46 protein-coding genes, 1 tRNA gene and 2 pseudogenes (1 of these 49 running past the window's edge) are annotated in these 57,671 nt (G+C 71.8%); 19 read left to right on the top strand and 30 right to left on the bottom strand.

The window, feature by feature from the left end:
• A protein-coding gene (locus G6R24_RS00650) for an alkaline phosphatase family protein (protein ID WP_225437922.1) crosses the window boundary here: on the top strand, positions 1-789 show its 3' end. Its footprint begins 879 nt before the window's first position; only the last 789 of its 1,668 coding nucleotides appear in the window; its start codon lies beyond the left edge, outside the window; the stop codon is at positions 787-789.
• 34 nt (positions 790-823) lie between these two features.
• On the opposite strand, the gene G6R24_RS00645 is transcribed toward G6R24_RS00650, so the two are convergent.
• From G6R24_RS00645 to G6R24_RS00630, 4 genes are all read right to left on the bottom strand, one after another.
• Positions 824-2,779, bottom strand: a complete 1,956-nt coding sequence (locus tag G6R24_RS00645) for an ABC1 kinase family protein (RefSeq protein ID WP_163547182.1) — start codon at positions 2,777-2,779, stop codon at positions 824-826.
• A 60-nt stretch (positions 2,780-2,839) separates the two neighbouring features.
• Complete coding sequence (locus tag G6R24_RS21775; RefSeq protein WP_163547180.1) at positions 2,840-3,526, bottom strand: hypothetical protein; 687 nt, start codon at positions 3,524-3,526, stop codon at positions 2,840-2,842.
• Positions 3,510-4,241, bottom strand: coding sequence for a ThiF family adenylyltransferase (locus G6R24_RS21770; RefSeq protein WP_163547178.1), 732 nt, complete (start codon positions 4,239-4,241; stop codon positions 3,510-3,512). Before G6R24_RS21770 ends, G6R24_RS21775 begins: the two co-directional genes overlap by 17 nt.
• 178 nt (positions 4,242-4,419) lie before the next feature.
• Positions 4,420-5,940, bottom strand: coding sequence for a zinc-dependent metalloprotease (locus G6R24_RS00630; protein ID WP_163547176.1), 1,521 nt, complete (start codon positions 5,938-5,940; stop codon positions 4,420-4,422).
• A gap of 120 nt (positions 5,941-6,060) precedes the next feature.
• On the opposite strand from G6R24_RS00630, the gene G6R24_RS00625 reads away from it, so the two are divergent.
• From G6R24_RS00625 to G6R24_RS00615, 3 genes are all read left to right on the top strand, one after another.
• The gene (locus G6R24_RS00625; protein ID WP_476695800.1) at positions 6,061-6,657 is read left to right on the top strand and encodes a molybdenum cofactor biosynthesis protein MoaE; all 597 of its coding nucleotides are present in this window, start codon (positions 6,061-6,063) and stop codon (positions 6,655-6,657) included.
• A 150-nt stretch (positions 6,658-6,807) separates the two neighbouring features.
• A complete protein-coding gene (locus G6R24_RS00620; protein ID WP_163547115.1) occupies positions 6,808-7,341 on the top strand; it encodes a hypothetical protein in 534 nt (177 codons plus the stop codon).
• A 148-nt stretch (positions 7,342-7,489) separates the two neighbouring features.
• Positions 7,490-8,530: a YlbL family protein gene (locus tag G6R24_RS00615; RefSeq protein ID WP_163547175.1), complete on the top strand. Its 1,041-nt coding sequence runs from the start codon at positions 7,490-7,492 to the stop codon at positions 8,528-8,530.
• Between the two features lie 21 nt (positions 8,531-8,551).
• On the opposite strand, the gene G6R24_RS00610 is transcribed toward G6R24_RS00615, so the two are convergent.
• Complete coding sequence (locus tag G6R24_RS00610) at positions 8,552-9,058, bottom strand: PPA1309 family protein (RefSeq protein ID WP_163547173.1); 507 nt, start codon at positions 9,056-9,058, stop codon at positions 8,552-8,554.
• 159 nt (positions 9,059-9,217) lie between these two features.
• Between G6R24_RS00610 and G6R24_RS00605 the strand changes: the two genes are divergently transcribed.
• Positions 9,218-12,154, top strand: a complete 2,937-nt coding sequence (locus G6R24_RS00605) for a UPF0182 family membrane protein (RefSeq protein ID WP_163547170.1) — start codon at positions 9,218-9,220, stop codon at positions 12,152-12,154.
• A 175-nt stretch (positions 12,155-12,329) separates the two neighbouring features.
• Positions 12,330-12,406: transfer RNA gene (locus tag G6R24_RS00600), tRNA-Met, on the top strand.
• 271 nt (positions 12,407-12,677) lie between these two features.
• Here G6R24_RS00600 and G6R24_RS00595 read toward each other — a convergent pair.
• Positions 12,678-12,956, bottom strand: coding sequence for a hypothetical protein (locus G6R24_RS00595; RefSeq protein WP_163547168.1), 279 nt, complete (start codon positions 12,954-12,956; stop codon positions 12,678-12,680).
• Between the two features lie 273 nt (positions 12,957-13,229).
• Positions 13,230-13,715, bottom strand: a pseudogene (locus G6R24_RS00590) (Lrp/AsnC family transcriptional regulator); the annotation flags it as partial.
• 273 nt (positions 13,716-13,988) lie between these two features.
• On the opposite strand from G6R24_RS00590, the gene G6R24_RS00585 reads away from it, so the two are divergent.
• The gene (locus G6R24_RS00585; protein WP_225437920.1) at positions 13,989-15,362 is read left to right on the top strand and encodes an aspartate aminotransferase family protein; all 1,374 of its coding nucleotides are present in this window, start codon (positions 13,989-13,991) and stop codon (positions 15,360-15,362) included.
• A 79-nt stretch (positions 15,363-15,441) separates the two neighbouring features.
• Positions 15,442-16,872 carry a gamma-aminobutyraldehyde dehydrogenase gene (locus G6R24_RS00580; protein ID WP_163547163.1) on the top strand — a complete coding sequence of 477 codons (1,431 nt, stop codon included), beginning with the start codon at positions 15,442-15,444 and terminating at the stop codon, positions 16,870-16,872.
• A 654-nt stretch (positions 16,873-17,526) separates the two neighbouring features.
• On the opposite strand, the gene G6R24_RS00575 is transcribed toward G6R24_RS00580, so the two are convergent.
• From G6R24_RS00575 to G6R24_RS00550, 6 genes are all read right to left on the bottom strand, one after another.
• A complete protein-coding gene (locus G6R24_RS00575) occupies positions 17,527-17,667 on the bottom strand; it encodes a hypothetical protein (protein ID WP_163547161.1) in 141 nt (46 codons plus the stop codon).
• A 74-nt stretch (positions 17,668-17,741) separates the two neighbouring features.
• Entirely contained in the window at positions 17,742-18,512 is a 771-nt protein-coding gene (locus tag G6R24_RS00570; protein WP_163547159.1) for a glycerophosphodiester phosphodiesterase, read from the bottom strand.
• Between the two features lie 112 nt (positions 18,513-18,624).
• Positions 18,625-19,470 (bottom strand): histidinol-phosphatase, encoded by an 846-nt coding sequence (gene hisN / locus G6R24_RS00565; RefSeq protein ID WP_163547158.1) that lies wholly within the window; start codon positions 19,468-19,470, stop codon positions 18,625-18,627.
• Positions 19,471-19,567: 97 nt separating this feature from the next.
• Entirely contained in the window at positions 19,568-20,554 is a 987-nt protein-coding gene (rsgA, locus tag G6R24_RS00560; RefSeq protein WP_163547156.1) for a ribosome small subunit-dependent GTPase A, read from the bottom strand.
• Between the two features lie 50 nt (positions 20,555-20,604).
• Positions 20,605-21,945 (bottom strand): 3-phosphoshikimate 1-carboxyvinyltransferase, encoded by a 1,341-nt coding sequence (aroA, locus tag G6R24_RS00555; RefSeq protein WP_163547203.1) that lies wholly within the window; start codon positions 21,943-21,945, stop codon positions 20,605-20,607.
• A gap of 146 nt (positions 21,946-22,091) precedes the next feature.
• A complete protein-coding gene (locus G6R24_RS00550; protein ID WP_163547154.1) occupies positions 22,092-22,907 on the bottom strand; it encodes a class I SAM-dependent methyltransferase in 816 nt (271 codons plus the stop codon).
• 273 nt (positions 22,908-23,180) lie between these two features.
• On the opposite strand from G6R24_RS00550, the gene G6R24_RS00545 reads away from it, so the two are divergent.
• The 3 genes from G6R24_RS00545 to rsrA all read left to right on the top strand — a co-directional run bounded on the left by G6R24_RS00545 (position 23,181) and on the right by rsrA (position 24,989).
• A complete protein-coding gene (locus tag G6R24_RS00545; RefSeq protein ID WP_420840646.1) occupies positions 23,181-23,771 on the top strand; it encodes an alpha/beta hydrolase family protein in 591 nt (196 codons plus the stop codon).
• Between the two features lie 325 nt (positions 23,772-24,096).
• Positions 24,097-24,708 carry a sigma-70 family RNA polymerase sigma factor gene (locus tag G6R24_RS00540; RefSeq protein ID WP_163547150.1) on the top strand — a complete coding sequence of 204 codons (612 nt, stop codon included), beginning with the start codon at positions 24,097-24,099 and terminating at the stop codon, positions 24,706-24,708.
• Positions 24,705-24,989, top strand: coding sequence for a mycothiol system anti-sigma-R factor (gene rsrA, locus G6R24_RS00535; RefSeq protein WP_163547149.1), 285 nt, complete (start codon positions 24,705-24,707; stop codon positions 24,987-24,989). Before G6R24_RS00540 ends, rsrA begins: the two co-directional genes overlap by 4 nt.
• Before the next feature lie 100 nt (positions 24,990-25,089).
• On the opposite strand, the gene G6R24_RS23890 is transcribed toward rsrA, so the two are convergent.
• Positions 25,090-25,164 (bottom strand): 50S ribosomal protein bL37, encoded by a 75-nt coding sequence (locus G6R24_RS23890; RefSeq protein WP_369809780.1) that lies wholly within the window; start codon positions 25,162-25,164, stop codon positions 25,090-25,092.
• A 61-nt stretch (positions 25,165-25,225) separates the two neighbouring features.
• The gene (locus tag G6R24_RS00530; protein ID WP_225437919.1) at positions 25,226-26,554 is read right to left on the bottom strand and encodes a DUF5317 domain-containing protein; all 1,329 of its coding nucleotides are present in this window, start codon (positions 26,552-26,554) and stop codon (positions 25,226-25,228) included.
• A gap of 262 nt (positions 26,555-26,816) precedes the next feature.
• Between G6R24_RS00530 and G6R24_RS00525 the strand changes: the two genes are divergently transcribed.
• Together G6R24_RS00525 and bsaP are read left to right on the top strand one after the other, a co-directional pair.
• Positions 26,817-27,047, top strand: coding sequence for a biotin/lipoyl-binding carrier protein (locus G6R24_RS00525; protein ID WP_163547145.1), 231 nt, complete (start codon positions 26,817-26,819; stop codon positions 27,045-27,047).
• A 69-nt stretch (positions 27,048-27,116) separates the two neighbouring features.
• Entirely contained in the window at positions 27,117-27,551 is a 435-nt protein-coding gene (gene bsaP, locus G6R24_RS24345) for a biotin synthase auxiliary protein BsaP (protein ID WP_476727344.1), read from the top strand.
• Between the two features lie 808 nt (positions 27,552-28,359).
• Here bsaP and bioB read toward each other — a convergent pair.
• The 3 genes from bioB to G6R24_RS00510 all read right to left on the bottom strand — a co-directional run bounded on the left by bioB (position 28,360) and on the right by G6R24_RS00510 (position 31,731).
• Positions 28,360-29,397: a biotin synthase BioB gene (bioB, locus tag G6R24_RS00520; RefSeq protein ID WP_163547201.1), complete on the bottom strand. Its 1,038-nt coding sequence runs from the start codon at positions 29,395-29,397 to the stop codon at positions 28,360-28,362.
• 421 nt (positions 29,398-29,818) lie between these two features.
• Positions 29,819-30,535 (bottom strand): dethiobiotin synthase, encoded by a 717-nt coding sequence (gene bioD / locus G6R24_RS00515; protein WP_163547143.1) that lies wholly within the window; start codon positions 30,533-30,535, stop codon positions 29,819-29,821.
• On the bottom strand, positions 30,532-31,731 hold the full coding sequence (locus tag G6R24_RS00510) for an 8-amino-7-oxononanoate synthase (protein ID WP_175084374.1): 1,200 nt from the start codon (positions 31,729-31,731) through the stop codon (positions 30,532-30,534). The genes bioD and G6R24_RS00510 overlap by 4 nt, the downstream gene beginning before the upstream one ends.
• A 100-nt stretch (positions 31,732-31,831) precedes the next feature.
• Here G6R24_RS00510 and G6R24_RS00505 point away from each other — a divergent pair, with 100 nt between their 5' ends.
• The gene (locus G6R24_RS00505) at positions 31,832-33,295 is read left to right on the top strand and encodes a sensor histidine kinase (RefSeq protein WP_175084378.1); all 1,464 of its coding nucleotides are present in this window, start codon (positions 31,832-31,834) and stop codon (positions 33,293-33,295) included.
• Positions 33,296-33,852: 557 nt separating this feature from the next.
• On the opposite strand, the gene G6R24_RS00500 is transcribed toward G6R24_RS00505, so the two are convergent.
• Positions 33,853-34,101 carry a WhiB family transcriptional regulator gene (locus tag G6R24_RS00500; protein WP_163547139.1) on the bottom strand — a complete coding sequence of 83 codons (249 nt, stop codon included), beginning with the start codon at positions 34,099-34,101 and terminating at the stop codon, positions 33,853-33,855.
• Between the two features lie 483 nt (positions 34,102-34,584).
• Here G6R24_RS00500 and G6R24_RS00495 point away from each other — a divergent pair, with 483 nt between their 5' ends.
• Positions 34,585-35,340, top strand: a complete 756-nt coding sequence (locus G6R24_RS00495) for a glycerophosphodiester phosphodiesterase (RefSeq protein ID WP_163547137.1) — start codon at positions 34,585-34,587, stop codon at positions 35,338-35,340.
• A gap of 79 nt (positions 35,341-35,419) precedes the next feature.
• Here G6R24_RS00495 and G6R24_RS00490 read toward each other — a convergent pair whose 3' ends face one another.
• Entirely contained in the window at positions 35,420-36,433 is a 1,014-nt protein-coding gene (locus G6R24_RS00490; RefSeq protein WP_163547135.1) for a diacylglycerol/lipid kinase family protein, read from the bottom strand.
• Between the two features lie 223 nt (positions 36,434-36,656).
• Here G6R24_RS00490 and G6R24_RS00485 point away from each other — a divergent pair, with 223 nt between their 5' ends.
• The gene (locus tag G6R24_RS00485) at positions 36,657-37,082 is read left to right on the top strand and encodes a hypothetical protein (protein WP_225437917.1); all 426 of its coding nucleotides are present in this window, start codon (positions 36,657-36,659) and stop codon (positions 37,080-37,082) included.
• Between the two features lie 42 nt (positions 37,083-37,124).
• Here the strand turns inward: G6R24_RS00485 and G6R24_RS00480 are convergent, their stop codons facing one another.
• The 4 genes from G6R24_RS00480 to G6R24_RS00465 all read right to left on the bottom strand — a co-directional run bounded on the left by G6R24_RS00480 (position 37,125) and on the right by G6R24_RS00465 (position 40,390).
• Positions 37,125-38,354, bottom strand: coding sequence for an RNA polymerase sigma factor SigF (locus tag G6R24_RS00480; protein ID WP_163547132.1), 1,230 nt, complete (start codon positions 38,352-38,354; stop codon positions 37,125-37,127).
• On the bottom strand, positions 38,351-38,887 hold the full coding sequence (locus tag G6R24_RS00475) for an ATP-binding protein (RefSeq protein ID WP_163547130.1): 537 nt from the start codon (positions 38,885-38,887) through the stop codon (positions 38,351-38,353). The genes G6R24_RS00480 and G6R24_RS00475 overlap by 4 nt, the downstream gene beginning before the upstream one ends.
• A gap of 304 nt (positions 38,888-39,191) precedes the next feature.
• Entirely contained in the window at positions 39,192-39,698 is a 507-nt protein-coding gene (locus G6R24_RS00470; RefSeq protein ID WP_163547128.1) for a GNAT family N-acetyltransferase, read from the bottom strand.
• Positions 39,695-40,390: a dTDP-4-dehydrorhamnose 3,5-epimerase family protein gene (locus G6R24_RS00465; RefSeq protein ID WP_163547197.1), complete on the bottom strand. Its 696-nt coding sequence runs from the start codon at positions 40,388-40,390 to the stop codon at positions 39,695-39,697. The genes G6R24_RS00470 and G6R24_RS00465 overlap by 4 nt, the downstream gene beginning before the upstream one ends.
• A gap of 1,130 nt (positions 40,391-41,520) precedes the next feature.
• On the opposite strand from G6R24_RS00465, the gene G6R24_RS00460 reads away from it, so the two are divergent.
• Entirely contained in the window at positions 41,521-42,750 is a 1,230-nt protein-coding gene (locus G6R24_RS00460) for a malic enzyme-like NAD(P)-binding protein (protein WP_163547127.1), read from the top strand.
• Positions 42,751-42,976: 226 nt separating this feature from the next.
• Here the strand turns inward: G6R24_RS00460 and G6R24_RS00455 are convergent, their stop codons facing one another.
• A complete protein-coding gene (locus G6R24_RS00455; protein WP_225437915.1) occupies positions 42,977-43,318 on the bottom strand; it encodes a hypothetical protein in 342 nt (113 codons plus the stop codon).
• A gap of 266 nt (positions 43,319-43,584) precedes the next feature.
• Between G6R24_RS00455 and G6R24_RS00450 the strand changes: the two genes are divergently transcribed.
• Complete coding sequence (locus G6R24_RS00450; RefSeq protein WP_163547125.1) at positions 43,585-44,562, top strand: zinc-binding dehydrogenase; 978 nt, start codon at positions 43,585-43,587, stop codon at positions 44,560-44,562.
• A gap of 76 nt (positions 44,563-44,638) precedes the next feature.
• Here the strand turns inward: G6R24_RS00450 and G6R24_RS00445 are convergent, their stop codons facing one another.
• The 3 genes from G6R24_RS00445 to G6R24_RS00435 all read right to left on the bottom strand — a co-directional run bounded on the left by G6R24_RS00445 (position 44,639) and on the right by G6R24_RS00435 (position 51,514).
• Entirely contained in the window at positions 44,639-44,878 is a 240-nt protein-coding gene (locus G6R24_RS00445) for a DUF6104 family protein (RefSeq protein WP_476695801.1), read from the bottom strand.
• A gap of 188 nt (positions 44,879-45,066) precedes the next feature.
• A complete protein-coding gene (locus G6R24_RS00440; protein ID WP_163547121.1) occupies positions 45,067-48,912 on the bottom strand; it encodes a multifunctional oxoglutarate decarboxylase/oxoglutarate dehydrogenase thiamine pyrophosphate-binding subunit/dihydrolipoyllysine-residue succinyltransferase subunit in 3,846 nt (1,281 codons plus the stop codon).
• Positions 48,913-50,626: 1,714 nt separating this feature from the next.
• Entirely contained in the window at positions 50,627-51,514 is an 888-nt protein-coding gene (locus G6R24_RS00435; RefSeq protein WP_225437913.1) for a thiamine-phosphate kinase, read from the bottom strand.
• Positions 51,515-51,769: 255 nt separating this feature from the next.
• Between G6R24_RS00435 and G6R24_RS00430 the strand changes: the two genes are divergently transcribed.
• Complete coding sequence (locus G6R24_RS00430) at positions 51,770-53,149, top strand: acetamidase/formamidase family protein (protein ID WP_163547117.1); 1,380 nt, start codon at positions 51,770-51,772, stop codon at positions 53,147-53,149.
• Here G6R24_RS00430 and G6R24_RS00425 read toward each other — a convergent pair.
• On the bottom strand, positions 53,057-56,833 hold the full coding sequence (locus tag G6R24_RS00425) for an AAA domain-containing protein (RefSeq protein ID WP_225437911.1): 3,777 nt from the start codon (positions 56,831-56,833) through the stop codon (positions 53,057-53,059). The two genes, G6R24_RS00430 and G6R24_RS00425, sit on opposite strands and share 93 nt — an antisense overlap.
• Positions 56,790-57,671 (bottom strand): annotated as a pseudogene (locus tag G6R24_RS21765) (AAA domain-containing protein); the annotation flags it as partial. The pseudogene G6R24_RS21765 and the gene G6R24_RS00425, both read right to left, overlap by 44 nt.

The raw sequence follows: 57,671 nt of genomic DNA, 5'->3' as shown, positions 1-57,671 counted from the left end.
ACGGCGCTGACCGGCGGTGCCATCGCCGAGTTCCCCAGCGTGACGCTGACCAACCACACCTCCGCGCTCACCGGCGTAGGCCCCGGCCGTCACGGCATCCTGCACAACGTCTACTTCGACCGCGCCGTCGGTCGTCAGGTGATCGTCAACGACGTGAAGACCTGGCACGCGGCCTGTGAACAGCTCCGCGACGGCGTCGAGACGCTCTTCGAGGCCGTGCTCCGGGCACGTCCGGCGGCGGTGACCGCCTGTGTGAACGAGCCGGTCGACCGGGGCGCGCACTACTCGACGTTCGGCCTGGTCCGCGCGGCCGGTTCCGCCAGCGGCGCCGGTGACATGGGCGACTACCTGCCCCCCGTCGAGGGTGATCCGCACAGCGACGCCGAATGGGCGAACCGGGATCCCGACTACGCGTGGTCCAGCCGGGTCGACGCGCTCGGCCTCACCCAGATCCTACAGCTGTGGGCCGCGGATGCCGTCCCGCCCGACGTCATGTGGTGGAACACCACCGTCACCGACACCGGCCACCACGGTGGCGGCCCCTATTCGCCCGAGTCCCGGGCCGCCCTGCGGGACGCGGACGCACGGCTGGGTGTCTTCCTCGACCTGCTGGCCGAGCGGGGCCTGCTGGCCGACACCGCGTTCCTGCTGACCGCCGACCACGGTTCGGAAGCCGCCGATCCGGACTGCCGCGGCGACTGGGGCGATGCCCTGCGGGCCGCCGGCGTGCGCTTCCGCGACGAAGGCTACGGCTTCATCTACCTCGGCGATCTTCCCTCCGGCGAGTAGCTTCGCCACCCCGGTGTCGCCTCGCGGCCTCGAGCTACCGCCCGTCGTCGGGGTCGGCCCTGGGCGCTGGCACGACCTCGCTGGCGGCCGTCGGCTGATCGACCGCTTCGGCCCGGTCGCCCGCGCCGGTTCGGTCGGCTGGTCCGGGCTGATCGACCGGGCCGGGCTGATCGCCTGCCTTGTGCTGCTCGGTGATCTTCGTCTGGGCGGGTGGTCGTGACCTGGCGGCGGCTTTCGGCTTCGGCTGGACGGCGGACCTCGCCCCGGCCGCGGGCCGTGTGGCCGAGGACGGCTTGGGTCGGGAGCCAGACGTCGGCGCGCCGGCGGCGGTCGGCCTGCTGCTGGAGGTCGGACCATCGGTAGCGGGCGACTCGGGGAGCGTCGGATCGGTAGCGGCCGGCGCGGGGGCGGCTCGCGGTTTCGGGGTGGGCTTCGACCGGGTGGTCGCCCTGGTCCGGGCTGCCCGCCCGGTGCCGGTCGCGCCGGCTTCTCCCGTGGCGGGGGGCGTGGGCGCCTCGGCCAGGGTCGCTCGGCGCCGGCCACGGCGGGAACGGGGGGTCCCGAGGACGACCGGACCGGCGAGCGCGTGGATGACGCCCGCCTCCTCCCGGACCCGCAGGACGGGCAGGGGACGGTCGGGCCGGTTGGCATGCGCGGCGGCGCGGGCGGCCGGCGTGCCTGGCTCGGCGAAACCGGGCTGCCAGCGTGCCATCTCGGCACGGAAGTCGCCGGTGCTGCCCAACTGGCAGAGCACACCGATGGCGCCGAGCGTCACGCGGTGGATGAGCAGGTACGACGGGGGGAGGTTGAGCTGGCGGCCGAGTTGGGCCGCGGCCGAACGCCAGTCGCCGAGCCGGGTGGCCTCACCCCGCAGCCAGCTGCGGGTGAAGGTGAACTCGTCCGCGGCGATCGGGGCCAGCATCGGGGCCAGATAGTCGAGCAGATCCGCGGCTTCGATCTCGGCCGCCGCCGGGATGAAACCCTCCGCGCGCAGCCCGTCGGCCACCGCCGCCGAGTCCCCGGCCAGTGTCTGGCGGGCGAGGCGGCCCACCGGCTCGGGCAGCCCGCCGGGCAGGCGGTTGACCGCGCCGAAGTCGAGGACGCCCAGGCGCCCGTCCGCCAGCAGCCGGAAGTTGCCCGGATGCGGGTCGGCATGCAGCAGCCCGGCCCGGGCCGGACACGAGTAGAGGAACCGGACCAGCAGCATCCCGGCCTGGTCCCGCTGTTCGGAGGTGCCCTCGCTGATGATGGTGGACAGTGGCGTTCCGTCGATCCACTCGCTGACGATCACCCGGTCGGCGCCGGCGATGGGACGGGGGACCGCGATGTCGGGGTCGCCGGCGTAGGCCTCGGCGAAGGCGGCCTGCCAGGCGGCCTCCAGCCGGTAGTCGAGCTCCTCGGCGACGCGGGCCTTGAGCTCCTCGATGAGGGGTTTGACGTCCAGGCCGGGAACGATCGAGCTGAACAGGCGGGCGGCCCGACCAAGCTGGGTCAGGTCGGCGAGCAGCGCGGGGCCGGCTCCCGGGTACTGCACCTTGACGGCGACCGGCCGGCCGTCCGCCCACACCGCCCGGTGGACCTGACCGATGCTCGCCGCCGCGACCGGCGTGTCGTCGAACTCGGCGAACAGCGACCGCCACTCGGGGCCCAGTTCCTCCTCGAGCACCCGCCGCATCACCGCGGTGGGGAGTGGCGGGGCCGCCTCCTGCAGTTTGGTCAGCGCCGCCCGGTAGGGCGCGGCCACCTCGTCGGGCAGCGCGGCCTCGAAGACGGACATCGCCTGGCCGAGTTTCATCGCGCCGCCCTTGAGCTCACCGAGCACGCGGAAGATCTGCGCGGCGGTGCGTTGCTGCAGCTCAGAGGCGACGACCTCGGCGGGGCGACCGCCCAAGCGTCGACCGGCGCCGATCGTGGCGCGGCCGGCGATCCCCAAGGGGAGCGCGGCCAGTTTCGCGGTGCGGACCACGGCCCGCCGCGGGATGTCGGACACAGCTCCATCGTGCCCCCTCCCGCCGTGTTACGGGAGGGTCGCGTGACGAACTGTTGGGTGTTATCCAGCTTCGGCTGGCCCAGCCCGGTGTGTCGGCGGGTCGCCGCGGCCGCCGGGACGGGGCGGAACCGTGCCCGCCCGGGGCACCCCCGGCGGCGCGGCCCGGGCGGCGCGACGGGCTGTCCGACAGGGACAGTTGGGGTGCACCGGCCAGCTGCGGCGGGCGACCTGCCAGCCGGGCACGGCGAACTCCAGAGATCCGTTCGCCGTCGCCGGCAGGGGGGTCTCGCCGCGCAGCACTATGGCTTTCGTCTCAGCGATGCGGTGCGCCGCCGAAGGCCGCCGCTCGGCGTGGCCGGGCCGGGGGAGGGGAGCGGACGCGTCGAGATAGTCCAGGGCCTGCATCGCGGCGAGCGCCGCGACCAGACTCGCGAGGGTCACGTCGCAGGGGTCGTCGCCGGTGGTCCGCGGCCGGACCAGCTGGAGGGCGAGCCGCGGCCAGTCGGGATCCCGGTCGTGGCGGTGCAGATGCTGGCAGTGCAGGCAGGCCGTCACCGTGGGCACGACGAGCGGCCCGACGATTCCGCTGGTCTCACGCACCCCGGCCAGCAGATGGGCGTGACCGCGGTGTTCCAGGTCGAGCGCTAGATCCGGGGCGAGCAGCGGCGGGCCGATCGGGGCGAGCACCACCAGATCCGCTTCGAAGGCCGCGGGCACCGGTGGCCCGGAGTCACCGACCGCCGGCACCTGATCGGGCCGACCGGGCCGGGTGGAAGCGCGTGCCGGCCGGGATGGTGTCGCCGACGGCTGCTGCCCGGGGGGAACCATGGCCGATCCGGGTCAGCGCCGCACCCGCCGCGAGAGCCCGGGAGCGGCCCACATCGGCCAGGCGCAGCCCACCGGGCGCGACGTCGGCGGCGGAAACCACCCCGGGATCATCGATCACGATGCGGCCGATGCCGGCCGCACCCAGCAGGGCGGCGATCTGCGCACCGACCCGCCCGGCTCCCCGGACCAGCACCTGGGCGGCCTGCCGGGCCCGCAGCACCGCCAGCGGGCGAGCCGGATCGGCCCAGCGCAGGGACAACGCGGCCAGATCCGGAAGCAGCCGGGCTCGTTCGGCCCGGGCGGTGACGGCCGGCTCCACGGCGCTGCCCGGTACCCCCAGGGCCTCGGCGAGCCGTGCGGCCGCCTGCGGGTCGGGAGCCATCAGCGACGACGTGAGGGTCGCGTCGGTCAGCATGCCGGCCTCGGCGAGCAGATCAAGCAGATCCTGACCGGCCGGGCCGCCGTCGGCACGCACCTGCTCCCAGGTGCGGCGGCCGTCGAGCGTGTCGAGCAGGGCCGTGTGCGCCGGCTGGAGACCGGTGACGACCACGGCCCGAGTCGGATCGATGCCGAGCTGCAAGGTCGAGCCGTTGTGCCAGAGCCGACGTAGGCCAGGCTTGAGGATCGGGCGCATGGATCCCCCGCGGGTCCACCGGCGGCCGCGGCCGCCGGACACAGTTCGGAATCCGGCCCGTGGGCCGGGAGGACCACCGTGTCACGCGGATCCGGTCCTGGGCGAGAGCCCGCCGACCGCTGTGGACGAGCGATCCGAGCCTGTGGACAACCGTCGGCCCGTCCGGACGAACGGACGATCAGCCGGTACCGTCCGGCCGATCGCCACCCGGACCCTGCGCACTCGGGCCTTCGTCCCCCGCGTCCGTGCCATCGCTGGCCGTGTCATCGGTGGTCGTGCCATCCGTGGTCGTGGCGCCCGGGCCGTCACCAGCCGGGCCGGTGCCGCTCGGTCCCCGACCGGCCGAACCCTTGCTGAGGCCGCTTTCAGCCGGTGGCGTGTCGCGCAGCTTCTCGATCTCGGCGATGGGGTCGTCGAGCACACCGGAACTCGTCGTGTGCACGAAGCCGTCGGGTGAACCCAGATCGTCCGAGGTGGGCAGCAGGTCCGGATGCTCCCAGACCGCGTCGCGCCCGTCCCGGCCACGAGCCTGCGCCAACGCCGCCCACAGGGCCGCCGCCTCCCGCAGCTTGCGGGGCCGAAGTGACAGCCCGACCAGTGTCGCGAAGGTCTGCTCGCCCGGGCCTCCCTCGGCCCGGCGGCGGCGGACCATCTCCCGCAACGCGGCCGATCCCGGCAGATGCCCGGTCGCCGCGGCATCGGTGACATGGTCGACCCAGCCCTCGATCAGCGCGAGGATGAGCTCGAGGCGGGCGAGCGCCGCCTGCTGCTCGGGTGTGGTCGCGTCGTTGAACACGTCCTCCCCGAGGGCCTCGGACAGCCGCTCGGGGTTCATCAGCGCACTCGGATCGACCATCCGCATCACCCGGCCGACGGCCTCGGTGTCGACCGCGATGCCGCGGGCGTACTCCTCGACCGCGCCCAGGACGTGCGCCCGCAGCCACGGCACATGCGCGAACAGCCGACTGGAGGCCGATTCCCGCAGCGCCAGGTAGATGCGCACCTCGTCCGCCGGGATCTCCAGGCCAGCGCCGAAGTCGGCGACACCGGCGGGTACGAGGGCGGCCATCCCGGCCGGCCCCAGCGGCAGTCCCACCTCGGTGGAGGAGACGACCTCGGCGGCCAGCGTCCCGATCGCCTGGCCGACCTGAGCGCCGAACAGCATGCCGCCGACCTGGTTCATCATGCTCATGACCGGTCCACCGGCGCCCATCAGCGCACTGAGATCGCCCCCCGGTGGCAGCGCGCCGCGCAGCTCCTCGGGCAGCTCGATGCCACCCCCGCCCAGCTGGCTCAGCCCACTGGAGATGCCGGTCCGCATCGCCTCGACGACCTTGGTCGCGATCGGATCACACAGGGTGCGCCACACCGGCAGGGTCTTCTCGACCCATTCCACCCGCGACCAGCCGGCCGCGCTCGTGGCCCCGGAGGGCAGTGCGGTGACCGGGTCGAGCCAGACATCGGCGATCCGCAGCGCCTCCGCGACCTGATGCTGTTCGCCGACGGGGACGACGGAGGCACCGTCACCCAGTGAGCGGACCGCGATCTGGCGCGCCAGCTCCCAGTTGACCGGGCCGCCCTGCCAGGACAGCAGCCGCTCCAGCTCGGCGAAGAACGGCGCTCCACTGCCGAAGGGGGAGCGGGGCTCCTCGCCGCCACCACCGGTGGGGCCGAAGCCGAACGGAAGGTCGCCACTCATCGGACGTGGCCTGATCGGGAAGCGAGACGTCGCGTGTGCGGTTCGGGCATGAACCCACGGTAATGCGTTTTCTGCCGGCTGGGCGGAACGGCCGCCGCGAGGCACGGTTAGGGTCGAGATGTGGAGCCGACCAGCGTTGCGACAACGGACGGACCCGACGACACCGCCCCCGCGGCCGATCCCACCGGCGCGACCGACAGCGAACCCATCGCCGACGGCGCCCCCACCCTCATGACCTTCTCGCCCACCGCCGACGCGGCCGCTGGCGGTGCCGGGGGCGGGCCGGTGGGCAACCCCGCTCGGGTCACCCTGGCCGAGGTTCGTGACGCTACGTTGTCGATCGACGAGTGCGTCTCGGCCGTGCTGCTGCCCGAAGTTGGCGGGATCGCGCTGTTCGTGGGCGTGGTAAGGGATAACGATCACGGACGCCCGGTGACCGACCTTGCTTACGAGGCGCATCCGCGAGCGGAGGTGGAGCTGGCGCGGGTCGCGGCGGACGTCGCGGCGCGGGCGGGGGCCCACGCGGTCGCGGTGACCCACCGAACCGGGCATCTCCACGTGGGGGACGTCGCGGTCGTGGTGGCCGTGGGCGCGGCCCATCGCGGCGAGGCATTTGCCGCCTGTCGTCGTCTGATCGATGACATCAAGTCGCAGGTTCCCATTTGGAAACACCAGATTTTTGCCGATGGCGCGGTGGAATGGGTAGGCGCCTGCTGAGCGGGGCACCTACGATAGAAATTAGTCACCTTCTTGTTCGTCTCGACGTCGAGGCTTCCCATGTGGTTCCTGCTGATCCCCCCTGTCGCCCTCGTCGTGGCGCTCGTGTGGGTTGCCATGCGTAGCCGACCCGACCGTTCCTCCGAAGCCATGATCACTATCGCGGGCTACCGGCGCAGCATGGCCGCGCTCGCCCGCCCGATTCCCCCCGCGTCCTCCACCTCCGACCGTCGTGGTGCGATGGACGGCGACGCCTTCCCGTTCGCACCGGAGGGCGGCGGCCGCTCCCACCGGCCCGATCCCGACGAACGCATCCCGCACTCGCGGGAGGGCTACGGTCCCGGTCCAGATGACCGGTTCTGGTCGGATCGGGACTGGTCCGAGTTCGGCTGGTCCGATCGGGACTGGTCGGCTGGTGACTGGTCCGACCACGGCCTGGCGGATTCCGATCCGCGCGATCATCGCCTGGGTGATGTCGACCTGCCCGACCGAGATCCGCGCGGGCGAGGTGGGTACGACACCAGCCTGCCGGCCCGATTCAACGACGACCCGTTCGATGTCGACTCCCTCGATATCGATCCCCTCGATGTCGACGACACCTATCTGCTGAGCCCGGTCACCGGGCCGATCGTCCTCGACGATCTGCAGAAGCGGCCGCGGCCTCGCCCGGAGGGTTCCGAGTAGGGCCCCTCGGCCCGCACGTCGGCGCCCGTCGCATCTCGTTGCGGCGGGCGCCGTCTCGTATGCCCAGCGGGTGCCGTGTCGTATGCCCAGCGGGCGCCGGCGGTGGACGGCTGGTCCCGTGGCGCGGGTGGGTACATAGACTGCGGGAATGGTCCGGCGCACCCAAACACTGGTGGTCACCTCGGTTTTGGCGCTGGTGTTGCTGGTGGTCGGCCTGTGGCTGCCGGTCCCCTTCGTCACACTCGCACCCGGGCCGGTGACCGACACCCTCGGCGCGGTGGACGGCACGCGGCTGATCACCATCGAGGGGCGCCGCACCTACCCGACGTCCGGCCGGCTGGAACTGACCACCGTCGAGGAGACGCCCCGGCTCAACCTGGTCAGTGCCCTGCACGACTGGCTCGACTCCGACCAGGCGGTGGTGCCCACCGAGCTGATCCGGCCCCGCGGCTCCTCCGAGCAGCAGGTCCAGCAGGAGAACACCCAGGCCATGCTGGACTCCCAGGACCAGGCGACCGCCGCGGCCCTCGCGCAGCTGAAGATCGAACCCACCGGCGCGGCGGTCACGGTCGGTTCCGTACCGGATGGCTCCCCGGCGGCCGACAAACTCGCCACCGCCGACGTGCTCACCAAGGTCAACGGGGTCGCGGTGACCAGTCAGGAGCAGCTGCGCACCGAGATCGGCAAGGTCCGTCCCGGAGCATCGGTGACCATCAGTTATCGCCGTGCCGGCAAGGACGAGTCCACGACGATCGTCACCCGGCCGTCGCCCGACGATCCGAACCGCGCCATCATCGGCGTCACGACCAGCCTCAAGAACACCTATCCGTTGACGGTCAGCATCCGCCTGTCGGACGTGGGTGGTCCCAGCGCCGGCCTGATGTTCGCGATGGGCATCGTGGATCTGCTCACACCCGGCGAGCTCACCGGCGGCAAGATCATCGCGGGTACCGGGACCATCGACGAGAAGGGTGTGGTCGGCCCGATCGGCGGCATCCAGCAGAAGGTCCTCGGCGCCCGGGAGTCCGGTGCGACGATCTTCCTCGTGCCGGCGGCCAACTGCACGGACGCCAAGGCCGTCGAGCGGGGCAAGGCACCCCGCCTGGTCAGGGTGACCACCCTGGCCGACGCCCTGAGCTCGGTCGAGGCCCTGCGGACCAACCCGGCCGCGACCGTCCCGTCCTGCTGAGCGGACGGGACGGCCAGGCGTTCACTGGAAGGTCGCGAGCAGCCCGTCGATCAGGTTGTCGGCGAGGTCAGGATCGACCACGAGTTCGTCGTCGCCCCGTACCCGCAGGCAGGAGGCGTGCAGCCCGCTGCGGGTCACCCCGACGGCGAGCCGGACGTCCTGGCGTTCGGGATGGTTGGCGGCCCAGTACTCGATCTCCTCGTCGGAGTACGGCGCCTCCTGCTCGGCGCTGGGCGGCAGGACGACCAGTTCGGTGACCAGAACGCAGCCCAGCACCTCCGGGGGCCATCCGATGCCCGCCAGCACCTCGTCGAGACGGCCCACCGGCAGCGGCTCCTGCTCGACCGGAGTCAGCGACCCGGGCGGCGAGTCGCCGATGTGGGGGGCCAGTGCTGGTTCGCGGGCCAGCAGGTCACCGGTGTCCGCGAGGGCGTAGACCTGGCTGGGTTGGTCCCACCCCGAGTCGGCGACGTGTCGCTCGACCTCGAGTACGACGGAGGTCAACTCCGTGATGTTCGGGCTGCTCACCGACCCATCCTCTCCGATCTGCCCGCAGCCGCTGGCGTAGGTTGCGGTACAGGGTGCTTCACGCTCCGTCCGACGTGTCGGACAGAGGCCGTACCACCTGACGACGACGACGTACGAACAACGACCGCGGGCCGACCGCCCTGACCGCACGGAGGAACTGTGGCCTCGACCAGCCCCCGCCCGGTGCTGACCCGCGCCAAGGTGATTGTCCCGGTGGCGCTGGTCCTGGCCGTGCTGATCGCGTTCGTCACGGTCTTCACGCGGTTCTACACCGATCTGCTGTTCTACCGCTCGGTGAACTTCAGCAAGGTCTTCACCACCGTCATCTACACCCGGATTCTGTTGTTCGTGCTCTTCGGTGTGGTGATGGCCGTTGTGATCGGGACCAGCATCGTACTGGCCTACAAGCTGCGCCCCCCGGTGCGGCCGCTGTCGACCGAACAGCAGAACCTCGAGCGGTACCGCTCGGCCGTCGAGCCGTACATGAAGCTGGCCCTGGTCGCGGTGGCAGCGCTGTTCGGCCTGGCCGCGGGACTGTCCGCGTCCGGACACTGGCGCACCTGGCTGCTGTGGGTGAACGGGGTGAAGTTCGGCGAGACCGACCCGCAGTTCCACCGGGACATCAGCTACTACACCTTCACCTACCCGTTCCAGCGGTTCCTGCTGGGCTTCCTGCTGACCGCGGTCCTGCTCTCGCTGCTGGTGACGATCCTGACGCACTACCTGTTCGGGGGAATCCAGCTGCAGACGCCCCGGGAGCGGGTGACACCGGCCGCCAAGGCGCACATCTCGGTCCTGCTGGGGCTGGTGGCGCTGCTCAAGGCCTGGGCCTACTGGCTGGACCGGTTCGGCTCGGTGTTCTCCTCCCGCGGCGTGGCCACCGGAGCGTCGTACACCGACGTGCACGCGGTGCTGCCGGCCAAGCTCATCCTGCTGTTCATCTCGCTGGCCTGCGCGGTGCTGTTCATCTACAACATCTTCCAGCGCGGCTGGACGTTGCCGCTGGTCGGCGTCGGCATCCTGGCACTGTCCTCGGCGGTGATCGGCGGCATCTACCCGACCTTCGTCCAGCAGTTCCAGGTCCGGCCGAACGAGGCCACCCGGGAGACGCCCTACATCGAACGCAACATCACCGCGACCCGGGACGCCTACGGCATCGACAAGGTGCGCTCCGAACCGTACGCGGCCCGCACCGACGTCACCGCCGCCAAGGTCGCCGCCGACACCGGCACGATCCCGAACACCCGGCTGCTCGACCCGAGCAAGGTGTCCCGCACGTTCCAGCAGCTCCAACAGATCCGCGGCTACTACACCTTCCCGAAGACCCTGGACGTCGACCGTTACACCGTCCGCGGCGACGACGGCAAGAACGTCACCGGTGACTACGTCGTCTCCGTCCGGGAACTGAACCAGGCCGGTCTCGGCACCGAACAGCGCAACTGGATCAACGACCATCTGACCTACACCCACGGCAAGGGTTTCGTCGCCGCGCCGTCGACCACCGTCGACAACGGCCGGCCCGCCTTCGAGCAGGGTGAGCGCAACCTGCCCCAGGAAGGCGACTTCGGCGTCACCCAGGACCGGATCTACTTCGGCGAGATGTCACCGAAGTACTCGGTCGTCGGCACCCGCCAGGTGGAGATCGACGGTCCCGGCCCCGGCAACACCCAGGCGACGACGACCTACAACGGTGACGGCGGAGTCTCCATCGGCTCCACCTTCCGCCAGGGGCTGTTCGCCCTGCGGTTCGGTGAGAAGAACCTGCTGCTCTCCGGGGACATCACCAAGAACTCGCGCATCCTCTACGAGCGCAACCCGCGCGACCGGGTCAGCAAGGCCGCGCCCTGGCTCACCCTGGACGGCGACCCCTACCCGGCCGTCGTCAACGGCAAGATCACCTGGATTCTCGACGGCTACACCACCTCGGACGGCTACCCGTACTCGGCCCGACGCACCCTCGGCGACGTCACCGCGGACGCGGTCACCGCGCAGAGCGGCAACCGCGCGCAGCAGCCCCCGGACCAGGTCAACTACATCCGCAACTCGGTGAAGGCCACCGTCGACGCCTACGACGGCACCGTCACGCTGTACGCCTGGGACGAGAAGGACCCGGTGCTGCGCACCTGGATGAAGGCGTTCCCCGACACGGTGCAGCCGAAGAAGGCCATCTCCCCGTCGCTGATGGAGCACCTGCGCTACCCCGAGGACCTCTTCAAGGTGCAGCGTGACCTGATCGGCCAGTACCACGTCGCCGACACGCCCGGTCGCACCCCCGCCCAGGTCGCCCAGGACTTCTACTCCCAGGTGGACTTCTGGCAGGTCTCCGACTCACCGGACGGCAGCGACCAGCCGCAGCCCCCGTTCTACGTCTACAGCCAGCTCCCCGGACGGACGAAGCCGACCTACAACCTCACCTCCCCCCTGATCTCGGCGCGCTCCTCCAAGCTCGCCGCCTACATGGCCGTCTCCAGTGATCCCGGTACCTACGGCCAGTTCACCCTGCTCAAGCTCCCCTCCGGGGACACCATCAGCGGCCCCGTGCAGGTGCAGAGCGCCATCGAGTCCAACGCCGACGTCGTCAACAAGCTCACCCTGTGGCGTGGCGCCGGCTCCCAGACCATCGAGGGCAACCTGCTGACCCTGCCCGTCGCCGGTGGTCTGCTCTACGTCGAGCCGTACTACGTCCAGGCCCGCGGCAGTACCGGCTACCCGACGTTGCAGGGGGTCGCCGCCGCGTACGGCGAACGCATCGGCTTCGGCACCTCCCTGGGCGAGGCCCTCGACAAGGTCTTCGGATCCGGGGCGGGTGCCGCCGCCGCCGGAGCCGGCTCCGGCGCCGACAGCGTCACCAACGGTGATCAGGACGGCACCGGCGCCGGTGGTGCGGGCTCGGGTGGCACCGGTGCCACCGGTGGTTCAGCGGCCGGCGGTGGCACCGCGCTGCAGGACGCGATCAACGATGCCGACCGCGCCTACCAGTCGGGCCAGACCGCCCTGGGCAAGAACCCACCCGACTTCACCGCCTACGGCCAGTCCCAGTCCGACCTCGCGGCCGCTCTCGCCCGCCTGCGCGCCCTCACCGCCGAGAGCGGCTAACCCGATCCCCGTCGAGCTCCGACGGTCTCGCCCTCCACAGGACGAGACCGTCCAGGGCGGCGAGTGGTCACGGTCCTGGATGGGCGAGGGAAGATCGATACGAGAAAACTCGAGCTTGGTACGCCATCGATTTGACACCCCCCGGTGGCGAACATGTATGGTGAACTCACACCGACGCGGGGTGGAGCAGCTCGGTAGCTCGCTGGGCTCATAACCCAGAGGTCGCAGGTTCAAATCCTGCCCCCGCTACCACCGAAATAAGACCCGGATGAGAATCCGGGTCTTATTTCATTTTCTGGGTGGAGACGGCCGCGGGCCGCCAGCCGCCGGCTCTGTGGATGGGGTCGGTGCGGGAAGGTCGCGGTTCGTACGCGCACCACGTTCGGGCCCGTGGCCAGGGTATTCCGATGACGGGCGGGAGCCCGCGGCTCGGGAGGTGGTCGGCCGTCCCGCGGGACGCAGGACGACGCGACCTACCCGCCGGTGCGGCCGCTCGGCCGCAGGGCCGCCGACAACGTGCCGGTCAGCGGGGGTGCGCCTGCGGATGGGGGCGGGGAGCGCGCCAGGGTGAGGATGGTTGGACGGCTTCGGCGGCGCGGACGAGGGACTGGGCGAGGCTGCGAGCCTCGTCAGGGCCCAGGTAGGCGGCGGCAAGGGTGTCCAGCATGGGAGCGTCGACCCGGAGCAGGATCACGGCGGTGCTGCCGGCGGCGGCCGGTGGCTCGGGCCGCACGGTGATCTCGGCCTGGCCGATGCGGGTCGTCAGAATGCCGTCCTGCGGGTCATGGTGGACCAGCGCCATGGTTACCCCATTATGTCCGAACCGGAGCCAGTGGGATTCCACTGTGCCTGTTTGACTCCTGTTGACGCTTTGTCGTTGCCTTGATGTGGTGTCCTTTGTGTGACTCCGCTGCCCGTTCAAGGGTGGCAGGCCGTCCGTTCCCGCCGGATGGCGGTCTCACCCGCCGTCGCGCTGGTGTTCCCGCCCGCGGTCGGGGTTCTCGCCGCGGCCAGGGTGGTGGTCGCCGAGGGGGGAACGTGCGGGGTCGACCGGGGCGCGGCTGGCGGTGTGCGTGCCCCAGGTGTAGGTCTGCTTCACCAGGCGGAGGTAGACGAAGGTCTCGGTGGCGATGACCTGCGGCATGGCCCGGATGCTGCTGTTGATCGCGTCCAGCAGATGCTCGTCGTCCTCGGCGACGAGCTCGACCAGGAGGTCGAACGAGCCGGCGGTGAGGACCACGTAGTCGACCTCGGGCAGTTCGGCGATCTGCTCGGCGGCGACCCGGGCGTCGCCACTGACCCGGACCCCGACCATCGCCTCGCGGTGGAAGCCGACCTGCAACGGATCGGTGACCGCCACGATCTGCATCACCCCGGCCTCCAGTAGCCGCTGGACGCGCTGGCGTACGGCGGCCTCGGACAGACCGACGACACCGGCCATGGCCGCGTAGGAGCGCCGCCCGTCGGCCTGTAGCTGCTCGATGATGGCCCGATTGACGTCGTCCAGCAGCCCGTCCGAGCCGGACCGCTGGCCAGGGGCCCGTCGCGCCCGCACCGGCATCCTCCTTGGCTCCCGCATCTGCCGTCATCGTATGGCTACCGACGAGTCCATGGGGATGCGATTCCAAAATCCGACTTTCCCGACGGATTCCGTCGTTGATTCGGGATGCGGGCTACGCTTTCAGTGGTCAAGCTAACTGTCGAAGCGGTGGGTCGGCTTCGTGAGGGGGCGTGGACGATGGCAGAGACGATCGTGCCCGGGCGGTGGTCGGGGCGCACAGCGGGGGAAGCGGATCGCGACGGGCGGCCGCGGCGAAAGCAGGGGCAGCGGGAGGTGGGGGCGCTGCGAGCTCGGGCCGAGGAACTCACCGAGCGTGAGGAGGCCCGGTTGCGGGCCGGCACACCCGGCTCGCGGCGGATGCACGAGCGGGCGGTGCGGTCGATGACGTCCGGGGTGCCGTCGTCCTACCAGGTCCGTGATCCGTGGCCGATCTACCTCACCCATGGGGTCGGTTCGCGGGTGTGGGACGTGGACGGTACGGAGTACGCAGACTTCCACAACGGCTACGGATCGATGGTCCAAGGGCACGCCCATCCGGCGATCGTGCGGGCGGTCCGTGATCGGATCGGTCTGGGCAGCCACTTCGCGATGCCGACGGAGGACTCCATCGTGGTCAGCGAGGAGCTGGCTCGCCGGTTCGGGCTGCCGCAGTGGCGTTATGTGAACTCGGGCTCCGAAGCGACGATGGACGCCATCCGGATCGCCCGCGGCGTCACCGGCCGCGACACCATCATCAAGATCTTCGGTTCCTACCACGGGCATCACGACTACGTGATGGTGTCCATCGGCACGCCGTACGCCGACATCGGCCCGGCCGAGCACATGAACTCCCTCGGCTACGGGGCGGGCATCCCGCAGGCGGTCATCGACCTCACGGTCCCGGTGCCGTTCAACGACGCGTCCTCGATGGAACGCCGCATCGAGGAACTGGAGTCCGAGGGTCGACTACCAGCCTGCGTGATCATGGAAGCGGCGATGATGAACCTCGGGGTGGTGCTGCCCGAGCCGGGCTATCTGCAGGCGGTCCGGGAGATCACGGCCAGGCACGGCATCGTGCTGATCTTCGACGAGGTCAAGACGGGACTGTGTGTCGCCCCGGGCGGGGCGACGCAGCGTTTCGGGGTCCGCCCGGACATGGTGACGTTGGCCAAGGCGCTCGGCGGCGGGCTGCCGTCCGGGGCGATCGGCGCCACCGCGGAGATCATGGAAGTGGTCGCGTCCGACCGGGTGAAGCAGGTGGGCACGTTCAACGGCAACCCGCTGACCATGGCCGCCGCACGGGCGAGCCTGCTGGAGGTGCTGACGCCCGCCGCCTACGATCATCTTGATCGCCTCAACGACCGGCTGATCGGTGGCTGCGACACCATTCTCGCCCGGTACGGCATTCCCGGCTACACGGTCGGCATCAGTTCCAAGGGCTGCGTGAACATCACGGACGCGCCGATCCGCGACTACACGTCCTTCATGGCGCACCAGGTGGCGGAGCTACCCGATCTCGCCTGGCTCTACCACGCCAACCGCGGTGTGCTGATGGCGCCGGGGCGCGAGGAGGAGTGGACCCTGTCGGTGCAGCACACCGACGCCGATGTCGACCGCTACCTGGACGGACTCGACCAGCTCGCCCAGGACCTCGTCGCCGCCGGCTGAACGCCACCAGAGGTGCCCGCCCGCCCGCGTACGCGGGCGCTTGACCAACCGACGGTGCTGACCGAACGAGGGAGAAGACATGGACGCGACCCTGACCAACCTGATCAACGGGGCCGCCGTGCCCTCGGCCGAGGGCACGACGACCCCGATCGTGGACCCGGCGACGGGTCGGACGGTGGCCCACGCGCCCCGCTCGGGACCGCTCGACGTGACCGCGGCCGTCGAGGCGGCCACGGCGGCGTTCCCGTCGTGGCGCGACACCCCCGCGGCGCAGCGCGCCCGGGCCCTGCTGCGGCTCGCGGACGCGGTGGAGGAGCGGGCGGACGAGATCGCCGCGGTGGAGAGCGCCAACACCGGTAAGCCACTGGCCCTCACCCGCAGCGAGGAGGTCGGGCCGAGCGCCGACCAGATCCGCTTCTTCGCCGGGGCCGCCCGCACGTTGGAGGGCCGCGCGGGTGGTGAGTACCTGGCCGGGCACACAAGCTTCGTGCGCCGCGAGCCGGTGGGGGTGTGCGCGCAGGTCACGCCCTGGAACTATCCGCTGATGATGGCCGTGTGGAAGATCGCCCCGGCGATCGCCGCGGGCAACACGGTCGTGCTCAAACCGGCCGAGACGACGCCGGCGTCCAGTCTGCTGCTGGCCCGGATCGCCGCGGAGTTCCTTCCGCCCGGCGTGCTCAACGTCGTGTGCGGGGACCGCGACACCGGACGGGCCCTGGTCGCCCATCCCGGGCCGGCGATGGTGTCGATCACGGGCAGTGTGCAGGCGGGGATGGCGGTGGCGCGGGCGGCGGCCGACACGCTCAAGCGGGTGCACCTGGAACTCGGCGGTAAGGCGCCGGTCATCGTCTTCGACGACGTCGATCCGAGCGAGGTGGCCACCGAGATCGCCGCGGCCGCCTACTTCAACGCCGGTCAGGACTGCACGGCCGCGACCCGGGTGCTCGCCGCCGACGGTGTGTACGACGCGCTCGCCGCGGCCCTGGCCAAGGCCGCCCAGAACACCACCACGGGCGCACCGGACGAGCCGGGCGTCGACTACGGGCCACTCAACAGCGCCGACCAGCTCGCCCGGGTCAGCGGCATCGTCGAGCGGGCACCCGCGCATGCCGAGGTGCTCACCGGCGGGGCGTCCCTGCCTCGACCCGGTTTCTTCTACCCGCCCACCGTCGTCGCGGGGCTACGCCAGGACGACGAGCTCAGCCAGCGGGAGGTGTTCGGGCCCGTCATCACCATGCAGCGCTTCGACACCGAGGACGCGGCGGTGGCCTGGGCCAACGGGGTCGACTATGGCCTTGCCTCGAGTGTGTGGACCCGCGATCACGGCCGGGCGATGCGGGTCGCGCGGCGGCTGGATTTCGGTTGTGTGTGGATCAACACCCACCTGCCGCTGGTTGCGGAGATGCCACATGGCGGCTTCGGCCGTAGTGGCTACGGCAAGGATCTGTCGGTCTATGGACTTGAGGACTACACCAGGATCAAGCATGTGATGAGCAACATCGAGTTCTGATCCGGATGGCATGGGAGTCCGGCCGCCCGGCGGAACTGGCGGACTCGCCTTCGTCCGGCAGAGACACCGCGGAAGTGGCTGCTGGTTCGGTACAGTTCCTGGTTCCCTTCGGCCAAGGGGCGCTGTTCGGGCGGCCTGGACTTCGTGTGATGTGCGCTCTTCGGAGCTGGTCTGCATTAACAGGTCGCCAGCTACTATCATGGAGTTCAGGTGGGCAGGCCGCTGTCAATATGGCCTATCCTTGGTGACGTAACATCAAAGTCGTCAAATCGCGGAGGTCGACTCTTGGCACGCCGTGCACGACTCAGCTGGCCGCAGGAACGGCGCCAGGCGAGTGAAGTGGTCGTTCGCCGGGTTGACCCCGGGCGGGGCTGGACCTTGGAACAGGCTCGTGACCTGGTGAGGCAGGGTTACTCGGTCGAGCGAGTAGCGGAACGCACCGGGTTTCCGGAGCAGATGCTGCAGGTCGCCGAGGTTGGCGAGGCCACAGAGGAGGACTGAGCGGAGTCATCCGCCATCGCGGTGTCAGGAAAGTGTCCGTAGCGAGTCCGGGGCTCATCCGCAGCGGGTTGTGCGTTAATCGCGCTCGGCGGCCAATCGGCCGGTTCGTCCCACCGGGCGGCTAACCTCGTTGCGCTCGCCGATCGCCGGCGGCTATACCTCGCCGAAGTCAACACAACGCACAGGTTTATCGTCGGTCATGTAGTCGGTCACGCTGCGCATCATGCTTTGCGTGGCCTTGCCGTCCTCGATGGCCGCTCTGATGTCGACAGCGCCGTTGGCCAGCTGGCTCATTGTGCCGGTGTGGCGGTTCCGCGCGTCACAGCGCCCGGATGGCTGTCACAGCGCTCAGGTGGCCGTCCCGGCGCTCAGGTGGGCGAGGGCGGTCGAGCATCGTCGGCCGGGGGAGTACCGGGTCGTCGGCCGGTCACCCGCACCAGCCGGTCCAGATGGTCGCTGTAGACGGCGTCGAGCCGGTATCCGGCCAGCCGGCGCAGGGTGGCCGTGCGCTGGGCGTCCCAGCCGAAGGCGGCTATGCCCCGCTCGTGGAGCACCGCGACGATGCCGGCGGTGCGGGGGGTCCATTCCCGGGTGCGCAGGTTGAGCGCGGCGATGCCGGCGGCGCGGAGCCGCTCGGCGTAGGCCTCGGGGCCCCCGCCGGCCCGGACGGCCTCGAGCGAGGCGGAGTTGACCAGTCGGACATCCGGGTCGTGGGCCCGGTAGTCGGCGAGCTGCGTGAGATGGCCGCACAGCCACAGGTGGCCCACCGCCGCGCCGCCGCCGGCCGCGCGGGCGACGGCGATGACGGAATCGGCTTTGGGCGCGAAACCCGTGTCCGGGCCCTTCAGGTCCAGACTGAGCTCGAAGGACAACCCGAACGACGCGCCGAGTTCGCGGTAGAACGCGGCCAGCGTCGGCAACCATCCCGGCAGCTGCCGGGCCGCCAGGGTGGCGATCGGCCGCCGCCGCCCCGGCGGCCCGAGCGCCCCGTCGTGGTGCAGGACGGGCACGCCGTCGGCGGTCAGCCAGACATCGGACTCCAGGCCACCCGCCCCGCCGGCCAGCGCCCGGCGAAACGCCGGCATGGCGTTCTCCCGCTGGTGCGGGGCGGGCGACCCACGATGTGCGAAGCCGATCATCAGCAGGCCCAGCCGGTCGAGCCGCCATGGTCGTGGTCATGGCGGCCGTGGTCGTGGGTGCGGGTGGTGCTGGGGCGGGTGGTGAGTGGTCCCGGCGGGTGACGCCAGGTGGTCAGCGGTTGAACGAGCGCAGCGCCGACTCGTGCAGCAGGCCGTTGGTCGTCAGGACCGTGCCGTGCCCCGGGCCGCGTGTTCCGGTCAGGTCGGTGAACCGACCACCGGCCTCCTCGACGATCACCTGTAGGGCGGCCATGTCCCACAGCGACACCTCCGGCTCGCAGGCAAGGTCGACCGCACCCTCGGCGACCATCATGTGCGACCAGAAGTCGCCGTAGGCGCGGGTGCGCCAGACCTGGTCGGCCAGGTCGAGGAACTCCTCGAGGCGACGGGCTGTCCGCCAGCCCTCGATCGAGGCGAACGACAGGAAGGCGTCGCTGAGCCGGGTCACCGGCGACACCCGCAACGCGCGGGTGTCGCCGGTGGCGTCGCGGGTGAACGCGCCGGTGCCCCGGGCCCCCCACCAGCGCCGGCTCATCGCCGGCGCGCTGGCCACACCGACGACCATCTCGCCGTCCACCTCGAGACCGAGCAGCGTGCCCCAGACCGGAACGCCCCGCACGAAGTTCTTGGTGCCGTCGACCGGGTCGAGAATCCAGCGCCGTCGGGAGTCGCCGCCGACCAGACCCTCCTCCTCACCGAGGACGGCGTCACCGGGCCGGGCGACGGCGAGCCGCTCGCGGATCATGGCTTCGACGGCGGTGTCCGCGTCGGAGACCGGGGTGTTGTCCGGCTTTGACTCGACGTGCAGGTCGACGGCCTGGAAGCGGGACAGGGTGAGCCGGTCGGCGGCGTCCGCGAGGCTCAGCGCAAGCGCGAGATCGTCGGTGACGGTGACGGTGACGGCGTCGGGAACCTCGGGGGACTCGGAACCCACGGAGGTGGGGTTAGGCGGGGTCACCCTGCGAGACTACGAGTCGAGCCCGGTCACGCGTCGCTGCGAAGGGCGCCCGGAACCCGTGTGACCCACGAGTGTGACGAATCTCCGATCGCCGCGGTCAGAGCGGTGTCGCGCGTGCCGCGAGCAGTCTGCGCAGGCTCGCCAGCCGCGCGGCGTCGGCACCGCCCCCGGTGACGGCGGAGTCCAGCGCGCAGTCCGCCGACGGCGCGAGATGCTCACATCCCGGCTGGCAGTACGCGGCCGCGGCGGCCAGATCGGAGAAGGCCGACAGCACCCGCGCCGGCGACACCGCGCCCAGCCCGAACGACCGTATCCCCGGCGTGTCGATCACCATGCCGCCGGCCGGCAACCGCAGTGCCACGGCCGCCGAGGAGGTGTGCCGGCCGCGTCCGGTGACCGCGTTGACCTCGCCGATCGCCCGGTCGGCGGCCGGCACCAGCCGGTTGACCAGGCTGGACTTACCCACCCCGCTGTGCCCGAACAGCACGCTGACCCGTTGCGTCAGCAGACTGTGCAGGTCCGTGAGGTCCTGGTCGGGCCGGGTGGCCACGACCGGAAAACCAAGCGGCCGGTACAGCTCGGTGATCGTTTCGGGGTCGGCGAGGTCCGCCTTGGTCAGGCACAGCACCGGCGCCAGACCGCCGTCGTAGGCGGCGACCAGACATCGGTCGATCAGGCCCGGCCGGGGCACCGGATCGGTGACGGCACAGACGATCACCAGGATGTCGGCGTTCGCCACGATCGGCCGTTCGGCCGGGTCGGTGTCGTCCGGGGTGCGCCGCAGCACGCTGGTGCGTTCCTCCCGACGGACCAGGCGGGCGAGCACCCCGTCGGTGCCGGACAGGTCCCCGACCAGGGCCACCTGGTCGCCGACGACGACGGACGTGCGGCGCATCGACCCACCGCGCACCGCCGCGACCAGCCGGTCGGGCCACGGCTGCGGCCGGCAGGAGTACCGGCCGCGGTCGACACCGACCACGACCGCCGGCACGGCCTCGGCATGGTCGGGCCGCTGCCGGGTGCGGGGACGTGACCCCCGACCGGGACGGATGCGGACGTCGTCCTCGTCGAGCTCTCGGGGCATCGCCGCGACCCGCTAGACCGAGCCGACCCGCGTCAGGGCACGACCTCGGGTCACCGGCCGGCCTGGTCTGCCTGGTCTGCCAGCATCGCCGACCACATCCGGGGGAAGTCGGGAACGGTCTTGCCGGTGGTGGCGATGTCATCGACCTCGACCCCGGGCACCACCAGCCCGACGACCGCGTAGGCCATCGCGAGCCGGTGGTCGGAGCGCGGGTCGAGCCGTCCACCGTGCAGGGGCGCCGGGTCGATCGCCAGCCCGTCGTCGGTCACGGTGATCCGGGCGCCGAGACGGCCCAGTTCCTCGGCGAGCGCGGCGAGCCGGTCGGTCTCGTGCAGCCGCAGGTGACCGATGCCGCGCAGCCGGGACGGTGAGCTCGCCAGCGCGGCGAGCGCGGTCAGCACCGGCGCGGCCTCGCCGAAGTCGCTCAGGTCGACATCGATGCCGTGGATGGTGCCACCACCGGTGACCGCCAGGCCCCGTTCGGTGCGCTCGGTGGAGGCGCCCATGGCCGCGAGCAACGCGGGCAGCATCCGTCCGGGCTGTTCGGTGACATCCGGCCAGCTGGGCACCACGACCCGCCCGCCGGTGGCGACCGCGGCGGCGAGGAACGCGGTCGCGCTGTTGAGATCCGGTTCGATCACCTTCTCACCGGCCAGGAGCTCACCCGGCGCCACCCGAAAGCGCCGGGTGCCGCCGGCCGCGGGCGGGTCGACGTCCACCGTGGCGCCGGCCGCGCGCAGGTCCGCCACCGTCATGTCCAGGTACGGGCCGGACGGCAGCCGGGAGCCGTGGTGCACGACCGTGACCCCGGCGTCGTAACGCGGACCGGCGAGCAGCAGACCGGAGATGAGCTGGCTCGAGTTGGACGCGTCGACCTCCACCTCGCCGCCGGGCAGCCCGCCGTGACCGTGGACGGTGAAGGGCATCCGGTCGGAGTCGATGTCGGCGCCCAGCCGCCGCAGCGCCCCGAGCAGGGGAGTCAGCGGGCGGTCGCGCATCCGGGTGTCCCCGTCGAACACGATGTCGCCTTCGCGCAGGGTCGCTAGCGCCGGGGTGAAGCGGGCGACCGTGCCGGCGTTGCCGCAGTCGGCCCGCGCGCCCGCGGCCAGCCGCGTCGACCGGGCCGGGCGGACCGTCCAGTCCACCCCGTCGGTGTCGACCTCGGCACCGAGCGCCCGCAGCACACCGGCCATGAGCAGGGTGTCGCGCGAACGCAGCGCCCCCCGCAGCCGGGACTCGCCGCTGGCCAGCGCCGCCAGCACCAGCGCCCGGTTGGTGCCGGACTTGGCGCCCGGCACCGGCACGACGGCCACCACCGGCCGCGCCGCCGTCGGTGCTGGCCACGGATCGGACTGGGTATCGGCGTGCTCGGTACCGGTCAGGATGCTCACCCTGCCAGCATGCCGGATGAACGGCCCGATCCGGGCCACCGCCTCTCCCCCCGCCCCGCCGGCCCACAGCCCGTTCACCGGCCGGTCACCTTGATCTCAGGCCGCGCCGGTGTCGCCGCGGACGCCCCGGGCCCGTCCGCCGGACGTCACCGGGGGCGGCGGGCGGAGGCGATCAGATGGATGCCGATGGACTCGCCCTCACGTTCGGCGGAGAGCTCCACCTCGGTCCGGACCAGGGTGGGGAAGCAGGAGACGTCCTCGGCGAGCGCCCGGGTGACGGCTTCGGCGGACAGCACTGTCCGGGGCCGGATCCAGTCGACCTCGAAGCCGGCGCTGGACAGCAGCGCGCGCAGCTCCTCGGGCCAGAAACACCGGGTTATCGTGCCGTCGTCGGCGGGTACCAGCACGACATCCGCACGGGGTACATCGGACAGTTCCGCCCACCGGTGCTGCTCGGCCAGCCGGGCCAGCCCCAGCAGCAGCGAGTCGACGCACAGCAGCAGCTGGCCGCCCGGGCGCAGCATCCGGTGGATCTGCTCGAGAGTGGTCTCGGTGGCCAGGCAGAACGACAGTGCCCGCGCCTCGGCGAGCACCGCGTCGAACGAGCCGGCGTGAAACCAGTCCAGCGACCGGGCGTCGCCCACGACCGGACACAGCGCCCCACCACCCCCCGAGCCGGGTGTGGCACCGCCGCGCTCACGCAGATGGGTGGGGACCGCGTCGGTGACCACCCGGACCACCTGATGGCCGGCCCCGACCATCTGCCGGGCGAACCTGGCCCGCGGCCCGGAGACGTCGAGCACCCGCCCCGGCCGCGTGGGCAACCACTCCCGCAGCTGGGCGGCCGCGACCTCCTCGTAGAACGCCCAGTACGGGTCGTCACTGTCCGTCGGAGCCTCGCAGACCAGGGATTGCGCTCGTCCTCGAGACGATCCCGCGTCCGCGGCGGGGCCAGGCAGCATGGAGCTTTTCCCACCCTTCAAGGGGCATTGATGAGAGGCAAGTCACAAAGTCACGGTGGAAGTCTGACAGATTCCGAGCTGGACCACGCGGGGTCTTTCCCCGTTGCGTCCCGGCAATGCGTCCCGGCCGCCGTGACGACCGAATCCGGACCGGCGGCGGGGCCTGGACGGGAGGGTGCGACAGAGGTCCACACAGCAGTCGACGGTGGGCGGCTGCGTCTGGTTCCCGGCGACGGCCCGACGGTCGTGTTTCTGCATGGTGCCGGTAGCGGTGTGGACACACCCCTGTTCAACGCGCTGGCCACGGCCCTGGCCGCGGGGGGCGCGCGGATCGGACGGCTGGAGATGCCCTACCGGGTGGCCGGCCGGCGGGCACCCGACCGGGCGGCCCGACTGGACGCCGTCGCGCTGGCCGCGGTGAGCACGCATGTCGCCGACACGGGGCGGCCGTTCGCACTGGCGGGGGTGTCGATGGGATCGCGGGTGGCGATGCGGGTCGCAGGACCGCTGGGAGCCCGGGGTGTGCTCGCGCTCGGCTTCCCGCTGCGCCCGCCGGGTCGGACGGCGGCCGGCGAGCCGAAGCCGTCCCGTCAGCACGAACTCGACGAGGTCGGGCTGCCGGTGCTGGTGGTCCAGGGCGAACGCGATCCCTTCGGTCGGCCCGAACCGGACGCGTCCCGGGAACGCCGCCTGCACCTCGTCCGGGGCGGCGACCACTCGTTTCGGACCCGTGTCCGTGACGGGCGGGCGCCCGAGGAGGCCGTCGCCGAAGCCGCCCATGTGGGCGCCGCCTACCTGCTCGGCCTGCTCGGCCTGCTCGGCCTGCTCGGCCCGCCGGACGTCCCGCACCCCGCCCGGATATGACCCGGTACCGGCCCGGGTCGGACGTCGGTGCGGGAATCATCCAGAGCCGGGTCCGGTTGACCAGGAGGCCAGACGAGGTAGCGGAGGTCACATGACTCCAGCGAGCGCCCTGCAACAGCAGGCATCGCACGGGCGGCCGTCCGAGCAGCCGGCCCGTGAGCAGGCGTCACCTGGGCGGATATCACGGCCCACATCACCGCGCGATCGTGCGGTGCCCGGGGTATCGTCCTCGGCGGGAAGGCGATCCGTTTCCGGACGGCTCGCCGCGCCACAGGCCGGGTCCGCGGTCGCCGGGCCCGCTGTCGGTGCAGACGACGGTGAGGGGATGATCCTGGTCGACGAGACCACCGAGGAGCGGGGTGCGCGCTTCGAGCGCGACGCTCTCCCGTACCTCGACCAGATGTATGCCGCCGCGTTGCGGATGACCCGCAACCCAGCCGACGCGGAGGATCTCGTTCAGGAGACCTTCGTGAAGGCGTTCGCGGCCTTTCACCAGTTCCAGGCCGGAACGAACCTCAAGGCCTGGCTCTACCGGATCCTGACGAACACCTTCATCAACACCTACCGCCGTCGGCAGCGTCAGCCGCTGCAGAGCCCGACCGAGCAGGTCGAGGACTGGCAGCTCGCCGAGGCGGAGTCGCACACCTCCGTCGGCCTCAAGAGCGCCGAGACCGAAGCACTCGAGCATCTGCCCGACAGCGACATCAAGGATGCGCTGCAGGCCCTCCCGGAGGACTTCCGGATGGCGGTCTACCTGGCCGATGTCGAGGGTTTCTCCTACAAGGAGATCGCGGAGATCATGGGCACGCCGATCGGGACGGTCATGTCCCGGCTGCATCGCGGTCGCCGGGGTCTGCGCAAGTCGCTCGAGCAGTACGCGGCCGACCGTGGGCTGGTCCCCGCGGGCTCCACCGACGTCGAAGGTGGTGCGTCGTGAGCTGCGGTGGTGAACACGAGATCGACTGCCGAAAGGTGCTCGACGCCGTGTTCCTCTACCTCGACGGGGAGTGCGACGGCGGCCAGCACAACCTGATCCGCTCCCACCTCGACGAGTGCTCCCCGTGCCTGCGCGAGTTCGGCCTCGAACGTGAGGTCAAGATGCTCGTCGCCCGCAAGTGCGGCGGGGAACGGGCGCCGGAGACCCTGCGAACGAGCGTGCTCGCCCGGCTGCGGGCGGCCCGTGTCGACGTCGACGCCGGGGAGTTCCGCGCCGAGTAGCCGTGCGGCCGGGTAGCCATGTGACGGCACCCGGCCATCCGGCGGCGCTTCACGCCGCCCAGCGGCGGGCCGCGCCAACAAGCACGACCCGCCGATCCGATCAGGTGTTGGGGCGCTTGCCGTGGTTGGCCTTGTGCTTGGCCCGTGCGCGCCGCTTGCGCTTCTTCTTCGCCATGACGTCCTCCTTCCCTTCACTGGATACAGCAGTCATCGTGCCAGCCCGCGCGGCCGTCGGGTCAGCCGCGTGCCGTGGCCCCCGGCTGGCGCGGCGTGGGCCCATCGCCCCACGGGTCATCCAGGCCGGACGGGTCAGTCTCGCTCACCCCGGCGTCGGAGGGCCGCAGACGGTGCCCGCCTGCCTCGCTCCCGCCGCCCTTCGCCCCACGACCGCCGGACGTCCGCTCCTCGGACGCGCGGAAGACGGAGATGTCGTACGGGTCGTACCCGTCGCCACCCATGCCATCCCCGCCCAGCCCCGTGCCACCCGAGCCCGCCCGCCGCGGGCCGGTGCCGCCTGGACCCGCCGCGCGGGTATCGGCATCGCGAGCATCGGGACCATCCGGGCCAGTGGGGTCGAGGCTGGTGCGGTCTGGGGCGATGAGGTCCGCGTCCGCGCGGTCCGATGCCGCGCGACCCGCGTGGGCATCGTCATCGAGCCAGCCATCGAGCGGACCGCCACCACGATCATCGAACGCGGGATCGTCGGCGGGTTCCGCGGTGCCCGGCGGAACGCCCCGACGCGCATGACCGCCCAGGTCCTGAGGTTCGCCCTGACCACCCTGACCACCGAGGTCGCCGAGGTCGCCGAGGTCGTCCTGGCCGTCGAGCTCCTCGCGCGCGTCGAGCTCGTCAGGATCGTCTGAGCCGTCGGTGCTGGTGCGATGCTGTTTTGTGATCTTGACATACTCCCAGGAGTCGTCCGTGGCCGGGTCCATGTCGGCCAGCTGCGGGTCGGCCAGGTCGTCGTAGGTCGGGACGCCGCTAGCGCTGCGCCGGGTACCAGGCCGAGGCGGTCCGCCGTAGGCGGCGGGCAGGGCGCCGGCGAGGGCGGCGTTGCGCCGCGCCTGCAGCGTCCGCCACGCACGGACCGGGGTCACCGCGCCGAACACGCCGAGCGCGGCCGCGATCAGCACGTCTCCGATGCTCAGGACCGCGGGCACCCCCGGCAACGCGAAGGGGATGATGTCGCTGAGCAGCCGTAGGCTGCTGTCGCCGTCAGCGGGAGTGTGGAAGGCCGAGCGCAGGATGTCGTTCGCCGGCACCCCGGCATGCTGGGCCTGCCACAGCGAAACCGGCATCTGCCCACCGTTGGCCGTGATCACGGCGGCGTTGGCGATGATGCCGGCGACCAGCAGGCCAAGGCCTGGCAGGCGGTTGTTCATCCCGGCGAACAGCGCCGCGAGCACAGCGGCCACGATCCAGGCCACGCTGTGCAACGCCGGTACGAGCCCGCCGACCGCGAGTGCCAGGATCACCGCGGCGAACAACAACGGCTGTTGGACATGGACGCGGGCGAGGGCGCTGAGTGTTCCACCGCGGGCGAGTCCCACGCCCAACCCGATCACCAGAGTCAGCACGACAAGTACGAGCACATGCGTAGTCTGCGGGTTTGCGGTATTCGTTCCCAACACCGGGCGGGCGAGTCGCGCGCGTCGTTGCTGTTCGCGCCCCGATCCACCGCTGGACGGACGTCCCTGGTCGGCGATTGGCATTGGTCCGGATGGCTGTGGGCACTACGCTTCTCGCGGGCTCACCGTTGGTGGGCTCCATGACCCGCGGGGTCGCGGCCGCCCGGCCCGTGGCCTACCGCCGTTGAAGGGGGCGTCGATGGCCGAAGAGGTCCGCGCGGAGATGGTTGCCAACGTGTGGAAGGTCGTCGTCGGCGAGGGAGACGCAGTGGCGGCCGGAGACGCCCTGGTCATCCTCGACTCCATGAAGATGGAGATCCCCGTGATCAGCGAGGACGGCGGCACCGTGGCCCGCATCGCTGTCTCCGAGGGCGACGTCGTCCAGGACGGCGACCTGATCGCCGTCGTCGAGCCCGTCGCCGCAGGCTGATCCCCCTCAGCACCGGCTGATCTTCGCCGGCGTCCGCTGATCTTCGCCTACGTCCGTCAGCGCGTGTCGATGCTCGTCAGCGCATGTCGGAGTCCGTCTGCGTGTGTCGGCGCCCGTCAGCGCGTGTCGGCGCTTGTGGACATCCGTCGGCCCCCGAGCACCGTTGGCGCCTGCTGGTCCGACTGTCGTCGTCGTGGGGGCCCTTACAGGCCCTCGTCACCGTCCGCCGGTCCTCGCCGATGCGGGGTAGGCTGCCGCCGGTCGGGTACCCGGGGTGACACCTGTGTGCCATGCCTTAAGCTGATGTTCATGGACGCCTCGTTCTGTGACCGTTGCGGTCAGCTAGCTGGTGTGGGGAACCATGAGGCGTGTGCGCGGGCTCGCGAGCTGGAGCCACCGCGGTACTGCCGAATCTGCCGCCGCCGTATGGTCGTGCAGGTCACCCCCGGCGGCTGGTCGGCCCGCTGCGCCGAGCACGGCCTCATGACAGCCACCAACGCCTGACGCCCCCCACCCGCGCCGGGATGTCGACGTCTCCCGTCCGCGCCACAGGGTCGCTGCTCCCCGTTCGCGCCGGGATGTCGACGTCTCCCGCGCGCGCAACAAGGTCGATGTCTCCCGTTCGCACCGGGAGATGGGCGTCCCAGGTCGGTGCCAGGGGCTGACATCATCCCGTCCGCATGCGCAGGATCGCAGGTCCTGGGTTCGGCGCGGACGCCGAGGGGTCGTCGCAGACGCCTCAACGTGGACCCGCACGGGTGTACGGAATCACGGCGGCGATACCTCCGCATTCCCGTCGTCCAGATTCCCCGAACGTCCAGACTCCCGCCACCCAGGGCCTCTGTCGCCCAGGGTATCCATCCATGCGCGTAGGGGAGCATTGCGGCTGCGAAGGAGTTCGCCTTCCCCGCCACGCCCTCTCCGCCCCGGCCGTTGGTGACCGTACGAAACCTTTAGCGACCGTCCGCAGTCAGCTGCGGTCGGCGCGCCGGTCCTGGGTCGGATGTCGAGGGTTATTCGGCCACATGCCGAGGGTTATTCGGCTGGGGAGGCCGAAATCCTTGAACAACCCTCGGCATGCGCTGAATGTGGCCGCCACCTGGCCGCGATTCGCGGGGGTCGAAGCGCACCGCCGCACCGTGGCAAAGCACATTTCGTTATATATCGGGCACCTGGAAGGCCGTTGGCGGTGCCGCGGTGCCGGCGACGCTGAGGCGGTGTCCTTCGCGGTGTCGCGGTGTCGCGGTGGCGGGGTTGGTGACGGTGAGAGCGATGGCGTCGCTGACGGTGATGGCAATGGTGACGGTCGTGATCAGAGGGTGGACTGGAGGGACTTGATCGGCATGCTGAGGTCGGCCAGCATCTTCAGGTCGGCCTCGGCGGGGCGGCCGAGGGTCGTCAGGTAGTTGCCGACGATGACGGCGTTGATGCCACCGAGCATGCCCTGCGCCTCGAGGTCGCCGAGGGTGATCTCCCGGCCGCCCGAGTAGCGCAGGATGGTGCGGGGCAGCGCCAGGCGGAAGGCGGCGATGGCGCGCAGGGCGTCCCGCGGCTGGACCGGCGGGTAGTCGCCGAAGGGAGTGCCGGGGCGCGGGTTGAGGAAGTTCAGGGGGACCTCGTCCGGCTCCAGGCGGGCGAGCTGGGCTGCGAGTTCCGCGCGCTGCTCGAGGGACTCGCCGACGCCGAGGATCGCCCCGCAGCACAGTTCCATGCCGGCGGCGCGGACCATCTCGCAGGTCTCCCAGCGCTCCTCCCAGGAGTGCGTGGTGACGACCTTGGTGAAGTGCGACTGGGCTGTCTCGAGGTTGTGGTTGTAGCGGTGGACACCCATCGCGGCGAGCTCGTCCACCTGGGCCTGGGTGAGCATGCCCAGCGAGCAGGCGACGTTGATCTCCACCGCGGCCTGGATCGCGGCCACACCCTCACGGACCTGCGACATCAGGCGCTCGTCGGGACCGCGCACGGCCGCCACGATGCAGAACTCCGTCGCTCCGGTGGCGGCGGTCTGGCGTGCGGCGTCGACCAGCGACGGGACGTCCAGCCAGGCCGAACGTACCGGCGAGTCGAACTTGCCGGACTGCGAGCAGAAGTGGCAGTCCTCCGGGCAGCCGCCGGTCTTCAGGCTGATGATGCCCTCGACCTCGATCTCCGGTCCGCACCAGCGCATCCGCACCTCGTGGGCGAGCGCCAGCAGTTCGGTGAGCGACTCGTCCGGCAGCTGCAGGACCGCGAGCACGCTGGCCTCGTCCAGACCGCGTCCGCCCTCGAGCACCTCACGGCGCGCGTGGGCGAGGATCGTCGCCGGATCGGTGCGGGCCGTCGCGGGTCCGCCGGTCGCGTTCTCGTCCAGCGCGCCATCAACGAGCGCGGCATCATCCGGGACGCCTTCGCCCAGCGCGGTCTCGCCGAGCGCGGTCTCGTCCAGGACGGTCTTGTCGAGGACGGACTCGCCCAGGGCGGACTCGTCCAGCACGGACTCGCTCAGCGCAGCGTCGTCCAGCGTGGCGTCGTCCAGCGTGGCGTCGGCCGGCTCCAGCGGGGTCTCCACCACCTTGGGGGCGGGATACGCGGTCACGGGTGCGGTCACGGTGGCCTCCTGGCGAGGTCTACGGCGGATACGGTCGGCTGCTCGGTAGTCGGGTCCGGGCGGGCGGGTGTGGCCGTGCCCGGATGGTGGGTGTGGGCGCCACCATTGTCGAGCCCCGGGCGCGATGGTGTTCCCCTTTCGGACGCGACATCGCGCACGTTCAGCACTCGACACGTGCTGTACATCACATTGGGTGACTGTTCTGGAACTCCTGTGCGCGGAAGGTGCCGCCGAGTGACGGTTCCAGTGAGCGGCGGGCGGTGGCGAGGAAGTCGGCTGGGGTCAGCAGGCCGGCGCCGGCGGGGATCGCACCGGCCACCGGACGGCCGGCGAGACTCGCGAGGTCGGCCAGGTTGCCTCGGCAGGCTAGATCGGGGTCGGCCGGCCAGGAGCCGATCACCACACCGGCGAGTTCGAGCCCGCGGTGGGCAAGTGCCTCGAGGGTCAGCGCCGTGGTGTTGAGCGTACCGAGCCCGGCCGACACGACGACGAGCACCGGCGCGCGCAGCTGCTGGGCGAGGTCGGCGACGGTGCTGCCGTGCTCGTCGAAACGCACCAGCAGACCGCCGGCACCCTCGACGAGCACCAGATCGCGGTGGGCCGCGAGCTTGTCGAGCTGGGCGCGGACGTCGCCGAGGTCGACAGCGGGCAGTCCCGCCCGGCGGGCGGCGGTCGCCGGTGCGAGCGGGTCCGGGTAGCGGGTTCCCTCGTGGATGTCGCGGACGCCGCTGAGCGTGGCGACGAGGTCCACGTCGCCGGGTGCGCCGGGTGGGAGGCCGGTCTGCGCGGGTTTGACCACGGCGACCGAGCGGCCCCGGTCGGACGCGAGGGCGGCGACGGCGGCGGTGACGATGGTCTTGCCGATCTCGGTGCCGGTGCCGGTGACGACCAGGACGCTCATGGGACCCGCACGAGGATGCCGGCGGCGGCGAAGGCCTCGCGGACCTGGGCCAGGTCGGTCGCGGTGAGGTCGGCTCGGGCCGCGACGCGTAGCCGGCTGGTGCCGGCGGGGACGGTGGGCGGACGGAAGCAGCCCACGGCGACGCCGCTGGCCCGGCAGGCCGCGGCGGCGGCCAGCGCCGTCTCGGGTTCACCGAGGATCACCGAGACGACCGCCCCGGCCGGGGTCGGCGCGCCGGTGAGCTCGGCGAGGTGACGCGCGTGTGCCCGGACCGTCCCGGCCAGTTCCGGTCGGGCCCGCAGCTGGTCGAGTGCGGCCAGTGCCGCGCCGACGTTCGCCGGGGCGAGTCCGGTGTCGAAGATGAAGGACCGGGCGGTGTCGACGAGATGGTCGCGCAGCGCCGTGGAACCCAGTACGGCACCGCCGAGGCCGCCGAGCGCCTTGGACAGGGTCGCGGTGGCCACCACGTCCGGCTCCGCGGCGAGCCCGGCGGCGTGCACCGCGCCACCGCCGCCCGGGCCGACGACTCCCAGGCCGTGCGCCTCGTCGACGACCAGCAGCGCGCCGTGGGCCCGGGCGGTGTCGTGCAGGGCGAGCAGGTCGGCGGCGTCACCGTCGGCGGAGAACACCGACTCGGTGACGACGATCGCCCGTCGCCAGCCGCCGACTCCCAACGCCGCGGCGACGGCGGCCGTCTCACCGTGTGGGGTGATCACCACCTGGGCTCGGGAGAGCCGGCAGGCGTCCACGATCGAGGCGTGGTTGAGCGCGTCCGACACGATGAGGTCGCCCGGGCCGGCGAGCGCGGTCAGAACGCCGAGGTTGGCGGTGTAGCCGGAGGAGAACACCAGCGCCGCCGCGAACCCCATGTGCGCGGCCAGGGCCTGCTCCAGGTCGGTGTGCAGCGTGGTTGACCCGGTGACCAGGCGACTTCCGGTGGAACCGGCGCCCCAGTCACGTACGGCGCGGACCGCGGCCGCCACGACGGCGGGGTGTCGGCCAAGACCGAGGTAGTCGTTGCCGGCCAGATCCACCCGCACGGCGTGGGACGCGGGCAGCCCGGCGGTACGCGGACGGAGTTCGCGGCGCAGCCCGGCGGCCCGGCGGGCCTCGGCGTGGTCGGCCAGCCAGGCCAGCGGCCCGGCCTGTGACGGAGCCGGCGGCCCGGCCTGCGCGGGTGCGTCGTCGATGGTCACGACGGCGAGCGTACGGCGCGTCCGGGGTGCATGTGGGTGCCCGCCAGCTCACAACACTCACCGGTCTGGCAGTGTGCAGCCCGTGGGAACCCTCGCCGACATGCTGCGCGCGAGCACGGACCTCAGCGACGACGACATCGACCACCTGGCCGCGCTCGTCGCGGACTGGGCGTTGCTCGCCGACCTGTCGTTCGCCGATCTGCTGCTGCTCGTGCCCGTCCGTTCCGGTTCGGCCTCGGGTCGTGGTGGTCACACCAGCGGTACCGAGTTTCTGGTGGTGGCCCAGGTGCGGCCGACGACCGGGCCGACCGCCTACCACAACGACGAGGTCGGCAGCGTCGTCATCAACCGCTGGGTGGTGCAGAACGCCTGGCGGGAGAACCGCATCGCCCGCGAGGGCGAACCGGAGTGGGACGGCGGGGTGCCGGTGCGTACCGAGGCGATCCCGGTGCGACACGGCAACGAGATCATCGCGGTGCTCGCCCGGGACACCAACCTGGTCAATCCGCGCACGCCGAGCGACCTGGAATCGTCCTACCTGCAAGGTGCCAACAACCTGGCGCTCATGATCGCCGAAGGCGCGTTCCCGTTCCGGGGCAGTTCGGCGGAGCTGCCGGAGTCGCCGCGGGTGGGCGACGGGATGATGCGTCTCGACGGTGCCGGCAAGGTCATCTTCGCCAGTCCCAACGCGCTGTCGGCCTATCGCCGCCTCGGGTACACCGGCAACGTCACCGGTGAGGACCTGCGCACGGTGCACCGTGCGCTGAACCTGCCGGCGACGACCCCCGCGGTGTGGCATGCGATCGGACGGCGCCGGCCCGTCGAGGTCGAGGCGGCGGTCGGCAGCACGGTGGTGCTGCTGCGTGCGATCCCGCTGTTTCCCGGGGCGACCCGGGAGGTGCTGGTCCTCGTGCGGGACGTCTCGGAGCTGCGTCGACGCGAGGCGATGCTGCTCAGCAAGGACGCGACAATCCGTGAGATCCATCACAGGGTCAAGAACAACCTGCAGACCGTGGCCGCGCTGCTACGCCTGCAGATGCGTCGGACGAAGGTGGATGAGGCCCGAGCGGCGCTGCGCGAGTCGGTGCGGCGGGTGACCTCGATCGCGGTCGTGCACGAGACGCTGTCGCAGAGCCTGGGAGAGAGCGTCCCCTTCGACGAGATCGCCGACCAGATCACCTCGGTGACGGTGGACCTGGCGTCCACCGGGGCGCGGGCGAACACCCGCCGCTCCGGTTCGTTCGGGCACCTTCCCGGCGAGCTCGCCACGCCGCTGGCCCTTGTGCTCTCGGAGCTTCTGCAGAATGCTGTAGAACACGCGTTCGACGGATCGGCGGGTTCGATCGAGATCCGCGTGCAGCGCTCGACCGGTCGGCTCGATGTCGTCGTCGCCGATGACGGCGCCGGCCTGCCGGATGACTTCCAGCTCGAGCACTCGCCCCGGCTGGGGTTGCAGATCGTGCGCCAGCTGGTGCTCGGTGAGATGCACGGCACCATCCGGCTCCAGGCGGGGCCGAAGTGCGGCACCGAGGCCCTGCTGTCGATCCCACTTTCTGAAAGTTGAGTGTTTGGGGGTGCGAATGGCGGGTATCCCCAGGTCGTGTCCCTCGTTCGCGGTCGGTGTGGCGCTATGCCATGCCTACGCGCGGGAGCCGTGGCCGTGGCCTTCGTCACAGGCTCCGCTTCGCGCGGTGTACCCCGGCGTTCCCGCTCCACCGGGGCGCGCTCGGTGAACCAGCCAGAGCCGGCCCACAGTCCGGCGTCGGCGAGTGGCCTGGCATCGGCGGGCACGGCACCAGCGAGCACGGCACCAGCGGTTACGGCACCGGCGGGTGGAACATCAGCGGGAGTAACAGGGGCACAAAGCGATACGGCCGCTCCGCCCGCGTCGCGCCGCATCACTGCGGCGGACGCGTGGACAGAACGGCCGATGTTGCTGCCAGTCTCGTCGGCGCGGGGGCGCGCCACGTGGCCTGACGTCATGCGGGAGCCGCTGGGGCCGGTCGGCATGAAACCGATGCGTTCCGACGCTCAGAGGTCGCCGCGGGCGGATGTCGGGGATCCGACGCGGGTGGATGGTGCACCCCGTTCCGTGGCACAGGGCCACCGGGGATGGTGCGGTCAGGCAGTCCGAACCCGAAGGCGGACCTGGCGCTTGAGCGCTCGGCGCTCATCCTCGCTCAGTCCACCCCAGACTCCGGAGTCCTGCCCGGTGTCCATTGCCCAGTTCAGACAGTCACTAGTGACTGCACACCGCGCGCAGACGGCCTTTGCCTCTTCGACCTGGCGTTCCGCCGGACCGGTAGTACCGATCGGGAAGAAGAGCTCGGGATCCTCGTCACGGCAGAGCGCTCTGTGGCGCCAGTCCATGCGTCCAACTCCCTCTCTCGTCTCGGGCCACACTGCACATGAGACGCTTTGCGAGCCGCTACGGTTGTGCCGCGGATGAAATTCGGATGAGCAGGATGTCTGCTCGGCCCGACGGCGAGCCGTAGAGCGGGTTCCTGGCGGTCGGTAAGTCCAGGTGCACGTGCATCCACCACGGACATTCGCCACCCTCCCACCGGAACGGGCAGGGGCGCAAGAACCTGCAAGCGTCTTCACACCCTCCCTGGCCTGCACTTGTCCGGCAGGGACACAGATGGGCCACGCACGGCGACACTTCTCCCCAGCATGCAGTCGGGACATAAGTACTGGTTGCCAGGGGTTGTCGCGGCGCCAGGGGTGCTCTGGGCGGGCCGGAGAGGGCCGCTGAGAGGCCCTGGAGCGGACGGAAAATGCCATCTCGGCATCGGCCCGGGTGTCCAGCCTGCCGCGACACACGTCCTGGGCGCGGATGGCAGGGTTGGGCCCATGGAGGTACTCGGTCATCGGGGTAGTAGGGTTCCAGGTCCGGAGAACACGGCCGAGGCCGTGGACGCGGCGCTGCGGGCCGGTGCCGACGGCGTCGAGGTCGATGTTCGCCGCAGCGCCGACGGCGACCTGATCTGTGTGCATGACGCCCGGCTGTCGCGTCCGGTGGGTCGAGCGGTCATCCGCCAGTCGACCTTGGCCCTGCGGGCCCATGGCATCCCGTTGCTCGACGAGGTCCTTGACGCCTGGGCGGGCCGCGGGCGCCTGATCTGCGAGATCAAGAACCAGCCCGGCCAGCCGGACTTCGACGCCCCCCGCGAACGCACCGCGCGCGCCCTCGTCGACGTGCTGCGCGCCCGCGGTCACATCGGTGCCCGCCCGGACCCGGCCGACCTCGACGCCGGCATGGGCGGCATCACCGTCTCCTCGTTCGACTGGTTCGCGATCGAGGCCGTCCGGGATGCCGAGCTCGCCGTCACCACGGCGTTTCTCACCATGCCGCGGATGTCGGTGGGCGGCGGGCTCACCTACGTCCAGTCCGCCGGCCACGCCGAACTGCACGCGCACACCAGCGCGGTACTTGGCTCGGGCGGCTCACACGGCCCGGCGGCGGTCGCCCGGGCCCGCGCGGCAGGCATCCGGCTGGTGGTGTGGACGGTGACCGGCCTCACCGAGGCCCGCGCGCTGCGCGACGCCGGGGTGTCCGGGGCGATCTGTGACGATCCGGTAGGGGTGTGCGCGGCCCTGACCGAGTAGTTCCGCTCTCGGCGGGCGGGGCCGACGGGTCTGGCGGGGCTGATGAGCCTGGCGGGAGGGATCAGCCTGGCGGGGCGGGTCAGGCGATGACGCGCAGGGCCCGCGGATGATGGGTAAGGCGGATGTCGGTGCTTTCGCCCAGGTACTCGCCGTCCATCTGGATGGGCGCCGGCTCGTCCGAGCGGAAGTGGATCGTCGCCCTGTCGTGCTGGCTCACCACATTGCGCCCGTGCGGTCCGCGGCCCTCGGCGAGCATCTGCCGCCCGGTGCGCAGCACCGCGGACGTGCGGACCCGGCGCAGCGCGAGCAGATCCAGGCCGCTGTCGAACGAGGCCTGCGGGCAGGCGAGGACCGGTCGCTGCTCGAGGTAGGTCCACGGGCGGGTGTTGCAGACCAGCCCGAGGGTGATCCGCGCGTCCCGGTCATCGGCCTCGGCGGTCGCCGCACCCTCCTCGGCCTCGTCGGCCTGCGCCTGACGGCGGGCGGCGGAGCCGGGGGAGTGGGCGGGTGTCGTCTCCAGTTCGAGGACGGGGGCGCGGCGGCCGGCACCGCTGAGCAGCTGGGCAGCGGCCGCGCGCAGGAACAGACCGGAACTGTTGCGGCGGCCACCGCTGCGCTTGGCCTCGACCCGCTCCACCACGCGCGCGTCGAGCCCGACTCCGAAGCAGAAGCTGAACCAGCGGCTCTGTTCACCGAACTCGGCGTGACCGATGCTGATCCGCCGGCTACGGCCCTCCCGCAGGGCGTTCAGCAGTTCGCCGGTCGCCTCGACCGGGGACGCGGAGTAGCCGAGCGCGCGGACGAACACATTGGTGCTCCCACCGGGGACGACCGCGAAGGCCGGGCCGTCGGCCACCGGGCCGTTCTGCAGCAGACCGTTGACGATCTCGTTGACGGTACCGTCGCCACCCAGGGCGATCACCACATCAACGCCGAGTTCGACCGCCCGCGCCCCGAGTTCCACCCCGTGGCCCCGGCCCTTGGTGGGGATGACGTCCAGAGCGAGATCCGCGGCGAGCGCGGCAGCGAGGACGTCCCGAACACGTTCGGTTGTGGTGGTCGCGACGGGGTTGACGACCAGCAGCCCTCGCATGCCTCTACCGTAGTCCGTCCACCCAGGTCAGGCGTCGGCTGGGAAAACTCTCACATCGACGGAACTTCCCGGACGTGCGCCACCCCGAACAGGCCACCGGCGCGGCGAGCGGTGCGGGCGACCTACGGCATAGTGTCGCAGTATGGGTTCGAGCAGCGACGGGCAGCGGCGTCCCGCCCGGGGTCATCTGGGTGGACTGCGCGCGGCGGCACGGAGCGCTCCGGTGCCGGCACGAATCGCGAGTCCGCTGCTCGCCCTGGAGGCGCTCACGCTGCTGGCGCTGGGCGTGCTGCAGGTCCTGCGGGGGTTCGGGTCGGGTATCGACGATGTCACCCGGGCGGAGATGGGCGGCCTGCTGGCGCTGCTCGGCGGCGCCGGGGTCGCCGCGCTGGCCATCGGAGTGCTGCGCCGCAGCGGGTCGTTTCGCTCCCCGACCCTCGTCGTGCAGCTGCTGTGCCTGCCGGTCGGCTGGGGTCTCATCCAGGCCGGCGAATACACCTGTGGTGTGGCGCTGATCGTCGTTCCGCTGGTGATCGTGGTCGCGTTGCTCGCCGCGGCCGGGTTCGGGCCGTCCGAGCAGGATGACCCCAGCGGCACCCCGCCGCGGGCGGATGACCTTCCGCCGCGACCCGGGCAGCGGCGCCCGTGAACGCGGCCGGAAGCTGCTTGGGCTCGGGATTCGGGCGGTGACTCAGCTGTCCTCGAGCAGGCCGCGGCGTAGCTGGGCCAGGGTGCGGGCGAGCAGCCGGGAGACGTGCATCTGGGAGATGCCGAGCTCGGTGGCGATCTGCGACTGGGTCATGTTGCCGAAGAACCGCAGCAGCAGGATCCGTTTCTCCCGGGGTGGGAGCTTCTCCAGCAGCGGCTTGAGGGACTCGCGGTACTCGACCCCCTCGAGCGACTCGTCCTGGACACCGAGGGTGTCCGCCACGGCGGGCGCCTCGTCGTCGCCGGAGTCCGGCGCGTCGAGGGAGACCGCGGAGTAGGCGTTGGCCGACTCCAGACCCTCGAGCACCTCTTCCTCGGTCATCTGCAGATGCCGCGCGATCTCGCTCACCGTCGGTGAGCGGCCGAGGGTCTGCGACAGCTCCGAGGTGGCCTTGGTCAGCGAGAGCTTGAGTTCCTGCAGCCGGCGGGGCACGCGGATCGCCCAGCCCTTGTCCCGGAAGTGCCGCTTGATCTCGCCGACGATCGTGGGTGTGGCGTAGGTGGAGAACTCCACGCCGCGCTCCGGGTCGAACCGGTCCACCGACTTGATCAGACCGATGGTGGCGACCTGGACGAGGTCGTCGAGCGGCTCACCGCGGTTACGGAACCGGCGGGCGAGGTACTCGACCAGTGGCAGGTGCATCCGCACGAGCTGGTCGCGCAGAGCGGCCCGCTCGGCGTCGCCCTCGGGCAGTGAGGCGAGCCGGACGAACAGCGCCCGGGCGAGCGCACGGTCGGGCGAGTGGGTCCGCTCGGTGCCGGTGGTGGGGGGGCTCGCGGTCTCACTCGGCGCCGCACCGCCGGTGCTGTCGGCGTTGGCGCCGGCCGACGGGTCGCTGTCGGTGACGGCGGCGTCGGTAGCGCCGCCGCTGGTCGGGACGCCGCTGGTCGGGGCGCCGGTGGTCGTGCCGCTGCCGCTGGCCTGACCACCGATGGTGGCTGGGCGCCCGAGCGCGCTGTCGGGGCCCGCGGCCTGGGCGGCGGCGCCCACAGCGGTGCCACTGTCATGGCCGGCACCGCTGTGGCTGGCACTGTCATGGCTGGTACCGCCGTGGCCGCTGGTGGCGGCGGTGGGCAGTCCGGCGCGCAGGGGAGTGTCGGGATGCTCGTCGACGGTGCCCGCCCGCTGGCTGAGTGAGGCGACCGGGTCGGCGGGCCCGGCCTGGTTGGGTGCCGTCCGGGGTGGAGTGGGAGTTCTCCCGGTTGATGTCATGGCGTGCCTACCGCGTCACCCAGTGGAGTCGCATTGGCCGCACCGGAACCGCGGACGTGCCCGGCGGGCGGCTCACCGAGATCAGCCCGGACCCCTTGACGCTTCTGCAGCGTGATGCTCACCTTCGAGCCGGGACCGGTGAAGGTCTCGACGTCGCCGGCGAGGGCCTTGAGCACCGTCCAGGCAAAGGTGTCCTCCGATGGCGGCTCACGGTCGAGGCTCTCGACCGTGACCAGCACGTGCATGACACCCGGCGACAGCGTGAACGTGCAGTCCAGCGACGAGCCTGGCACCGCCGAGACGAGAAGCAGCGCGCACGCCTCGTCGACGGCGATCCGCAGGTCCTCGATGTCGTCGAGGGTGAAGTCGAGCCGGGCCGCGAGGGACGCCGTCGCCGTGCGAAGCACCGTCAGATATGCGCTGGCCGCGGGCAGCGTCAGCGCGACGACGTCGCGCAGGCCGCCGGAGTGGGCGGTGGGGCCGTCGATGGTGTCGGAGATCTCCGCGCCGCCGGACGAAGGCGTCGGATCCACGTTCCTACCCCCAAAGAGCCTGCGTAGAGCGAGGAGTGCTGTCCTCGCGGTGGCCGAAGCCGGGTGATCAGTCATGGTGCGGGTGATGGTCTTCCCGCCAACCGACGCGGTAAAGCGCCACCCGGACGGTCGTGATGTCCCTCATGTCCGTACCGGGTACCCGCGTCGGCGGCCAGCGTTGGCCATCGCCTCCACCGTACCCAGCCGTCGGGGGGTGCCGCAGGTCGGGTGATCGAAAGGTTCGTCCACCCCAACCCGGGGGGGCCCGAACGGGGAGGGTCGCATCCGCCCGTGAACGGACGGATCAGGTGGGGATGGCCAGGGCGCGCAGGGCGTCGCCGTCGAGACGCCACGTCGTCCAGCCGTTCATCGGGCCGGCGGCCAGCGAGCGGTAGAACTCCTGCGCCGGGGTGTTCCAGTCGAGCACGGCCCACTCCAGGCGCCGCAGCCCCCGTCGCACGCAGATCTCGGCGAGCGCCGCGAGCAGGCCACGGCCGTGGCCGCCGCGTCGGTGCTCCGGCCGCACGAACAGGTCCACCAGGTACATGCCGGCCTGCCCGGTCCAGGTGGAGAACGTCTGATGCCAGATCGCGAACCCCACCACCGGCGCGGACGGACCGCCCGCCGTGGTGTCCGCGGTGATGTCCGCCGTGGCGACCAGGCAGGAGGCGCTCGGGGTGGGGCCGAACAGGGCCTGGTGCAGGTCGTCCACGGTCATCGCGACCGCGTCCGGCTCCCGTTCGTAGGCTGCGAGGGCGCGCACCAGCGCCAGGATGGCGGGGACGTCCGCCGGCCGCGCCGCCCGGATCAACGAGCGCCGCCGGCACCCGCGCCCGCCGTGGCGCCCGCACCCGAGGCTCCGGCCCCGGTGCCCGCCGACGCGCTGGCCGGGCCGAGTGCGTGGCCGGACCGCAGCAGGGCGTAGAACTCCTGGCACTCGGCGTAGGTCGGCAGCAGGCCCGCGGCCTCGGCCTCGCGCAGCGTGGGCGCCGCGGCGTCCTTCTCCGAGAGCAGGGGTGTGATCTCGGCTGGCCAGGGGAGGTCGAGATCCGGGTCGAGGGGATGAACGCCATGCTCCCGGCCCGGGGTGTACGGCGCCGAACACAGATAGCTGATCGCCGCGTCGTCGGTGAGGGCTATGAACGCATGCCCCAGTCCCTCGGCGACGTACAGCCCACGGCGGTCCACATCGTCGAGCAGGACGGCGTCGAAAGCACCGAAGGTCGGCGAACCGGTGCGGATGTCCACGACGCAGTCGAGTACCTGGCCGCGCATACAGGTCACGTACTTCGCCTGACCCGGTGGTACCTGTGCGTAGTGCACGCCACGCAACGTCCCGCTGCGGCTGACGCTGTGGTTGGCCTGCGACAGCGCCAGCGGATGCCCGATCGCCTCGGTCAGCGCATCGGAGCGGAACCACTCCAGGAAGGTCCCGCGGCTGTCGGAGTGCTGACGCGGGGTGAACACCCAGGCGTCGGGGACCGATAGTTCGCTGATCTCCACCACTGGGACGGTACCGGTTCGCTCGGAGGTGTCCCCGCAGGCCGCACCGCACCGCCCGGACGCGTTGGCGGCCAGGTGTGGCGCTTGCGCACAGCTGGCTCGGCCGGTGGGATGCCGGCGCCGGCCGCGACGCTGCGTGTCGTGCCCGGCCCGGTCCGCGTCGTCCCGGCGGACGTCGGTGCTCGTAGGTGTGGGACCGGCATCGGCCCGGCTACGCGCCACGGCGCGGTCATCGCCCGGTCGCGGCCGCGTCATGGCCGGCTGTCCCGGTTTCGTCCGGTGTCGTCACCCACGCTCTGGGCTGGGACTTCGGGCCGCCCGGCTGGAACGGGTGGGCGGCCCGGGCATCGCGCACGCGAACATCCGGATTCCGGCTGGTCGATTGTTCTTTGCGCCGTGGTGAAGACCTCGCGGCGCGCGGCCACCGGGGTCCGCACCGGAGTCCCGCCCGCCCCGATCCCGCGATCATGTCGCTGATCTGCGTGAATGTCGGGGTGGATGGTCGGATCGGTGACCCGCGGATCAGTCCGCGGGCTGATCCGCGGGCCCACCGATGAGCGTTCGGCGAGCGGCGATCACGGGCTTCCGGAGACCCCGACAGCTATCCTCTAGCTATGCAGAAGGGCATCGATATGCACTAATGATTCCTGGCTTCGGGCGGCGTTGACCTGGCTGGCATCCGGGTCTCCCGGATGGTTTCCGGCCGCGCCACCGTTGCCTCGGGTGGGAGACATGGGAGCGCCGTGCCTCGCCGATGTGCGTCGGGTGTCTTGCGATGTGCGTCTGCTGGCCGTCCACCCCGGGTCGAAAGCCCCGCCAGCGTCGACAGCGTGTGTATCGACGCCCGCTGCGTCGGCACCGGTCCGAACACCCTCGCCACGGCCTCGTTGGCAGCCTGCCCAGCGATGCGTCCACGCGTACGGCGACGGTCCGCGTGTCATATTGGACCTACCCCCGGGCCACCCCCCGGTCCCTGTCCTGTCTCACATCATGAGGTGGGACGACTCAGGCTCGCCTTCTGCGTGGACGACGCACGCAGCCAGGGCGGGCGACCTGTAGCCGCGGCCCCGGTAAAGGGACCACGACCGCCCCAGCGGGTCCACCGCCGGCTTGTCCGAGGAGCAGCCTCCGTGACCGCAACCACTGACCACTCGACTCTTCCCACCAGCGCCCCGGCGGATCTCGCCGCGGTCAGCCCCCGGCCGTCCGACGACGACCCCGCCTTCGCGCTGCATCGCGGCGGAAAGATCGGGATCGCCCTCACCGTGCCGTTGGACAACCGCGAGGACCTCTCACTCGCCTACACCCCCGGCGTGGCGCGGGTCTGCACCGCGATCGCCGAGACTCCCGCCCTCGCGGATGAGTACACCTGGCGGGCCAACACCGTCGCCGTGGTGACCGACGGCACCGCCGTGCTCGGTCTCGGTGACATCGGCCCGGCCGCGTCCCTGCCGGTGATGGAGGGCAAGGCGGCGCTGTTCAAGCAGTTCGGTGGGGTTGACGCCGTGCCGATCGCGCTGGACTGCACCGACGTCGAGCAGATCGTCGACACCGTGGCGCGGCTGGCCCCCAGCTTCGGCGGCATCAACCTCGAGGACATCTCCGCGCCCCGCTGCTTCGCCATCGAGCGGCTGTTGCAGGAGCGCGTCGACATCCCCGTCTTCCACGACGACCAGCACGGCACCGCCATCGTGGCCCTCGCCGCCCTGGAGAACGCCGCGAAGCTGACCGGGCGCACCCTCGGCGACCTGCGTGCCGTGGTGTCCGGTGCGGGCGCGGCCGGTGTCGCCGTCACCCGCATCCTGCTGGCCGCCGGCATCGGCGACATCGCCGTCGGTGACAGCCGCGGGATCATCTATCCGGGTCGGGACAACCTCACCTCGGTCAAGGCGGCGCTCGCGGCCGAGACCAACCGCGCCGGCCTGACCGGCTCGATCAACGACGCGCTGGGCGGCGCCGACGTGTTCCTCGGCCTGTCCTCCGGCAAGGTGCCCGAATCGGCCGTCGCCACCATGGCCCCCGAGGCGATCATCTTCGCGATGGCGAACCCGGACCCGGAGATCGACCCGGAGCTCGCCCACAAGTACGCCCGGATCGTCGCGACCGGCCGTAGCGACTACCCGAACCAGATCAACAACGTGCTCGCCTTCCCCGGTATCTTCCGGGGCGCGTTGGACGTGCGGGCCAGCCGGGTCACGGAGGGCATGAAGCTCGCCGCCGCCGACGCGCTCGCCGCCGTGATCGACGGCGAGCTGAGCGAGGACCACATCATCCCGAGCGTGTTCGACGCCCGGGTGGGTCCGGCCGTGGCCGCAGCCGTGGCCGCAGCCGCTCGCGCGGACGGCGTCGCCCGCCGCTAGTCCCTTCCGTTTCTCCCCGATCCCCTTCTTTTCCGCTCTTCAGCCAGGTCACCCCGAAAGGGGCGACAGGGCATCCGACGGCCGTGGGACCTGCCGGGTATCCGCCCCAGCTCCCGCGGCCGTCCGCCGTCCCGGGCCCGTCCACGGTCCCGGGACGTTCGCGGTCCCGGGACATCCCGTCGGATCCGCGGCGGGGGCGGCGATGAGCGGGATGTGCGGCGGATGGTCAGACCCGGCCGCAACCGGGGCAGGGACGGTGCTCGACCGCCTCGGCGAGTGGGCGCAGCGTGCCGCATCCCTGGTAGGAGCAGCAGACGAAGTCGGCCGCCGCCACGGTGATGACCGCGGTCCCGTCGACCATGACCGTGACCGGCGCCTCCGGAGCGGGTGCCACCCGATGCCGCCGCCAGCCCAGTCGGCGCCGTCCGCCACGCCGCCCGCGGCCGGCGCCGGCCAGGTCACCTTCGCCGGCGGGGCTGGCGTCAGGGTCGCCGACGGGACCGGTACCGAGGTCGGCGAGTGGGGTGGACTCCGCGGTGGAGGGACGCGGGTCATCGCTGCGGGTCACCACGGGCTGACCGCCGGATGGTGCGCGGGGTCGGCGTTGGTCGTGGGCACGGCGATGAGTTCAACACACCGGCGGGTCAGGTGCGTGCGCCGGGGCGGATTGTCCATGTTCGGCGGCGCGTCCGATGTGGACGGTTCGCGCGCATCCACGGGGGATGGTTCGCCCCCGTCCGACCCGACGAGCCCGCCCGCGTCCAAGGGGAGAGGCTCGCCCGCGTCCAGGGGGAGAAGCTCGCGCGGGGGACGTGGCGGTCGTAGATTCTGGATGTGCTTGCCGCCGCCGCAGTTCGGCTCGACCCCGAGGATCCGCTCGCGGCGTTGTCCGTGGGGCAACAGCCGGATCCGGGGGATCCGCCGGCGGACTGGGTGAGCGTGCGGGTGCGCGCGGCTTCGCTGAACCATCACGATCTTTTCAGCCTTCGTGGGGTGGGGCTTGCGGCCGACCGGCTTCCGATGATTCTTGGCTGTGATGCCGCCGGCGTGACCCCCGAGGGGGAGGACGTCGTCGTCCACGCGGTGATCGGTGATCCGGCGGCGGGCGGTGGGGACGAGACGCTTGACCCGCGGCGGACGCTGCTGTCCGAGCTGCATCCTGGCACGCTCGCCGAAGCGGTCGCGGTGCCGCGGCGCAACCTGGTGCCCAAACCGCCGGAGCTGTCCTTCGAGGAGGCGGCGTGCCTGCCGACGGCGTGGCTCACCGCGTACCGGATGGTGGTGTCGCGGGCGGGGCTGCCGGCCGAGGGCGGTGGAACGCTGCTGGTGCAGGGCGCGGGCGGCGGTGTGTCGACGGCGGCGGTCCTCATCGCCAAGGCCGTGGGGCACACCGTTCTCGTCACCTCACGGGACGCCGGGAAGCGGGCGCGGGCGGCGGCGCTCGGTGCGGACGCGGTGTTCGAGTCCGGGGCGCGGCTGCCGCGCCGCGTGGACGCGGTGCTCGAGACCGTCGGCGCGGCCACCTGGGGGCATTCGCTGCGTGCGCTGCGTCCCGGCGGGCGGATCGTCGTCTCCGGGGCGACCAGCGGGCCGAACCCGCCGGCCGAACTCAACCGGGTGTTCTTCCAGCAGTTGTCGGTGGTCGGCTCCACGATGGGCAGCCGCGACGAGCTGGTCGATCTGCTGGCGCTGCTGGTGCGCACCGGTATCCGTCCGCCCGTCCAACAGGTCTGGCCGCTGGCCCGGGCCCGGGATGCCTTCGCCCGGCTGGCCGCCGGCGACGTGTTCGGCAAACTCGTCCTGACTCCCTGACGGGACCGGGAGAGGTCCCCGGTCACGGGCTGGCTCGCGGTCAGGGCTCGGCTCGCGGTCAGAGGTCGGTTCGCGGTCAGAGGTCGGCGTCGTCGTCGGGGCGGGCGAGCCAGGTGGCCAGGCGCTCCACCGCCTCCTCGAACTGCGGGTGGACGTCGACGAACGCCCGCATCGCGTCGGCGAGACCCTCGTAGGTGACGGTCTCCTCGCCGCGGCGGTCGACCAGTTCCTCAAGACCGCGATCGGTGAAGTACATCCGTGCTCCCATCCGGTTGGCCCGCCACGCGGTTGACCATCCGACCAGGCTACTGACCATCCGACCAGGCTACGGCCATCGAGGAGACGACCACCAGCAGGCTGGACGGTGACCGTCCGAGCAGACCGTGGCCATCGGGCTGGAGGCAGTGGGCACAGAGCCGAGCGGTCGCCGTCCACTCCCGGGGGAGAGCGGACGGCGACCGTCTGGCCGTGCGTGCCGTGCGTGCCGTGCGGGTGTGCGGTGGGTCAGTCGTCGAGGGCGGCTTCGACGAGAGCCTGCTGCTCGCGTTCGTGCACCCGGGACGAGCCGGACGCGGGGGCGGCCGCGGCCCGCCGGGAGACCCGACGCAACCGGATGTTGCGGGGCAGCGACTCGGCGAGGTTGAGCGCCATGTGCGGGTAGGCGCCCTGGTTCGCCGGCTCCTCCTGTACCCAGACGACATCGGTGACGTTCGGGTAGCGCTCGAGCACGGCGGCCAGCTCCGGACCGGGGGTCGGATAGAGCTGTTCGACGCGCAGCAGGGCGAACCGCTGGGGGTCACTGTGCTTGTTCCGCGCCCCGGCCAGGTCGTAGAAGACCTTGCCCGCGGTGAGCAGAACCCGACGCACCGTCGTCGGGTCGGTGACCGTCGGGTCGTCGATCACCGGCTGCCAGCTGCCGCCGGTGAGGTCCTCGACGGTGGACGTGGCGGCCTTGGCCCGCAGCATCGACTTCGGGGTGAAGACGACCATGGGACGGCGCACCGGCGACAGTGTCTGGCGGCGCAGCAGATGGAAGTAGCTGGCCGGCGACGACGGGGCCGACACGGTCATGTTGCCGTCCGCGCACAGCGACAGGAACCGTTCGATGCGGGCCGAGGAGTGGTCCGGCCCCTGGCCCTCGTAGCCGTGCGGGAGGAGCAGGACCAGCGAGGACCGCTGCCCCCACTTGGCTTCACCGGCGGTGATGAACTCGTCGATGATCGACTGGGCGCCGTTGGCGAAGTCGCCGAACTGCGCCTCCCACAGCACCAGCATGTCCGAGCGGACCACCGCGTAGCCGTACTCGAAGCCCATCGCCGCGAACTCGCTGAGCAGCGAGTCGTAGACGTAGAAGGTGCCGACACCCTCACGGTTCTCGGTGCCGTTCATGCCGTGACGCAGGGTGCGCAGCGGGGTGTGGTCCTCGGCGCTGTTGCGGTCGACGAGGACGGCGTGGCGCTGACCGAAGGTGCCGCGCCGGCTGTCCTGCCCGGTGAGGCGCACCGAGCGGCCGTCCAGCAGCAGGGTGCCGAAGGCGAGCGTCTCGGCGAGCGCCCAGTCGATCGCACCGGTCTCCACCATCTGCGCGCGCCGTTCGATCTGCGGGCGCAGCCGGGGATGCACGGTGAAGCCGTCCGGCAGCGTGATCTGCGTTTCGATGATCCGCTTGACGGCCTCGAGCGGCACCGCGGTGCTCACGGCGGCGGCCGCGGCGGCCTCCTCCGGAGTGGTGACGATCCGCGGCTGCGGCGCGTTCTCCGACGGGGTGGTGTCCCGGGTCTGCGCGAACGCCTTCTCCAGTTCCGCCCGGTAGGACTTCATCGCCTCCTCGGCCTCATCGCGGGTGATGTCCCCGCGGCCGATCAGCGCCTCGGTGTAGAGCTTGCGCACCGAACGCTTGCTGGCGATCGTGTCGTACATCAGCGGCTGGGTGAACGACGGCTCGTCCATCTCGTTGTGGCCGCGCCGCCGGTAGCAGACCAGGTCGATCACGACGTCCTTGTGGAACGCCTGGCGGTACTCGAACGCCAGCGCCGCGACCCGCACACACGCCTCCGGGTCGTCCCCGTTGACGTGGAAGATCGGCGCCTGCACCATCCGGGCGACGTCGGTGGCGTACACCGACGAGCGGCTCGACTCGGGCGAGGTGGTGAACCCGACCTGGTTGTTGATGACCAGGTGGATGGTGCCGCCGGTGCGGTAGCCGCGCAGCTGGGAGAGGTTCAGCGTCTCGGCGACGACGCCCTGCCCGGCGAACGCGGCGTCGCCGTGCACCAGCACGGGCAGCACGGTGAAGCCGGCGACACCCTTGTCGAGGATGTCCTGCTTGGCGCGGACGACACCCTCGGTGACCGGGTCGACGGCCTCCAGGTGGGACGGGTTCGCCACCACGGAGACGTTCACCGTGCGCTCCGAACGGGCCCGGTAGACGCCCTCGGCACCCAGGTGGTACTTCACGTCACCGGAGCCGTGCGCGGTCTGCGGGTCGAGGTAGCCCTCGAACTCGTCGAAGATCTGCCGGTAGGACTTGCCGACGATGTTCGCGAGCACGTTGAGCCGGCCACGGTGGGCCATGCCGATGACGACCTCGTCCATCTCGGCGTCGGCGGCCCGGTCGAGCACCTCGTCGAGGGTGGGGATGGTCGACTCGGCGCCCTCGAGGGAGAACCGCCGCTGGCCGACGTACTTCGTCTGCAGGAACGACTCGAACGCCTCCGCGGCACCGAGCCGCTCGAGCACGTAGAGCTGTTCGGCCGGGTCGGGACGTTCGGCGGAGCGTTCCACCCGCGCCTGGATCCAGGCCCGCTCGTCCGGCTCCTGGATGTGCATGTACTCGATGCCGACACGGCGGCAGTACGAGTCGCGCAGCACCCCCATGACGTCGCGCAGCGACATGGTGCGCTGCCCGGCGAAACCGCCGACGGCGAACTCCCGGTCGAGGTCCCACAGCGTCAGCCCGTGGCTGATGATGTCCAGGTCGGGGTGGCTGCGGATGGCGAACTCGAGCGGGTTCGTGTCGGCCATCAGGTGCCCACGGACCCGGTAGGCGTGGATCAGCTCCAGCACCCGCGCGTTGTGGTCGAGGTCGCCCTCGTGCACCACCGCCTTGTCCGGCACCCAGCGCACCGGCTCGTACGGGACCCGCAGCGAGCGGAAGACCTCGTCGTAGAAGCCGTCCTGGCCGAGCAGCAGCTGGTGCATCCGGCGCAGGTACTCACCCGACTGCGCGCCCTGGATGATCCGGTGGTCGTACGTGCTGGTCAGCGTGATCGTCTTGGAGATCGCGAGCCGGGCCAGGGTCGTCGAGGACGCCCCGGAGAACTCGGCCGGGTACTCCATGGCACCCACGCCGATGATCGTGCCCTGCCCCTGCATCAGCCGCGGCACCGAGTGCGCGGTTCCGATGCCACCCGGGTTGGTCAGGCTGATCGTGACGCCGGTGAAGTCGTCCATCGTCAGCTTGTTCGCCCGGGCCCGGCGGACCAGGTCCTCATACGCGACCCAGAAGTCGCGGAAGTCCATGGTCTCGCTGTTCTTCACCGCCGCGACGACGAGCTGGCGCCCCTTCGGGGTGGCCAGGTCGATCGCGAGGCCAAGCCCCACATGCTCCGGCTGGACGTGCGTGGGCTTGCCGTCGACCTCCGCGTACGACGCGTTCATCGCCGGATGGTCAGCCAGCGCCCGCACCATCGCATAGCCGATGAGGTGGGTGAACGACACCTTGCCACCGCTCGAGCGGGCCAGGTGCCGGTTGATCACGATCCGGTTGTCCGCGAGCAGCTTCGCCGGGAACGCCCGGACCGACGTGGCGGTCGGGACGTGCAGCGACGTCTCCATGTTGGTGACGACGCGGGCCGCAGCCCCCTTGAGCGGGGTGCTGACCGACCCCGACGACGACGCTGGCTTCGCGGTCGCGGTCGCGGCCGGTGCGGCCGGCTTCGTCGCGGGCTTGGCCCGCGCGGCGGGCGCCGGCTCCGAGCGTGGTGCGGTGGCCGCGGGCGCTGTCGGCGCTCTGGCCGCGCTGACGGCCGGAGCCGCGCTGGCGGCCGAGGGGGCCGGGGGTGCCGGCGCCGCGGCTGGGCCGGCGGTGCTCACGGGTGCCGGCGCGGCGGCGGGTGTGTCGTGGGCTGACTCACCGCCCGAAGGTGCCCCGTTCGACGCGACGTCGGCCGGCGCTCCGGTGGCACCGGGAGTCGTCGGCGGCATGGTCGGGCGATAGTCGGAGAGAAACTCACGCCACTCCGGCGAGACACTCTCCGGATCTTCGAGAAACTGTTGGTAGATCTCGAAGACCAGCCATTCGTTGGGTCCGAAGTCAGGTCCGGACGCAGGAACCGTCGGTGCTGTCACGGGGCCATTCGCCTCTATCCACGGTCTCACTTCACGGCCTCCGAAAGGCCCTTCTGTCACCGTCTGCTCAGGCTACCCGCTGCGGCCAGAGCTGGTACGACCGGACCTGCCCGGTCCGGTCACACGGACCCTCGGTACCCACCCGGCGCCGTCCCGACACCGCCCGGTTCCTGCCCTGTGTCCGCCCCGATCCGGCCATCATCTCGTCCTGATCTCGTCCCTTTCCTGTCCCTCTCGGCCCGGCTTCCGTGCCTCGCTTCCACAAGCCCGCTTCCGTCACCCCGCCCCCACCGGGTGAAGGCCCGATCGCACCGGCTTCGACCCCGACCCGCGACCGTGCGCCCTCGCGACGAGAGGGTCTCCCACGTCAGACGAGAGGGTCTCCCACGTCGGCTGATGATTCCGGCGCGGTTGGTTCGCATGGAGCTGGCGGCGAGGGTCCCGAGGCGGGGATGCGGTCCGCGGCGACGGCCTCGCCTCCCGCGGATCTTCGACTGCCCTTGTCGTCCACGAAGCGTCATCGCGAAACCACCAGGCGCGCTCATGACGGTGTGCTTGTCGTCAGACGCGACGCCATCCCCGATTCGGGTTCGCCTGTCCCGGCTATCACCGTGCCCGGCGAGCATGCTTCGACCCGACCACGCCGGCCTCGGATCCATGGAGAGCGTCCAGGTCGTCCGCGGCGGAGTGGAGCTCCACGCGGGCCTGTGGAGGCATCCCTGTCCGGTATGTCCCATGGCGGTCCGAGTGCTCGGATCCGCACGGCGATGTCCGACAGGCGGGGCGGGTGACCCCCGGGTGGACGGGGCGGGCGGGGCAACGGGGGCAGGCGGTTTCCAGGCCAGGCGGGACGGACGGGTCGCGGGTCATCGGACCAGGTCATGCGGGTGGGAACACGGTGGCGCGACCATCCGTTAGACTGGCCAGTGCCGGCCCGCATCATGGCCCCCGGACCCAATGAACGCCGCTTCGAGCGGCCTACGCCCGTGAGGCGACCTGGCGGGTCGGCACCTACACTTCTCCTCTCCCGAGTGCCTTGGGCGCCGTGGCCGTACACCCCCTTTTCGGGGGCTGAGGCCCGCGCGGGGCACTTGGTCGCGCACCGTCGCGTGCTGGTACGAAGGCCCTGTGGCGGCGTCACAGACGCGATCCCATGGCTGGCGGCCAGAACGGGGTGCCGTTGATCGGCGTTGCGGACCATCGATCGTTCCCGTCGACCGTTGTTGTCGCCTTTGTCGTGGCCGTCGACCGTTGCCGTGGTGGCCGCCGACTGGTGTGAGCCGGTGGATGGGCGCCGCCGTCGCGACAGGTGACTTTCCATCGCCTGCGGTGCGGTGCGGTGCGGGGTCGGCCCGGACCAGTCATCGTCGGCGTGTACGAGACGTCCGATATGCGCTTTGTTCGCGTTCCAACGGGTGGGCGTTCACGTGCGGAGCCGGTACCGCTGGATGGGCCGAAAGAACGACGGCTGAATGGGTTGAGCGCCAACCTGACCGGGCGTTCGGAATGGCTGGGATGATGGCCGGCTCGGCCATCCGGAGTCGACTCGAGGCCGGTCGGGCCGTGGTCGGCACCGGACATTCCCGTGGCGAGGGAATGCTGGTCGTCGGGGCCGGTCGGGATGCTGATCAGGGTGCGGTCAGGCGGGCGATCAGGGGTGGTCGCGGTGGTCGGTGCGGGTGGGGGTGGCGCTGTTACGCGGTGGTGGGTCGGTTCACTCGGGCGAGTGTGGTCGGTCGGGGTGGTTCGAGGTGGATCGGCCGAAGTGGGTCCAGCCGCCCACACCGGTCGGGGTGCGTCCGTCGACGGTCACGCCCGTTCCGTCGGACTGGACGGAGCCGATCCGCACGCAGCCGGGTGGTAGCGCGACGCTCGGTGGAAGCGGGGGCAGGCAGGCCACCAGGGCGTGGTCCTCGCCGCCGGTGAGGACCCAGTCGAGGGGATCAACGCCGAGGTGGTCGGCGGCGTCGCGCAGGGCGTCGTCGACCGGGAAGGCGTCGGTGGTGAGGTCGATGCGCACGCCGGACGCGGCGGCGAGGTGCCCGACGTCCTGGACGAGCCCGTCGGAGACGTCGCACATGGCGCGTGCGCCGAGGGCCGCGAGGGCGGGGCCGAGGTGGTAGGGCGGTCGGGGGCGGCGATGCGCGGTGAGGAGGTGGCCCCAGCCGCGGGCGGTGAGGGAATCGTCGTCCGCGCGGATGGGCCTGAACCCGTCGGGTGCGGGCCGCGGGGAACCGCCGCCGGCGACGGTGGTGCCCGCGCGGGCGCATTCGGCGGCCAGGCCGTCCGCGAGCGACAGGACCCAGTCGAGTTCGGTGGAGCCGGGGGTGGCCAGGCCGACGAACAGGCCGGTGGGACGGGCACCCATGGCGGCGACGTCGGCGAGGTTCTGGGCGGCGGCCTTGTGGCCGACGTCCGCGCCGCCGGACCAGTCCCGGCGGAAGTGACGTCCCTCGACGAGAAGGTCGGTGGTGACGACGACGCGGCCGTCGGGTGCGGCGAGCATGGCGGCGTCGTCGCCCGGCCCGACGAGGACGTCAGGGCTGCGACCGAAGCGAGCGGTGATCGCCCGGATGAGGTCGAACTCCCCTAGATCCCGCACATGCGGACCCTTTGGGCTAAAAAGTTCCGCATCCACGGGCTATCCACCTTCCGCACCTCGGAATGACGGTGATCGCAACATATATGTGACCTTTTTGTCACATTGCACTGAAAATCTGACGCGCGTGAACCTGCGCTGTCGATGTGCATCCTGCGTACCCCCTGCCGGGAGGCAGGACGGTGCGCGGGCGTGGGTCCAGGCGGCTCATCACGGTGGGAGCCCGCCCGGACGGTCCCGGACCCGGTAGAGCCGCCCGTGGCGCTGCAACCGGGCCGCGGCAAGATCGAGGGTAGACATTATCTGCCCTCCACCCCCGAAACCGTCACCTGGGGTGAACTGCCGAACGCCCGCTCCCGACCGGTCCTGTCCATCGATCCCGGTGCCACCGTCACCATCGACACGGTCAGCCAGGAGGGCATCCTCGGCGACCAGGGTCGCGACCCCGAGTCCTTTCTCGCCGGTCTCGGCGTGGTGCCCGCCGAGGTGCTCGCGGACGCGCGGGCGATCGCCGCGTCCGGCCTGCCCCACCAGTACGGTGTGGACGCGCCGCACATCGTGACCGGGCCGGTGTTCGTCCGGGACGCGGAACCCGGTGACATGCTGCGCGTCGACGTGCTCTCCCTGCATCCGCGGGCGCGGTACGGCATCGTGTCGAGTCGCCATGGCGCGGGGCTGTTCACCGGGGAGTTTCCGGAGGGGCCACCGCCCGAGGCGAGCGCCAGCGCGCGGCACTGGCAGCGCTTTGGCACCGTCACCACCCTCTGCGCGATCGAACGCCGCCGTGGGCGGCTGTTCGGTGCGCTGACCAGCGTCGGCGGTACCCGGACCCGCTTCCCGCTGACTCCCTTTCTCGGCGTCATGGCGGTCGCGGTGGACAGTACCACCGAGGTCATCGCGTCCACATCGGTCGGACTGCACGGAGGCGCGCTGGACTGCGTCGATCTGGGCGTCGGTGGCCACCTGTACCTACCCGTCCAGGTGGCCGGCGGGCTGTTCGCGGTGGGCGACCCGCACTATGCGCTCAGTGAAGGACGGCTGGGTGCGACCGCGCTCGAGGGGCCGCTGCGGGCGACCCTGCGGTTGTCCACGCTGCGGGAGGGGGCGGCGGGTGCGGTGCTGGGGGCGCTGCGCGAACCGTTCGTCGAGACCGAGACGGCCTGGGTGACGATGGGTGTCGACGCCGAGCTGTCCGAGGCGGTCCGCCGGGCCGCCCGCTCGGCGATGCTGTTCCTGACCAGCCGGATCGGGCTGGAACGGTCCGAGGCCATGGCCTATCTGTCGGCCGCCGCGCAGATCGGGGTGTGCCACGTCGGCCCGGGCCCACAGACGGCCTTCTGTCGGATCCGCCGGGCCGACTTCCTGGAACCGCCGGCTGCCCGTTCCCGGCTGGCCCGCCAGCCCTTCGCCCGCATCGTCGGTGCCACCGAGGACGACCCCGACCACCATGACGCCGTGCCTGTGGACTCGGAGTCGCCGGATCACACGCGCCTCGAGCCCACACCGCTGGACCCGCCGACCGCGAGCGCGGGTGGCGGCGCGGGCTCAGGGCGGCGGGAACTGTCCGACGGCGAACTGACCCGCGGGCTCGCGGTCGCGCGCGAGTCGGACGAGATGACCGACGGCACCCCCGTCTGAGAGCACCGCGCCGTCCTGGTCGGGGCCGTCCGGGGTGGGGGCGGGGGTGATCCCGGCGGCGGCGAGGCGCGGCCAGAGGGTGGCGAGGGCCGCCTCGGGGTTGAGCTCGAAGTCGGACTGGCGCACCCGCCAGAACCGCCAACCGACCCGGCGCAGGTCGCGCTCGCGGTCGAAGCCCCGGGCGATGTCGGCGTCGCCGGCGTCATCGTCGCAGCCGATCGCGAAGCGGGACCGTCCACCGCTGACCACCAGGTCCAGGCGCAGCCCGCCGATCTCCACCTGGGGGGCGACCAGATAACCGCGGCCGGCCACCCGCCGGTACACCCGCTGCGCGAGCAACGAGCCGAACGCCGGATGCGGACGGTCCTCGGGTACCAGCCGCGGGTCCGGGGACTCCGGTGGCGCGCTGGCCCGGCCGGGCCGGGTGGCCGCCGTGAGCTGGGTGCGGGTCGCGGCCTGGGTGCTGGACAGGACGTGGGCCAGGTAGCTGTGGCGCAGGTCGTGCTGATCGAGGTCGGTGAGGGTCACCGAATGGAACAGCCAGACCTGGTCGCGGGCGCGGGAGGCGGCGACGTTGAACAGGCGCTGGTGCTCCAGCGTCGTCAGGGGTGTCGGCGGGGTCGAGGGGGCCACGACCAGCGACACGAACACGACGTGGCGTTCGTCGCCCTGGAAGTCCGCGGGGGTACCGACCCGCAGCCGGCGGCGCCGGTGCTCGGCCGCGGACAGTCGTTCGGCCAGCAGGTCACGGATCAGGGTCGCCTGCGCCTGGCCCGCCATGACCACCACGCCGAAGGTCAGCCCGGCGTTGCGGGGATCCTGCGCGCTGAGCAGCACCTGCCCGACCAGCGCCTCCGCCTCCGCCCGGTTGCGCGGACCGGTGGACGTCGGGATGGTGGAGCCGTGCGGGACGTGCCGGGCGACCAGCGGTGGCAGTCGATCGGCGCCGAACTGGCGCAGCGGCACCAGCGGCGCCTCCCGGTAGAACATCGCGGATGACCATTCGATGATCTCCGGCATGCACCGGAAGTGCTCGCGGAGCCGCACGACCTCACCGAACCGGGTGCGCAGCAGGCTGAACAGGCTCGACCGCGGGCTGAACCCGACCCGCAGCCAGGCCGGGACGTCCGGCAACAGGGCGTCGAGCCGGTCGAGGACGTCGTCGAGGTCACGCCCGGGTACCGCCGCCGGGGTGCACTGCCGGTCGTCACCGACGACGATCACCCGGGGGGCGAGCCAGAGCAGGAACAGACTGTCCAGGCCCGCCTGGCTGCCCTCGTCCACGATGACGACGTCGAAGCTGTCACGCACCGGCGGGATGGTCGAGAGCACCTCGCGGATCGGCATCACCCAGGCCGGGACGGCCGTCTGGGCGATCGCCATCGCCTCCCGGGCGGCCTGTCGGTAGCGCTCGGCCTGCCGTCCGCCGTGGGTCCCGCCCGCGGCGACCGCCTCGCTGTAGGCACGCAGGGCGGCGGACTGCCCGGCGCCGAGGCGCTCCAGGCAGTGCCGCCAGGCCCGGGCGCCGGCGAGTTCCGCGGTGGCGGCGGCCAGGACGTCCTCGGCCGCGTCCAGATCGGCGTCGAGGTCGGCCGGCGCCGCGCTGTGCGGCTGCTGGGCGCTGTTCGGCTCGGTGCCGGCGTGGTCGATGACGCGGGTGGCGTCCAGCCAGCCGGTGGCCAGCCCCCAGGACCAGGCCGCACCGAAGTCGTCCAGCTCGAGGCCGCGATCCTTCCCGCCGGTGGGCGGGTCGGTCGGCCCGGTGCGCAGCCGCTGGGCGAGGACGGGATGGGCGGCGTCGAGGCGGGTGAGCAGCGTGTCGCGCCGGACGGTGGCCCGGTCCTGAGCCAGCTGGGCCGTGAGCCGTTCGGTGGCGGCGGTGTAGGCGGCGCTGTCCCGGGCGTGGGTGGCCGCGAGCACGGCGGCCAGCGGGGCGGGTGCCGCCGGATGGGCGGCGAGTCGCTCGTGGTCGTCCCGCACCTGGGCGAGTTCCGCCTCGGCGGCGGCCGCGGCGCGTGCCGGCTGTTCGGCGGCGAGCGCCGCGGCAAGCTCGCCGATCGTCTCGGCACTGGTGACGGCGCTGACGATCGGGGCCGTCGGGGCTGTCGGGGTGGCCTCGTCGCCGTGGTTCGCCGCCGTCGCGAGCAGGTGGTCGCGGGCGGTCACCAGGGTGCCGATCGCCTCGATCACCTCGTGCCGTTCCAGCAGCCGGGACACCGCGACCTCGACGGGCAGACCCGGCTGAGGCGGATGACCGGCGAGCACCCAGGCCCGTCCGGCGGCGTCCAGGGCGAGCTGCGCCCGCAGCCGGATCAACACCAGGTCGAGCAGTTCCGGGGTGGTCGGGGCGAGTCCGTCCACGGTCACCTGCGCGAGCAGGGTCTCGGCGGCCCGCTGGGTCTTCCCCTTGAACCGTCGGCGCAGCCCGCCCCCGTCGTCGAAGTGCGCCCGCAGCGCCTCACCCCGCGCCAACAACACCGCCGGTGCGGACATCCGCACCACCGCGTCGCCGGTGGTGTCGTCGTTGGCGGTGACCTCTTCGCTGGCGGTGGCGTCGTCGCTGCTGGTGGCCTCGGTGGGTAGCAGCACCTCGTGCAGGCCGAGTTCGGTCAGTTGCCGGGCCGCGTCGGCGACCTGCTCCGCCGCTGTGTCGATCTTCGCCCACACCAGCCGGTCGTGACCGGTGAGCGCGTCGTGGACGGCGGCCGGAACCCAGGCCCGATCGGCCACCCGGGCGGCGCGGCTGTGCACCTCATCCAGCGCCTGGTGCAGGGCGCGCACGGCGGAACGCAACTCGTCGGCGGACGCGGGGGAGGCCGCGATCAGGGCGGCGAGCAGGGCGCTGGCCGCCGGGGTGAGGCTCTCCCGTGCGGTCGCGGCCGCTCTCCGGGCCGATGCGCCGGCGGCGACCAACGTGGCGAAACGGTCGGCCGCCAGCACCGGCCAGATCGACTCGTCCGCGTCGACATGAGCCGTGGGACGCGGGGGATTCGACGCGTCCACGGGGTAGCGGCGCAGCAGACCGCGCAGCTCGACGGCCTCGTCGTCGGTCAGCGGCGGTCCGGCGGTGGCGAGGACGGATCGGCCGGCCGGGGTCGGGATGGGCAGTGGCAGCCAGGCGTGTGCGCTTTGGGCGGCGCGGACCCGGGCCGCGACGCTCGCCCGGGTTCCGCCCCAGCCCGCGGCGATCGTTGTGTCGGGGTGGATCGTGCCCTCGGCCGCCCGCACGTCCCGGGCGCGTGCGGCCAGCGCGTCCCGCTCCCGTAGTGCCTGGTTGCGGCGTTCGGTGGCCCGTGCGATGCGACGGTCGAGGGCCTCGGGTCGGTAGGAGGCCCGCTGCGCGGCCAACGCGCTCACGCTCAGGGCCAGCTCTGGCGCGCCGATCCCGGTGGCGACATCGCCGGGATCGGCGAAGTGATCGCCGCGGGTTCCGCTCGCGGCGCCGGTGTCCTCGGTGTCCTCGGTGTCCTCGACATCGTCGGCGGTGTCGGTCAGGGAGACACACAGGTCGCGCAGGTCGGGGGGCAGCTTCGCCCGCAGCACCCGCAGCACCCGCAGGGCCTGCGCCTTCTGGCTGGTGACGAGGACCCGCTGGCCCTCGGCGAGCAGCGCGCAGATCAGGTTCGCGATCGTGTGGGTCTTAACCGGTGCCGGGTGGTCCCTCCACCACGACGCCGTTGTCATGGCGCAGCCGTTCCAGCACCAGGGCCTGCTCGGGGCTGGTGGGCAGCGGCAGCAACGGGTCGGCGCCGAGCACCGCGCCGTCGGTGGCGCCTTCCGCGGCGAGCCACGCGAGCCGCTCGTCCGTGTCCAGGGTCGCCACCAACTGCGCGAGTCCGAGCGGCGGCGGACCGTCACCGCGCAACGCGTCCAGCATCCGCTCGTAGTAGCTCAGCAGCGCGGCCGAATCGCGCACCCGCAGCACCAGCGCCGGAGCGAACGTCACCTGCGGCCCGCCGCCGCGGCCTCGCGAGCCGGCGGCGGGGACGTCCACGGCCAGGGTGAGCCACTCGCGCAGCAGTCGAGTGTCGTCCGGGCCCAGCGGTGCCGGGGCGCGGTGCCGCAGCCGATCGTGGAGGTTGTTCGTGCGCTCCCGGTGGAACGACGCGACACCGTCGAGCAGGTGGCCATCGGCGAGGCGGGTCGTCGCGTCCGCCGGCAGCCGCACCCGGATGTCGGCGGTGACCGGGTCGATCTCGCAGCGCACCCGGGTCGACAGCAGATGCTCGCGGATGGGCGGACCATCCGGCGGCGCCCAGGTGAGCAGGCCCGTGGCCAGCACCAGCTCCAGCGCGTCGCCTTCCTGCGCGAGCCGGGCGGCCAGAGCGTGCAACGTATTGTGCAGCGCCCGTCGCTCGCCGTCCGCCTGTGCGCGCGACGCCCAGATCCGCCAGGCCGGCAGCCACCCCCGGTACGCCAGCTCGACCTCGGCCGGGTCCACGTCCGCCAGGTACACATCTGCCCGGCCCACGTCCGCCGGATCCACGTCCGCCGGATCCATGTCGGACGGGCCCGCGCCGGG

It is taken from the genome of Candidatus Frankia nodulisporulans, from assembly GCF_902806475.1.
Classification (GTDB): Bacteria; Actinomycetota; Actinomycetes; order Frankiales; family Frankiaceae; genus Frankia; species Frankia umida.
Note: the sequence above shows the minus strand (reverse complement) of the source record. Positions and strands in the feature narration are given on the sequence as shown.

Coding starts and splice junctions, on each gene's coding strand:
- G6R24_RS21770 (WP_163547178.1), bottom strand. CDS start 4,241: ATGCGCCCGATCCTCAAGCCTGGCCTACGTCGGCTCTGGCACAACGGC.
- G6R24_RS00630 (WP_163547176.1), bottom strand. CDS start 5,940: ATGAGTGGCGACCTTCCGTTCGGCTTCGGCCCCACCGGTGGTGGCGGC.
- G6R24_RS00620 (WP_163547115.1), top strand. CDS start 6,808: ATGATCACTATCGCGGGCTACCGGCGCAGCATGGCCGCGCTCGCCCGC.
- G6R24_RS00615 (WP_163547175.1), top strand. CDS start 7,490: ATGGTCCGGCGCACCCAAACACTGGTGGTCACCTCGGTTTTGGCGCTG.
- G6R24_RS00595 (WP_163547168.1), bottom strand. CDS start 12,956: ATGGCGCTGGTCCACCATGACCCGCAGGACGGCATTCTGACGACCCGC.
- G6R24_RS00580 (WP_163547163.1), top strand. CDS start 15,442: ATGGACGCGACCCTGACCAACCTGATCAACGGGGCCGCCGTGCCCTCG.
- G6R24_RS00575 (WP_163547161.1), bottom strand. CDS start 17,667: ATGAGCCAGCTGGCCAACGGCGCTGTCGACATCAGAGCGGCCATCGAG.
- G6R24_RS00570 (WP_163547159.1), bottom strand. CDS start 18,512: ATGATCGGCTTCGCACATCGTGGGTCGCCCGCCCCGCACCAGCGGGAG.
- rsgA (WP_163547156.1), bottom strand. CDS start 20,554: ATGCCCCGAGAGCTCGACGAGGACGACGTCCGCATCCGTCCCGGTCGG.
- G6R24_RS00550 (WP_163547154.1), bottom strand. CDS start 22,907: ATGCTGCCTGGCCCCGCCGCGGACGCGGGATCGTCTCGAGGACGAGCG.
- G6R24_RS00540 (WP_163547150.1), top strand. CDS start 24,097: ATGATCCTGGTCGACGAGACCACCGAGGAGCGGGGTGCGCGCTTCGAG.
- G6R24_RS00525 (WP_163547145.1), top strand. CDS start 26,817: ATGGCCGAAGAGGTCCGCGCGGAGATGGTTGCCAACGTGTGGAAGGTC.
- bsaP (WP_476727344.1), top strand. CDS start 27,117: ATGCTCGTCAGCGCATGTCGGAGTCCGTCTGCGTGTGTCGGCGCCCGT.
- bioD (WP_163547143.1), bottom strand. CDS start 30,535: ATGAGCGTCCTGGTCGTCACCGGCACCGGCACCGAGATCGGCAAGACC.
- G6R24_RS00505 (WP_175084378.1), top strand. CDS start 31,832: ATGCTGCGCGCGAGCACGGACCTCAGCGACGACGACATCGACCACCTG.
- G6R24_RS00500 (WP_163547139.1), bottom strand. CDS start 34,101: ATGGACTGGCGCCACAGAGCGCTCTGCCGTGACGAGGATCCCGAGCTC.
- G6R24_RS00495 (WP_163547137.1), top strand. CDS start 34,585: ATGGAGGTACTCGGTCATCGGGGTAGTAGGGTTCCAGGTCCGGAGAAC.
- G6R24_RS00490 (WP_163547135.1), bottom strand. CDS start 36,433: ATGCGAGGGCTGCTGGTCGTCAACCCCGTCGCGACCACCACAACCGAA.
- G6R24_RS00480 (WP_163547132.1), bottom strand. CDS start 38,354: ATGACATCAACCGGGAGAACTCCCACTCCACCCCGGACGGCACCCAAC.
- G6R24_RS00445 (WP_476695801.1), bottom strand. CDS start 44,878: ATGGTCAGTAGCCTGGTCGGATGGTCAACCGCGTGGCGGGCCAACCGG.
- G6R24_RS00425 (WP_225437911.1), bottom strand. CDS start 56,833: ATGACAACGGCGTCGTGGTGGAGGGACCACCCGGCACCGGTTAAGACC.